Source organism: Citrobacter sp. RHB21-C05 (genome assembly GCF_013889015.1).
In the GTDB taxonomy this organism is placed as follows: domain Bacteria; phylum Pseudomonadota; class Gammaproteobacteria; order Enterobacterales; family Enterobacteriaceae; genus Citrobacter_A; species Citrobacter_A sedlakii.
The window spans coordinates 4,537,121-4,594,791 of record NZ_CP057611.1; the positions used below are offsets into that span (position 1 = coordinate 4,537,121).

51 protein-coding genes, 4 tRNA genes and 1 pseudogene (2 of these 56 running past the window's edge) are annotated in these 57,671 nt (G+C 55.4%); 17 read left to right on the forward strand and 39 right to left on the reverse strand.

The annotated features are described in order from the left end of the window. Positions 1-2,252, reverse strand: partial view of a 5-methyltetrahydropteroyltriglutamate--homocysteine S-methyltransferase gene (metE, locus tag HVX72_RS21535; protein WP_181822252.1) — the 5' portion only. 10 nt of this gene lie to the left of the window's left edge; only the first 2,252 of its 2,262 coding nucleotides appear in the window; the start codon lies at positions 2,250-2,252; the stop codon falls past the left edge of the window. A gap of 233 nt (positions 2,253-2,485) precedes the next feature. Between metE and metR the strand changes: the two genes are divergently transcribed. Further along, a complete protein-coding gene (gene metR, locus HVX72_RS21540) occupies positions 2,486-3,439 on the forward strand; it encodes an HTH-type transcriptional regulator MetR (RefSeq protein ID WP_181822253.1) in 954 nt (317 codons plus the stop codon). On the opposite strand, the gene HVX72_RS21545 is transcribed toward metR, so the two are convergent. From HVX72_RS21545 to pldB, 3 genes are all read right to left on the reverse strand, one after another. After that, entirely contained in the window at positions 3,327-4,226 is a 900-nt protein-coding gene (locus HVX72_RS21545; protein WP_181822254.1) for a carboxylate/amino acid/amine transporter, read from the reverse strand. The two genes, metR and HVX72_RS21545, sit on opposite strands and share 113 nt — an antisense overlap. Positions 4,227-4,306: 80 nt before the next feature. Next, positions 4,307-5,107, reverse strand: a complete 801-nt coding sequence (gene yigL, locus HVX72_RS21550) for a sugar/pyridoxal phosphate phosphatase YigL (protein ID WP_042292754.1) — start codon at positions 5,105-5,107, stop codon at positions 4,307-4,309. 8 nt (positions 5,108-5,115) lie between these two features. Then, positions 5,116-6,138, reverse strand: a complete 1,023-nt coding sequence (gene pldB / locus HVX72_RS21555) for a lysophospholipase L2 (RefSeq protein WP_042292755.1) — start codon at positions 6,136-6,138, stop codon at positions 5,116-5,118. A gap of 110 nt (positions 6,139-6,248) precedes the next feature. Between pldB and rhtB the strand changes: the two genes are divergently transcribed. Then, entirely contained in the window at positions 6,249-6,869 is a 621-nt protein-coding gene (gene rhtB / locus HVX72_RS21560; RefSeq protein ID WP_042292759.1) for a homoserine/homoserine lactone efflux protein, read from the forward strand. A 108-nt stretch (positions 6,870-6,977) separates the two neighbouring features. Continuing rightward, a pseudogene (locus HVX72_RS22300) lies at positions 6,978-7,052 on the forward strand (hypothetical protein); the annotation flags it as partial. A 14-nt stretch (positions 7,053-7,066) separates the two neighbouring features. Here the strand turns inward: HVX72_RS22300 and rhtC are convergent. The 3 genes from rhtC to pldA form a co-directional block, all read right to left on the reverse strand. Continuing rightward, complete coding sequence (gene rhtC, locus HVX72_RS21565; protein ID WP_042292762.1) at positions 7,067-7,687, reverse strand: threonine export protein RhtC; 621 nt, start codon at positions 7,685-7,687, stop codon at positions 7,067-7,069. 66 nt (positions 7,688-7,753) lie between these two features. Then, positions 7,754-9,583, reverse strand: coding sequence for an ATP-dependent DNA helicase RecQ (recQ, locus tag HVX72_RS21570; RefSeq protein ID WP_181823310.1), 1,830 nt, complete (start codon positions 9,581-9,583; stop codon positions 7,754-7,756). A gap of 75 nt (positions 9,584-9,658) precedes the next feature. Then, positions 9,659-10,528 (reverse strand): phospholipase A, encoded by an 870-nt coding sequence (gene pldA / locus HVX72_RS21575; protein WP_042292764.1) that lies wholly within the window; start codon positions 10,526-10,528, stop codon positions 9,659-9,661. A gap of 165 nt (positions 10,529-10,693) precedes the next feature. Between pldA and yigI the strand changes: the two genes are divergently transcribed. Together yigI and rarD are read left to right on the forward strand one after the other, a co-directional pair. Next, positions 10,694-11,161 (forward strand): acyl-CoA thioesterase YigI, encoded by a 468-nt coding sequence (gene yigI / locus HVX72_RS21580; protein WP_042292767.1) that lies wholly within the window; start codon positions 10,694-10,696, stop codon positions 11,159-11,161. A 43-nt stretch (positions 11,162-11,204) separates the two neighbouring features. Then, the gene (gene rarD, locus HVX72_RS21585; protein ID WP_181822255.1) at positions 11,205-12,101 is read left to right on the forward strand and encodes an EamA family transporter RarD; all 897 of its coding nucleotides are present in this window, start codon (positions 11,205-11,207) and stop codon (positions 12,099-12,101) included. A gap of 51 nt (positions 12,102-12,152) precedes the next feature. Here rarD and corA read toward each other — a convergent pair whose 3' ends face one another. The 8 genes from corA to HVX72_RS21620 form a co-directional block, all read right to left on the reverse strand. Beyond that, positions 12,153-13,103: a magnesium/cobalt transporter CorA gene (gene corA / locus HVX72_RS21590; protein ID WP_042292773.1), complete on the reverse strand. Its 951-nt coding sequence runs from the start codon at positions 13,101-13,103 to the stop codon at positions 12,153-12,155. A gap of 151 nt (positions 13,104-13,254) precedes the next feature. After that, positions 13,255-13,311 carry a YsgD/CorL family protein gene (ysgD, locus tag HVX72_RS22120; RefSeq protein WP_212723238.1) on the reverse strand — a complete coding sequence of 19 codons (57 nt, stop codon included), beginning with the start codon at positions 13,309-13,311 and terminating at the stop codon, positions 13,255-13,257. Positions 13,312-13,580: 269 nt separating this feature from the next. Continuing rightward, the gene (gene uvrD / locus HVX72_RS21595; protein WP_042292776.1) at positions 13,581-15,743 is read right to left on the reverse strand and encodes a DNA helicase II; all 2,163 of its coding nucleotides are present in this window, start codon (positions 15,741-15,743) and stop codon (positions 13,581-13,583) included. Positions 15,744-15,833: 90 nt separating this feature from the next. Further along, the gene (gene yigB, locus HVX72_RS21600) at positions 15,834-16,550 is read right to left on the reverse strand and encodes a 5-amino-6-(5-phospho-D-ribitylamino)uracil phosphatase YigB (RefSeq protein WP_181822256.1); all 717 of its coding nucleotides are present in this window, start codon (positions 16,548-16,550) and stop codon (positions 15,834-15,836) included. After that, positions 16,550-17,446 (reverse strand): tyrosine recombinase XerC, encoded by an 897-nt coding sequence (gene xerC, locus HVX72_RS21605; protein ID WP_181822257.1) that lies wholly within the window; start codon positions 17,444-17,446, stop codon positions 16,550-16,552. Before xerC ends, yigB begins: the two co-directional genes overlap by 1 nt. Beyond that, positions 17,443-18,150 carry a DUF484 domain-containing protein gene (locus tag HVX72_RS21610; RefSeq protein ID WP_042292783.1) on the reverse strand — a complete coding sequence of 236 codons (708 nt, stop codon included), beginning with the start codon at positions 18,148-18,150 and terminating at the stop codon, positions 17,443-17,445. The genes xerC and HVX72_RS21610 overlap by 4 nt, the downstream gene beginning before the upstream one ends. Continuing rightward, entirely contained in the window at positions 18,147-18,971 is an 825-nt protein-coding gene (dapF, locus tag HVX72_RS21615) for a diaminopimelate epimerase (RefSeq protein ID WP_181822258.1), read from the reverse strand. The genes HVX72_RS21610 and dapF overlap by 4 nt, the downstream gene beginning before the upstream one ends. 36 nt (positions 18,972-19,007) lie before the next feature. After that, positions 19,008-19,211, reverse strand: coding sequence for a lipoprotein (locus tag HVX72_RS21620; RefSeq protein ID WP_042292789.1), 204 nt, complete (start codon positions 19,209-19,211; stop codon positions 19,008-19,010). Positions 19,212-19,350: 139 nt separating this feature from the next. On the opposite strand from HVX72_RS21620, the gene cyaY reads away from it, so the two are divergent. Next, on the forward strand, positions 19,351-19,671 hold the full coding sequence (gene cyaY, locus HVX72_RS21625; protein ID WP_042292793.1) for an iron donor protein CyaY: 321 nt from the start codon (positions 19,351-19,353) through the stop codon (positions 19,669-19,671). A gap of 60 nt (positions 19,672-19,731) precedes the next feature. On the opposite strand, the gene cyaA is transcribed toward cyaY, so the two are convergent. Continuing rightward, positions 19,732-22,278, reverse strand: coding sequence for a class I adenylate cyclase (gene cyaA / locus HVX72_RS21630; RefSeq protein ID WP_042292797.1), 2,547 nt, complete (start codon positions 22,276-22,278; stop codon positions 19,732-19,734). Between the two features lie 388 nt (positions 22,279-22,666). Between cyaA and hemC the strand changes: the two genes are divergently transcribed. The 4 genes from hemC to hemY are packed head-to-tail and all read left to right on the forward strand — an operon-like array spanning position 22,667 to position 26,750. After that, positions 22,667-23,608, forward strand: coding sequence for a hydroxymethylbilane synthase (gene hemC, locus HVX72_RS21635; protein ID WP_181822259.1), 942 nt, complete (start codon positions 22,667-22,669; stop codon positions 23,606-23,608). Then, on the forward strand, positions 23,605-24,345 hold the full coding sequence (gene hemD, locus HVX72_RS21640) for a uroporphyrinogen-III synthase (protein ID WP_042292799.1): 741 nt from the start codon (positions 23,605-23,607) through the stop codon (positions 24,343-24,345). Before hemC ends, hemD begins: the two co-directional genes overlap by 4 nt. 21 nt (positions 24,346-24,366) lie before the next feature. Continuing rightward, positions 24,367-25,551, forward strand: coding sequence for a uroporphyrinogen-III C-methyltransferase (gene hemX / locus HVX72_RS21645; protein WP_181822260.1), 1,185 nt, complete (start codon positions 24,367-24,369; stop codon positions 25,549-25,551). 2 nt (positions 25,552-25,553) lie between these two features. Next, complete coding sequence (gene hemY, locus HVX72_RS21650) at positions 25,554-26,750, forward strand: protoheme IX biogenesis protein HemY (protein WP_042292802.1); 1,197 nt, start codon at positions 25,554-25,556, stop codon at positions 26,748-26,750. A 569-nt stretch (positions 26,751-27,319) separates the two neighbouring features. On the opposite strand, the gene HVX72_RS21655 is transcribed toward hemY, so the two are convergent. The 20 genes from HVX72_RS21655 to trxA form a co-directional block, all read right to left on the reverse strand. After that, a tRNA-Pro gene (locus HVX72_RS21655) sits at positions 27,320-27,396 on the reverse strand. Positions 27,397-27,438: 42 nt separating this feature from the next. Beyond that, a tRNA-Leu gene (locus HVX72_RS21660) sits at positions 27,439-27,525 on the reverse strand. A 19-nt stretch (positions 27,526-27,544) separates the two neighbouring features. Further along, positions 27,545-27,620 (reverse strand) — tRNA-His (locus tag HVX72_RS21665). 57 nt (positions 27,621-27,677) lie between these two features. After that, a tRNA-Arg gene (locus HVX72_RS21670) sits at positions 27,678-27,754 on the reverse strand. A 102-nt stretch (positions 27,755-27,856) separates the two neighbouring features. Beyond that, positions 27,857-29,242 (reverse strand): amino acid permease, encoded by a 1,386-nt coding sequence (locus HVX72_RS21675; RefSeq protein ID WP_042292806.1) that lies wholly within the window; start codon positions 29,240-29,242, stop codon positions 27,857-27,859. Between the two features lie 202 nt (positions 29,243-29,444). After that, on the reverse strand, positions 29,445-30,185 hold the full coding sequence (wecG, locus tag HVX72_RS21680) for a lipopolysaccharide N-acetylmannosaminouronosyltransferase (RefSeq protein ID WP_042292808.1): 741 nt from the start codon (positions 30,183-30,185) through the stop codon (positions 29,445-29,447). Between the two features lie 2 nt (positions 30,186-30,187). Continuing rightward, positions 30,188-31,540 (reverse strand): ECA oligosaccharide polymerase, encoded by a 1,353-nt coding sequence (gene wzyE, locus HVX72_RS21685; protein ID WP_042292809.1) that lies wholly within the window; start codon positions 31,538-31,540, stop codon positions 30,188-30,190. Then, the gene (locus tag HVX72_RS21690) at positions 31,537-32,616 is read right to left on the reverse strand and encodes a TDP-N-acetylfucosamine:lipid II N-acetylfucosaminyltransferase (protein WP_181822261.1); all 1,080 of its coding nucleotides are present in this window, start codon (positions 32,614-32,616) and stop codon (positions 31,537-31,539) included. The genes wzyE and HVX72_RS21690 overlap by 4 nt, the downstream gene beginning before the upstream one ends. Then, on the reverse strand, positions 32,613-33,863 hold the full coding sequence (wzxE, locus tag HVX72_RS21695) for a lipid III flippase WzxE (protein WP_181822262.1): 1,251 nt from the start codon (positions 33,861-33,863) through the stop codon (positions 32,613-32,615). Before wzxE ends, HVX72_RS21690 begins: the two co-directional genes overlap by 4 nt. 1 nt (position 33,864) lies before the next feature. After that, a complete protein-coding gene (rffA, locus tag HVX72_RS21700; RefSeq protein ID WP_042292814.1) occupies positions 33,865-34,995 on the reverse strand; it encodes a dTDP-4-amino-4,6-dideoxygalactose transaminase in 1,131 nt (376 codons plus the stop codon). A gap of 4 nt (positions 34,996-34,999) precedes the next feature. Continuing rightward, positions 35,000-35,677 carry a dTDP-4-amino-4,6-dideoxy-D-galactose acyltransferase gene (rffC, locus tag HVX72_RS21705; protein ID WP_181822263.1) on the reverse strand — a complete coding sequence of 226 codons (678 nt, stop codon included), beginning with the start codon at positions 35,675-35,677 and terminating at the stop codon, positions 35,000-35,002. Then, positions 35,655-36,536: a glucose-1-phosphate thymidylyltransferase RfbA gene (rfbA, locus tag HVX72_RS21710; protein ID WP_181822264.1), complete on the reverse strand. Its 882-nt coding sequence runs from the start codon at positions 36,534-36,536 to the stop codon at positions 35,655-35,657. Before rfbA ends, rffC begins: the two co-directional genes overlap by 23 nt. 110 nt (positions 36,537-36,646) lie before the next feature. Continuing rightward, a complete protein-coding gene (gene rffG / locus HVX72_RS21715) occupies positions 36,647-37,714 on the reverse strand; it encodes a dTDP-glucose 4,6-dehydratase (RefSeq protein ID WP_181822265.1) in 1,068 nt (355 codons plus the stop codon). Beyond that, complete coding sequence (gene wecC, locus HVX72_RS21720) at positions 37,714-38,976, reverse strand: UDP-N-acetyl-D-mannosamine dehydrogenase (RefSeq protein ID WP_042292816.1); 1,263 nt, start codon at positions 38,974-38,976, stop codon at positions 37,714-37,716. The genes rffG and wecC overlap by 1 nt, the downstream gene beginning before the upstream one ends. Continuing rightward, entirely contained in the window at positions 38,973-40,103 is a 1,131-nt protein-coding gene (wecB, locus tag HVX72_RS21725; RefSeq protein WP_181822266.1) for a UDP-N-acetylglucosamine 2-epimerase (non-hydrolyzing), read from the reverse strand. The genes wecC and wecB overlap by 4 nt, the downstream gene beginning before the upstream one ends. Positions 40,104-40,158: 55 nt before the next feature. Beyond that, positions 40,159-41,205, reverse strand: coding sequence for an ECA polysaccharide chain length modulation protein (gene wzzE, locus HVX72_RS21730; protein WP_181822267.1), 1,047 nt, complete (start codon positions 41,203-41,205; stop codon positions 40,159-40,161). 12 nt (positions 41,206-41,217) lie between these two features. Then, a complete protein-coding gene (wecA, locus tag HVX72_RS21735; RefSeq protein ID WP_042292819.1) occupies positions 41,218-42,321 on the reverse strand; it encodes a UDP-N-acetylglucosamine--undecaprenyl-phosphate N-acetylglucosaminephosphotransferase in 1,104 nt (367 codons plus the stop codon). Between the two features lie 240 nt (positions 42,322-42,561). Continuing rightward, positions 42,562-43,821: a transcription termination factor Rho gene (gene rho, locus HVX72_RS21740; RefSeq protein WP_002437993.1), complete on the reverse strand. Its 1,260-nt coding sequence runs from the start codon at positions 43,819-43,821 to the stop codon at positions 42,562-42,564. Between the two features lie 87 nt (positions 43,822-43,908). After that, entirely contained in the window at positions 43,909-43,992 is an 84-nt protein-coding gene (locus HVX72_RS21745) for a rho operon leader peptide (RefSeq protein WP_229264120.1), read from the reverse strand. Between the two features lie 164 nt (positions 43,993-44,156). After that, on the reverse strand, positions 44,157-44,486 hold the full coding sequence (gene trxA / locus HVX72_RS21750) for a thioredoxin TrxA (RefSeq protein ID WP_042292820.1): 330 nt from the start codon (positions 44,484-44,486) through the stop codon (positions 44,157-44,159). 143 nt (positions 44,487-44,629) lie between these two features. Between trxA and rhlB the strand changes: the two genes are divergently transcribed. Beyond that, complete coding sequence (gene rhlB / locus HVX72_RS21755; RefSeq protein ID WP_060569249.1) at positions 44,630-45,895, forward strand: ATP-dependent RNA helicase RhlB; 1,266 nt, start codon at positions 44,630-44,632, stop codon at positions 45,893-45,895. A gap of 5 nt (positions 45,896-45,900) precedes the next feature. Next, positions 45,901-47,391, forward strand: coding sequence for a guanosine-5'-triphosphate,3'-diphosphate diphosphatase (gppA, locus tag HVX72_RS21760; RefSeq protein ID WP_181822268.1), 1,491 nt, complete (start codon positions 45,901-45,903; stop codon positions 47,389-47,391). A gap of 30 nt (positions 47,392-47,421) precedes the next feature. Here the strand turns inward: gppA and rep are convergent, their stop codons facing one another. After that, a complete protein-coding gene (rep, locus tag HVX72_RS21765) occupies positions 47,422-49,446 on the reverse strand; it encodes a DNA helicase Rep (protein ID WP_181822269.1) in 2,025 nt (674 codons plus the stop codon). Positions 49,447-49,839: 393 nt separating this feature from the next. On the opposite strand from rep, the gene HVX72_RS21770 reads away from it, so the two are divergent. From HVX72_RS21770 to ppiC, 4 genes are all read left to right on the forward strand, one after another. Continuing rightward, positions 49,840-50,979, forward strand: coding sequence for a sugar diacid recognition domain-containing protein (locus tag HVX72_RS21770; RefSeq protein ID WP_181822270.1), 1,140 nt, complete (start codon positions 49,840-49,842; stop codon positions 50,977-50,979). 119 nt (positions 50,980-51,098) lie between these two features. Further along, positions 51,099-52,367 (forward strand): SLC13 family permease, encoded by a 1,269-nt coding sequence (locus HVX72_RS21775; protein ID WP_181822271.1) that lies wholly within the window; start codon positions 51,099-51,101, stop codon positions 52,365-52,367. A 7-nt stretch (positions 52,368-52,374) separates the two neighbouring features. Next, positions 52,375-53,520, forward strand: a complete 1,146-nt coding sequence (locus tag HVX72_RS21780) for a glycerate kinase (protein ID WP_181822272.1) — start codon at positions 52,375-52,377, stop codon at positions 53,518-53,520. Between the two features lie 100 nt (positions 53,521-53,620). Next, positions 53,621-53,902 carry a peptidylprolyl isomerase PpiC gene (gene ppiC / locus HVX72_RS21785; protein WP_001140251.1) on the forward strand — a complete coding sequence of 94 codons (282 nt, stop codon included), beginning with the start codon at positions 53,621-53,623 and terminating at the stop codon, positions 53,900-53,902. A 63-nt stretch (positions 53,903-53,965) separates the two neighbouring features. On the opposite strand, the gene ilvC is transcribed toward ppiC, so the two are convergent. After that, positions 53,966-55,441 (reverse strand): ketol-acid reductoisomerase, encoded by a 1,476-nt coding sequence (gene ilvC, locus HVX72_RS21790; protein WP_181822273.1) that lies wholly within the window; start codon positions 55,439-55,441, stop codon positions 53,966-53,968. Positions 55,442-55,593: 152 nt separating this feature from the next. Here ilvC and ilvY point away from each other — a divergent pair, with 152 nt between their 5' ends. After that, on the forward strand, positions 55,594-56,484 hold the full coding sequence (gene ilvY / locus HVX72_RS21795; RefSeq protein WP_181822274.1) for an HTH-type transcriptional activator IlvY: 891 nt from the start codon (positions 55,594-55,596) through the stop codon (positions 56,482-56,484). Here ilvY and ilvA read toward each other — a convergent pair. Then, on the reverse strand, positions 56,481-57,671 hold the 3' portion of the coding sequence (gene ilvA / locus HVX72_RS21800; RefSeq protein WP_181823311.1) for a threonine ammonia-lyase, biosynthetic. Its footprint extends 354 nt past the window's final position; 1,191 of the gene's 1,545 nt are visible here — the last part of the coding sequence; its start codon lies off the right edge, out of view; its stop codon occupies positions 56,481-56,483. The genes ilvY and ilvA overlap by 4 nt on opposite strands.

Consider the following 57,671-nt stretch of genomic DNA (forward strand, 5'->3'; position numbering starts at 1 on the left):
CGCAAATTCCGCGCTGCCTTCACCATGTTCGCCAGTGCCGCACGCGTTTCCGGCCAGCCGCGAGTTTTCAGGCCGCAGTCCGGGTTGACCCACAAACGTTCCGCCGGGATGCGCTGGGCCGCTTTTTGCAGCAGGGCTTCAATCCACTCCACGCCTGGCACGTTCGGGGAGTGAATGTCATACACGCCCGGCCCAATTTCGTTCGGGTAGTCGAACTCTTCAAATGACTCCAGTAGCTCCATGTCTGAACGCGACGTCTCAATGGTGATCACATCCGCATCCAGCGCGGCAATCGAGTCCATGATGTCGTTAAACTCGCAGTAGCACATGTGGGTGTGGATCTGCGTGTCGTCCTTAGCGACGGCGGCGCTGATGCGGAACGCTTCCACGCCCCACTGTAAATAGGCATCCCAGTCGCTGCGACGCAGCGGCAGACCTTCACGTAGCGCCGGTTCGTCAATCTGGATAATACCAATGCCCGCAGCCTCCAGATCCGCCACTTCATCCCGCAGCGCCAGCGCGATCTGTTTGGCGATGGTTTCGCGGGTTACGTCTTCGCGCGGGAAGGACCAGCAGAGAATGGTCACCGGACCGGTTAACATGCCTTTTACCGGCTTGTCGGTCAGTGACTGAGCGTACTTCGCCCAGTCGACGGTAATCGGCGCAGGACGGCTGACATCGCCAATCACCACCGGCGGCTTCACGCAGCGCGAGCCGTAACTCTGCACCCAGCCGTTCTGGGTAAAAACAAAGCCGTCAAGATGCTCACCAAAGTACTCCACCATGTCGTTACGCTCAGCTTCGCCATGGACCAGCACGTCCAGCCCTAATCGCTCCTGTTCAACAATCGCCTGCTTAATATGTTCGGCAATACCGGTGCGGTAGTGATTCGCATCCAGATTACCTTTTTTGAAGTCCAGTCGCAGGCCGCGGATTTCCGTGGTTTGCGGGAAGGAACCGATGGTGGTCGTCGGCCAGGCGGGTAATTTGAAACGCGCACGCTGGGCTTCGGCGCGCACTTCATACGGATTCTGACGTTGACTGTCCTGCGCGGAGATCGCCGCCAGACGTTTTTCTACCGCCGCATTATGTACGCGTGTTGACTGCTGACGCGCCTGAATTGGTACGCTCCACTCGCGAATTGCCGTCGTGTCGCCGCTGTTCAGCGCATCGCGCAGCAGGGCCAGCTCTTCACATTTTTGCAGAGCAAAGGCAAACCAGCTTTTCACCTCCGCACCCAGACGGGTCTCTACGCTCAGATCGATCGGGCTGTGCAGCAGGGAGCAGGAAGAAGCGATCCACAGCTCACGTTTGTCCACGATGTCCTTAATTTGTGCGTATTTTTCCGTTAGATCGGCGCGCCAGACGTTACGACCGTTTACCAGACCTGCAGACAGTAGCCAGTCAGCGGGCAGACGCGTATGCAGTTCCGCCACATCGTCTTTACCGTGTACCAGGTCAACGTGCAGACCCTGTACCGGCAGCGCAGTAATAGTGTCGAGATTCGGCGTCACGCCCTCGAAATAGGTAGTGAGCAGCAGCTTCACCTGTCCGGTGAGCGCGTCATACGCCGGTTTAAAGGCATCGAGCCAAACCTGGGGCAGCTCCAGCACCAGCGCAGGCTCATCGATTTGTACCCACTGAATGCCGCGTTTGCTCAGTTCAATCAGCACCTGTTTATAGACCGGCAGAATATCGTTCAGCAGGCTGAGACGGTCAAATTGCTCGCCTTTCACTTTACCCAGCCACAGGTACGTTATCGGCCCCAGCAGGACCGGTTTCACCTGGTGGCCCAGCGCCAGCGCTTCGTCTACTTCGTCCAGAAGCTGGGTCCAGGTCAGTTTGAACTGCTGACCTTTTACGAATTCCGGCACCATGTAGTGATAGTTAGTGTTAAACCATTTGGTCATTTCTGCCGCCGCAGCCGGTTCACCGGTCGGCGCGCGACCACGACCGATGCGGAACAGGGTATCGATATCAACAGAGCCGTCTTTATTCTGATGACGCGCCGGCACGTTGCCAAGCAGCAGGCTGGTGGTCAGCACATGATCGTACCAGGCGAAATCGCCTACCGGCAGCAGGTCAATACCGGCCTGTTTTTGTTGATCCCAGTGGCGCGCGCGCAATTCACGCCCTACCGCCAGCAGCTCTTCACGGGACGCGTTGCCCGCCCAGTAGCTTTCTTGCGCTTTTTTCAGCTCGCGACGCAGGCCGACGCGAGGAAAACCGAGGGTGTGATTAATAATTGTCATTTTTATAACCTCATAATGTGTAATCCGAAGGATTTCGGATTTAGGGAAGGCGGCAATCTTGCTCATCCCCAGCAGCTTACTGAAGTAAGTGACTGGGGATGAGGAAGTGCAGCCAACGCACCATAAATTCGAAAGACGCAGGATTTAGACGTCCAGATGTTTACACATCTATATTTGGCGGTTACTGTATATTCCTCAAGCGCAATTTGCTCATGCCGAAGTGAAGGACTTTCATGATCGAGATTAAACACCTGAAAACGCTCCAGGCGCTGCGGAATACCGGGTCGCTCGCCGCCGCCGCCGCGACGCTGCATCAGACCCAATCCGCCTTGTCTCACCAGTTCAGCGATCTGGAACAGCGCCTTGGCTTTCGGCTGTTTATCCGTAAAAGCCAGCCGCTGCGCTTTACGCCGCAGGGTGAGATATTGTTACAGCTCGCCAACCAGGTATTGCCGCAGATTAGCCGCGCGCTGCAGGCCTGTAATGAACCGCAGCAAACACGCTTGCGCATCGCGATTGAGTGCCACAGCTGTATTCAGTGGCTGACCCCGGCGCTGGAGCAGTTCCGCGCGAAGTGGCCGCAGGTAGAGATGGATTTTAAATCCGGGGTGACGTTTGATCCGCAGCCAGCGTTGCAGCAGGACGAACTGGATCTGGTACTGACCTCCGACATTCTGCCGCGCAGCGGGCTGCACTATTCTCCGATGTTTGATTTCGAAGTGCGGCTGGTACTGGCGCCCGATCACCCGCTGGCCAGACAAATCCAGATCTCACCGGAAGATTTAGCCAGTGAAACGTTGCTGATCTATCCGGTACAGCGCAGCAGACTGGACGTCTGGCGACATTTCCTGCAGCCCGCAGGCATCAGCCCGGCGCTGAAAAGCGTTGATAACACGCTATTGTTGATTCAGATGGTAGCGGCAAGAATGGGCATCGCCGCCCTGCCGCACTGGGTGGTGGAGAGTTTTGAGCGCCAGGGTCTGGTGGTCACCAAAACTCTGGGCGATGGGCTCTGGAGCCGCCTTTACGCCGCCGTGCGCGACGGCGAACAGCGCCAGCCGGTGACCGATGCGTTTATTCGCTCGGCGCGCAGTCATGCCTGCGATCACCTGCCGTTTGTGCGGAGCGCGGAGCGACCCACTTTCGATGCACCCACAGAGAAGCCAGTATCACAACCGCGCCTGTGATAAAGCTCGGCCAGTGAGGCTGTTGATGCCAGATCGCCAGATTAATCAGCAGCCCGGCAGGCACATGCATGTTATTCATAATGCCTAACGTGCCGGCATCCACCTGCGTCGCCCCCACGTTCCACATGAAATAGCCGATACCTGACGCCGCCACGCCGAGGAAGACTAGAATGCCCCACTGCAGCGTCGTTTCTGGCATCTTCTGCGCATTGCCAAGCAAAGACCACGCCGCCACCGCCACCAGAAACGCGCCGACGTAGAACCAGGCGAACGCGTTGTACTGCGGCATAGGGCGGGTTTCCATTAGACGCTTGTAGCCCACCATGCCGATGGCAAAGCTGATATTGGAAAGCTGCACCAGCAGAAGGCCGGTCCAGAAGTGATCGGTGACCTGATCATAACGGATAATACCCGCGCCGATCACCGCCAGCAGGGCGCTAAACGCATATCCCCAGCGCAGGCGGCGTTTGCTCATCACGTCATAAATCAGCGTGATATAAAGCGGCGTCAGCACGGTAAACAACAACAGTTCCGACACGGTCAAATACAGATAGGCGTGGAAACTCAACATATACATTATGCCGAGCTGCATTGCGCCCACCAGCATATACAGCCCGACAGTTTTCAGGCTGTGGCCGCGCGTGCGCAGAAACGGTAAAAAGACCAACGCCGCCAGGCCAACCCGCACCAGCACGGCGAAATAGCTGTCGACGTGTCCGGCAAGGTATTCGCCGAACAGGCTAAAAGAAAACGCCCACAGGATGGTGGTAATGATGAGTAACGCCACAATGGAACTCTCCGGGTTCAAGGAGTATCCATTGTAGCGAAGAGTTAGGTTGACAACTGACTAACTAACGAACAATCACCTTAACGCAAAAACAGATTGCGCAGATAATGCGGCACCGCATCATCGGCATTAATCCCAATCACTTCCAGCTCGGCATGTAAATCTTTCAGACGCTGGTGGGCGTTGCCCATGATGCAGCCCTTGCCAGCCATCGACAGCATTTCCGCGTCGTTCATGCCATCACCAAAGGCGATGCAGTCGGTCAGGCTGTAGCCCATCGCCTTCGCCACGGCTTCCAGCGCGTGGCCTTTCGATACGCCGCCTGCCATCACCTCCAGACAGGTGAGCGTGGAAAAACTGACGTTCACGCGGTCGCCCCAGCGCGCGTTGATCGCCTGTTCCAGTGGCAGCAGCACCTCATGGCTGTCGCTGGTGAAGAATACCTTGCTGATGCCTTCCGGCTCCAGCAGCGCAGGCTCAAACAGGGAGTAGTTAAAGACTGCCTCTTTGAAAAAACGCATTTCATCCGGGCGGTGACGGTTCATAAACCATTCATCGTCACGATAGACATTCGTGATGATATCCGGGCTTGCGTTCACCACACCAAACAGATCGCTGGCGATATCGCGATCCAGATTATGGGTAAACACCAGATTGCCGTCCATATCATGCACCCGCGCACCGTTAGAGGTGATCATGTAGGACTTAATTTCCAGATTATCGCGGATTTGTCCCACGTCGACGTGGTGGCGACCGGTGGCAAAAACAAAGTTAACGCCACGCGCGGTCAGCAGTTTCAGTGTCTCTTTAGCGTAAGGAGATAGGGTATGGTCGGGCGAGAGCAGCGTGCCATCTAAATCAGACGCAACAACCTGATACATATAAAAATTCAACCTCTAAGCAAAGCGGTTTCCGCTGGTGAGTTATGCTTGTTGAAAAAATCAACAATAGCGTGAAGCGCGACTGAGCGCATGGCGTCCTTTTCAAAAAGGATCTCATGGTACGCGCCTTTGATGACAAGCGGTTGACCCCCTTCGACCGGGTGTCCCGCCGCGGCGCGGATTTCACAAAAACGGTAATGCATGCGGTTATCCACCACACGCTCTTCTTCGGCCTGGATCAGCAACGTTGGCGTGGCGTCGTCGCCCGCCCCGGCCAGCACGTGTTCTGCCGCCAGGATGCCTTCACGTACCCAATGGTAGGTCGGGCCGCCCACGCGCAGCTGTGGCTCATCGGCGTAAAACCGCAGGTTACGCCGATAACGCTGCCGACTGTGCGTTAACAAATTCATGCCAAACGGCAACGCCCGCCAGCGCCCGGTGCCAATCGCATAACCTTCACGGATGCGGGGATGCCCCTCGGCCCAGTCGAGAATATGGCGAACCATCCAGTCGGGCAGGCGCATCACAATACCAAACATCGGCGCGCATAGCGCGATCGCATCGCACTGGTTTGGATGACGTTGCAGAAACAAAGTCGCAATCGCGCCGCCCATCGAGTGCGCCAGAATGTAGCGCTTCCGCCACGGTCCCGGCTGCACTTCCTGTTCCCAGAACGCCGTTAAATCATCAACATAATCGTTGAAGTTATCGACATGACCACGGTGCGGATCCGATAACATGCGCCCGGAACGGCCCTGCCCCCGGTGATCAATGATCAGGACATCAAAGCCAAGATGAAACAGGTCATAGGCCAGTTCGGCATATTTAACGTAGCTTTCAATACGCCCCGGACAAACCACGATCACCCGATCGTTTTGCTCCGCGCGAAAACGGACGAAACGTACCGGCACGCTGTCTACGCCTGTAAATTCCGCTTCCTCCCGCTGGCGCCAGAAATCGGTCAGCGGTCCCATTGAGAACGCCGCGAACGCATTTTCTCTCGTTTCCCAGTCTTTTTGCTGCTGAAACATCAGGTATCCAGCCTCGTTTACCAGGTAAAATCGTTTTTTTGTCGTTGCCTGACACAACCGCACAACAGTAGCGTATTGTGGCATAAAAATAGACAATCAGGGAGTTTCCGATGACTTTCGAATGGTGGTTCGCCTACCTTTTGACGTCCATAATTTTGAGCCTTTCACCGGGCTCCGGCGCCATCAATACCATGACCACCTCCATTAACCATGGCTATCGTGGCGCAATGGCCTCTATCGCCGGGTTACAGGCGGGCCTGGCTATCCATATCGTGCTGGTCGGCGTCGGACTGGGAACGCTGTTCTCACGGTCGGTACTCGCATTTGAGATACTGAAATGGGCGGGCGCGGCCTATCTGATCTGGTTGGGCATCCAGCAGTGGCGTGCAGCGGGGGCCATTGATTTGACCACCATGGCGAACACCCAATCCCGCGGACGTCTGTTTCAGCGCGCCGTCTTCGTCAACCTGACCAACCCGAAAAGCATCGTTTTTCTCGCCGCGCTGTTTCCGCAGTTCGTCATGCCGAAGGAGCCGCAACTGATGCAGTACATCATTCTCGGTGTAACGACGATTGTCGTTGATATTGTGGTGATGATTGGTTACGCGACGCTGGCGCAGCGAATTGCGCTCTGGATCAAAGGACCGAAGCAGATGAAGGCGCTGAATAAAGTGTTCGGTTCGCTGTTTATGCTGGTAGGCGCGCTACTGGCTTCGGCAAGGCATGCGTGACAAACGGAGTCGCGCTCGCAATACCTTGTTGACGATCAGAACGGTGGAATATAGACCGTCGAACCAGACAGCAAAGAAAGAAACAGGGTTCATTCTTTGCTGTTGAACGCAGTGTTGCTGGATAGACTGACTCAGCGGTTTATGCTGGAGCAGATGAGCGGACAACAAATTACCGTGCTGGTAAGGCGGGAAATAAATCAGCGCGAAATGATCAAATGGATGCCAAAGCCCGCAAACAGCGCGCCGGCAAAGCCGTCGATCCATTTCGCCAGCCGCTGATAGCCGCGACGCATCTGTGGCAGCGCAAACAGACTCGCCACCACCGTAAACCACGCGAATGTTTCCACGATAATCAGCACAAAGATACCCCAGCGCGCGGCGGTACCCACGTTATCGCCAACAAACAGGGAAAACACCGAACCGAAATAGATTATCGCTTTTGGGTTCGCCAGATTGGTCAGCAATCCCTTCAGAAAACTGCGTCCGCTCTGCGCCAGTTCAACCTGCGGCGCGGGCGCGGCAGTATCCTGCTTTTTCAGCGCGCCGCGTAGCATCTGGTAGCCCATCCAGCACAGATACAGACCGCCGCCGACCATAATAATGGTATGCAGCCAGGCCATTTTTTCAATAATCAGATGCAGGCCAAGCAGCGCGATGCCCGCCCAGACCATAACGCCACAGGTAATCCCCAGCACGCCCATCATCGCTTCTTTACGCGAGCGGCTGACGGCAGTCTGCGAGACGAAAAAGAAATCCGGCCCCGGACTCATGAGCGCTACAATGTGCACCATCGCCACGGTGAGAAATAACATTAGCATGATCGAAATACTCGCGGGGGAAACAGTTCAGTGAGTCACCATCCTGGCACTTTTTTGCCTGGCTGACTACTCCTCGTCGTCACCGTCTACGTGAGCGCGAATCAGCGCCATAAATTCTTTACCGAAGCGTTCGAGTTTACGCATCCCGACACCGTTGACGCTGAGCATTTCGCTGGCGGAAACCGGCATCTGTTCGGCCATCTCAATCAGGGTGGCATCGTTAAACACCACGTACGGCGGGATATTTTCTTCGTCGGCGATCGCCTTACGCAACTTGCGCAGTTTTGCGAACAACTTGCGATCGTAATTGCCGCCGAAGGATTTCTGCATAACCCGCGGCTTAAGGGCAACGATACGCGGTACGGCAAGCTGAAGCGGCACTTCGCCGCGCAGCACCGGACGCGCCGCGTCGGTCATTTGTAATGCGGAATGCTGGGCGATATTTTGCGTCACCAGCCCCAGGTGGTTCAGTTGACGGATCACGCTGACCCAGTGCTCATGGCTTTTCTCGCGTCCCATACCGTAGACTTTGAGCTTGTCATGTCCCAGTTCACGGATGCGCTGGTTGTTGGCGCCGCGGAGCACCTCAACAACATACCCCATGCCAAAACGCTGGTTCACCCGGCCTATCGTCGAGAGGGCAATTTGCGCGTCCTGCAGGCCATCGTACTGTTTAGGCGGATCAAGGCAGATATCACAGTTGCCGCACGGCTCCTGCCGCCCTTCACCAAAGTAGTTGAGCAATACCAGGCGACGACAGGTTTGCGCCTCGGCAAACGCGCCCATCGCATTCAGCTTATGTCGCTCGATATCCTGCAGTTGCCCCTGCGGTTTTTCTTCCAGGCAACGGCGCAACCACGCCATATCCGCCGGATCGTAAAACAGCATGGCTTCCGCAGGCAGGCCGTCACGACCCGCGCGTCCCGTCTCCTGGTAATAGGATTCAATGTTGCGCGGAATATCAAAATGCACCACAAAACGCACGTTGGGTTTGTTGATGCCCATGCCGAACGCCACGGTCGCCACCACGATTTGCAGGTCGTCGCGCTGGAATTTCTCCTGCACGTCCGCACGCACGTCATTTTCCAGCCCCGCATGGTACGCCGCCGCGCTAAGCCCGCGGCTTTGCAGGCGTGCGGCGGTGTCTTCCACTTTCGCCCGGCTGTTGCAGTAAATGATGCCGGACTTGCCGCGCTGCTCCTGCACGTAGCGCATCAGTTGATCGAGCGGCTTAAATTTCTCCATCAACATATAGCGAATGTTGGGCCGGTCAAAACTGCTGATCTGAATTAAGGGGTCGTTGAGGCCTAATAAACGGACGATATCCAGCCGGGTGGTTTCATCCGCCGTGGCGGTCAACGCCATGAACGGCAGCGCGGGGAAGCGCTGGCGAAGCTGGCCTAACGCCGCGTATTCCGGGCGAAAGTCGTGGCCCCACTGCGAAATACAGTGCGCTTCATCAACGGCCAGTAAGACGGGATTCCAATGGGCAAGATGCTCGAGGAAGTTATCCAGCATCAGACGTTCAGGTGCGATATAGAGCAAACGAATCTTCCCGGTACGGCATCCTGCCATCACCTCATGTTGCTGTTCACGCGTCTGGGTCGAGTTCAGGCAGGCCGCCGCCACGCCGTTCGCCAGCAGCTGATCGACCTGGTCTTTCATCAGGGAAATCAGCGGCGAGACCACCACCGTTAACCCATCAAGGAGCAAAGCAGGGATTTGATAACACAGGGATTTTCCGCCGCCGGTCGGCATAACCACCAGGCAGTCGCGTCCGGACATCGCAGTGTCGATGATCGCTTCCTGGCCCGGGCGAAACTGTTGGTAGCCAAAGGTCTCCTGCAAAACCTGTTTAGCTCCGGACTCCAGATTCAACACTTCCGCCTGCGCCACATTCACCCCGTTCGCCATCAAATAAAACAGGCGCTATTTTCAGCGCCTGAGAGAGAAACTGCAATGTTTAATCGATCAGAAGATATCGTTAAGCATCACGCCGACACCCACTCGCGTCTGGTTGAAGTTGTAATCGATAAGCGACTCGCCATAGCCGCTGTATACCTGGGTGTAAAGCCGAACGTGCTTCGTCAGCGGATAGCTCAGACCCAGTTCAGCGCCGCCGTAGCCGGTGTTCCAGTTATACTGTCCTTTCGCGCTCAGCACCGCATCGCCGAGGTGATACCCGATTTTCAACTGGTAATAGCCCATATATTTGGTGATATCGGGGTTATCGTCGGTGCTGCCGATGACATACCACGGTTTCACCTCCACCAGCCAGTTGCCGTTTTCCGCCATCAGGCGCGTGTAAAGACGGTTCCAGCTACGTGAGGTTGGGTCCGAACGCCCGTTGGAATCATGGTTGTACCCCATTTCCACGTCGCGCAGCGTCCAGCCCGCAAAGCGATAATCGGTTGCAAAGCCGAGAAAAAGTTGTGGCTCGTAGTTGGTTTCACGAAACGGCGAGGACTCTTCGCTGTTGGAAAGCTGCCACCAGGATTTCTGAGTATATGACGCCCCCAGGACTGAATGGGGTCCCAGGATCCCTCGCCACAGCGGGAATGCCAGGCTCAACTGGAATTTCACTTCGTCTTTGCGGGCGTTTTCAGACCAGTTATAAGTGCTGATCGCTTCTTTATTTAAGTCGCTGGTACTGGTGTAGATCAGGTAGTTGGTGTCGTAAGGGTAAAGCGTGAACGGATTGTCATGCTCCACCAGCATATTGGCGATGATACTGCCCTGTACCGACGGCGTGTCATGCACCTCTTTTACTGTCGCTTCTTGCGCAAAAGCGACCACTGGCAGCATAGCTGCCGTCCATAAACCACCCAGAATCGCCCGCATTCTTGTTGTTCTCCTGAACGAAATAGTTAAGTTTTGAATAAAAATTGTTTCCGCCATTCTACATATTTACTGGTGTTGCGGTTAGTTATCCCGTCTTAAAGTAGAAATCAACAAACAAGAAGCATAACATCAACATTTCATTAACCAATGGAGTGACGGAATCGTATGTCTGCTGTACTCACCGCGGAGCAAGCCCTGAAGCTTGTGGGCGAAATGTTTGTCTACCACATGCCGTTTAACCGGGCGCTGGGGCTGGAACTCGAACGCTACGAAAAAGAATTTGCCCAACTGGCGTTTAATAATCAACCGATGATGGTCGGTAACTGGGCGCAAAGTATTTTGCATGGCGGAGTGATCGCCTCAGCGCTGGATGTTGCCGCCGGACTGGTTTGCGTAGGTAGCACGCTGACCCGCCATGAAACCATCAGCGAAGACGAGCTACGTCAACGGCTGTCGCGAATGGGGACCATCGATTTACGCGTCGATTACCTGCGTCCGGGCAGGGGTAACCGTTTCACCGCTACCAGCAGCTTGCTGCGCGCCGGGAATAAAGTCGCCGTGGCGCGGGTGGAATTACACAATGAAGAGCAGTTATACATTGCCAGCGCCACCGCCACTTATATGGTAGGGTAAAACACGATAAACTGTTGTTACATTTCAGACACGAGTTTTCCCGATGGATGCAAAGCAAACGCGGCAGGGCGTGTTACTCGCTCTTGCCGCTTATTTTATTTGGGGCATCGCCCCTGCGTACTTCAAACTGATTTATTACGTTCCTGCGGATGAAATCCTGACGCACCGGGTGATCTGGTCATTCTTTTTTATGGTGGCGCTGATGAGCGTCAGCCGTCAGTGGTCCGGCGTCAAAACGCTGCTGCAGACACCGAAAAAGGTGTTCCTGCTGGCGTTGTCTGCCGTGCTGATTGGCGGTAACTGGCTGTTGTTTATCTGGGCGGTGAACAATCACCACATGCTGGAAGCCAGCCTCGGTTACTTCATTAATCCGCTGGTCAATATCCTGCTGGGAATGATTTTCCTCGGCGAACGCTTTCGCCGGATGCAGTGGGTGGCCGTGATTCTGGCGGTGTGCGGCGTGCTGGTGCAGTTATGGACCTTTGGGTCGCTGCCAGTCATCGCGCTGGGGCTGGCGTTTAGCTTTGCCTTTTACGGTCTGGTCCGTAAAAAGATTGCCGTGGAAGCACAAACCGGCATGCTGTTTGAAACGCTGTGGCTGTTGCCAGTGGCGGCGATTTACCTGTTTGGTATTGCGGACAGCACAACCAGCCACATGGGGCAAAACCCGCTGTCACTTAATCTATTGCTGATCGCCGCAGGCGTCGTGACTACCGTCCCGCTGCTGTGCTTTACCGGCGCCGCAACCCGTTTGCGCCTCTCAACGCTGGGCTTCTTCCAGTACATTGGCCCGACGCTGATGTTCCTGCTGGCAGTCATGTTTTACGGCGAAGTGCCGGGGGCAGATAAGATGGTGACGTTCGCGTTTATCTGGGTGGCGCTGGCGATTTTTGTCGCCGATGCGATTTATACCCAGCGCCGAACGCGTAAAGGCATGTGATTTACCCGTCCCCCTGACCCTCTCCTGTCTGGAGAGGGAACCCGCCAGGTTTTACAGCCAGTTCTTACGTTTAAAGTACAGATACGGCGCCAGCCCCGCGAGGATCATGAAGATAATCGCGCCAGGGTAGCCAAAGCTCCATTTTAGCTCCGGCATAAACTCAAAGTTCATCCCGTAACTGGATGCCACCAGCGTCGGCGGCAGGAACACCACGGAGACCACCGAGAAGATTTTGATGATGCGGTTCTGCTCGATGTTGATAAAGCCCATCGCCGCCTGCATCAGGAAGTTCACCTTCTGGAACAGAGATTCGTTGTGCGGCAGCAGGGATTCGATATCGCGTAAGATCTCGCGCGCCTGCTCCAGTTGACCACCCGGCAGACGCGCTTTGCGTACCAGGAAGTTCAGCGCGCGCTGGGTATCCATCAGACACAAACGCACCTTCCAGCCGATATCCTCCAGCTCCGCCAGCGTCGAAAGCGCTTCATCATATTCATCGCCCTGATGCCCTTCCATGATCACACGGCTAAGCTGTTCCAGGTCGCTGTAGATGTTTTCAATTTCATCCGCCAGCTGTTCGATTTTGGTTTCGAACAGATCGAGCAGCAGCTCATAGGCGTTACCGTCGACCATCGCCTGGCTACGGGCGCGCATGCGGTATAAACGAAACGCGGGCAGTTCGCGCTCACGCAGGGTAAACAGACGGCCATCGCGAATGGTAAACGCCACGGTGGAGTTACCGGCGTGATCTTCCGCGTCTTCAAAGAAGAAGAAGGAGTGGATGTGCAGGCCGTCTTCGTCTTCAAAAAAACGCGCGGATGCTTCGATGTCTTCCAGTTCGGGGCGGGTTGCCAGGCTCTGCCCCAGCTCGGATTGTACGCGCAAACGCTCGTCATCGTCCGGTTCGACCAGGTCGACCCACACGGCATCAATCAGGGTTTGTGATTCTTCGACTTCCAGCCGGCTCAGTCGATTGTTTTCCAGTTGAAATGCGCTCAGCATGACCGGGACTCCCAATGCGTAAAAATATCGGACAGTTCGGTGGGCACACAGAAACAAATTGGGTTTCAGACCATAAAAGCCTGACTCAGCGCGACGGGAAAAAATGCAGGTCGCTGACAACCGCTAAGGCCATCAGCAAAAAGGGATAGCCTTAGGAGTTGATCCTGGATGACAGGATAATGAGCCAGTATCTACTGGGTGTGTCCAAGGCGAATGTCCTCTTAGCGTAATCGTGCGCGCATGTTACGCCAGCAAAAATTTGCCGTCAACTCGCAACGGAACGCGAAAAAGTAATAATTTCCCCTTATGTAAAAAGGTTAGCAGAGAGGGGGGATTTATCTATGATTTCAGAATATTAAGCGGCGATGTGGAAGCGAAAAGCGTCTGTCTGATAAGACTGCCATTATCCGGGAATAAGCCAGACCGGACGATGGCAAAACTCCCTTATCCGGCCTAAGAATCAATGCGTTAGCGCCATCAGACCGTTTCCAGCTTCGCGTATGCCGCGACCAGCCATTTTATCCCCTGTCCCTGGAAGGCGACCTGTAACCGGCTGTGCTCGCCGCTGCCTTCCAGATTCACAATGGTGCCGTCACCGAACTTCGCATGGCGCACGCGCTGGCCCAGCTTATACCCGGTATCGTTTTCTGCAAGGGGCGCGCCCATCCGCTGATGGCTGACCGGACGGCTGACCGTCGCCCGCAGGCGGACTTCTTCCACACACGCTTCCGGTAGTTCGCCGATAAAGCGAGACGGGCGGTGATAGACCTCTTTACCATACAGACGGCGGGTTTCGGCGTAGGTCAGGGTAAGTTTTTGCATCGCGCGTGTTACGCCAACGTACGCCAGGCGGCGCTCTTCTTCCAGACGCCCCCCTTCATCCAGCGACATCTGGCTGGGGAACATCCCCTCTTCCATGCCGACGATAAACACCTGTGGAAATTCCAGCCCTTTCGCGGAGTGTAACGTCATGAGCTGAACCGCGTCCTGCCAGGTATCCGCCTGCCCTTCTCCTGCTTCCAGCGCCGCATGGGAAAGGAACGCCTGCAGCGGCATTAAATCTTCATCTTCTTCGTTGTAGCTGAACTGACGCGTCGCCGTCACCAGCTCCTCTAAGTTTTCAATACGGGTTTGTCCTTTCTCGCCTTTTTCCTGCTCGTACATAGTGCGTAGACCGGAATCTTTAATCACCCGGTCAGTCTGCACGTGCAGCGGCATATCGGCGGTTTCCTGCGCCAGCGCGTCAATCAGCTCCATAAAACGCTGGAGCGCACTGGCGGCGCGTCCGGCCAGCGCTTTTTCTTGCAACAGGTCGCGACAGGCCTGCCAGAGAGTAAGCTGGCGATCGCGCGAGGTCTGGCGCACCACGTCAAGGGTGCGATCGCCAATCCCGCGGGTTGGCGTATTGACCACGCGTTCAAAAGCGGCGTCGTCATTGCGGTTCGCGATCAGGCGCAGGTAAGAGAGTGCGTCTTTAATTTCCTGACGTTCGAAGAAGCGCATACCGCCATAAATTCGGTACGGCATGCTGGCTTGCAGCAAGGCTTCTTCCAGCACGCGCGACTGGGCGTTGCTGCGGTAGAGAATGGCGCACTGTTCCAGCGCCCCACCGTTGTCCTGCCAGGTTTTGATGCGGTTAACCACAAACCGCGCTTCGTCCAGTTCGTTGAAGGCGCAGTAAAGCGAGATAGGCTCACCGTCAACGCCGTCGGTCCACAGTTTTTTCCCCAGTCGACCGTTGTTATTTTCAATCAGGGCGTTGGCCGCGCTCAGAATGTTGCTGGTCGAACGGTAGTTCTGCTCCAGACGAATGGTTTGCGCGCCGGGGAAGTCGTTGAGAAAGCGCTGGATATTTTCTACCTGCGCGCCGCGCCAGCCATAAATGGACTGGTCGTCGTCGCCCACAATCATCACTTTTCCGCTATCGCCCGCAAGCAAACGCACCCACGCGTACTGGATGTTATTGGTATCCTGAAATTCGTCCACCAGAATATTGGTGAAACGCTCGCGGTAGTGCTGAAGGATATGCGGTTTATTAAGCCATAGCTCATGGGCGCGCAGCAGCAGTTCGGCAAAATCCACCAGTCCGGCGCGATCGCACGCTTCCTGATAGGCCTGATACACCTTCTGCCAGGTCTGCTCTACCGGATTTCCAAAACTCTGTAGGTGATGCGGCCGCAGCCCTTCGTCTTTCTGGCTGTTGATGAACCACATGGCCTGGCGCGGCGGCCACTGCTTCTCGTCAAGGTTCATCGCCTTGATCAGGCGCTTGAGCAGACGCAACTGGTCTTCACTGTCCAGGATCTGGAAATCCTGCGGCAGGTTGGCGTCCATGTGGTGCGCACGCAGCAGCCGGTGTGCCAGCCCGTGGAAGGTCCCCACCCACATTCCGCCCTGGCTGGTGCCCATCAGTTGGCCGATACGGTGGCGCATTTCCGCCGCCGCTTTGTTGGTGAAGGTTACCGCCATAATCGAATACGGCGAGTTGTTCTCCACGGTAAGCAACCAGGCGATACGGTGTACCAGAACGCGGGTTTTACCACTCCCCGCCCCGGCGAGAACCAGCATGTTGCTGCGTGGCGCGGCCACCGCTTCGCGCTGTTTGTCATTGAGGCTGTCGAGCAGGTAAGAAACGTCCATTGGCACCGCCGCGTATAAGTAGGTAGGGCGGATAAGCGTAGCGCCTTCCGCCAAAAAAAGCTGGGTATATATACAGAGTTCTGCTGGTGATTATATCAGCGTCGTGAGGGATGCCAACCGTGAAATTTCCATATGCGGCAACAAGCGGCTGTCATAGGTCTGCATCAGGTCGGCATTTTGCGGTTTGATCCAGCAGGCCTGCAAACCGCTGCGGATCGCTCCGGCAACATCGGTGGTCAGATCGTCGCCCACATGCAGGATCTCGCCGATCGGCACGTTGAGTTTTTCCGCCGCCAGAAAGTACATGTCGCTAAACGGCTTTGAGCGACCATCCGGACCTGCGCGCAGCACAAATTCAAAATAGTCGCCAAGACCAAACAGTTCCGGCTGGGCGTTACCGTTGGTGATCGCCACCAGCGGCCATTTCTTCGCTAACGCCTTCAGCGTGTCATGCGTGGCTTGCGGCACATCAACCTGACTGCGCCATTTAGCAAAGTTCATCATCGCCGCATTTGCGCCTGCTATCGCGTCTTCCGCCGGGAGGCCCGCGTTGAGCATTGCCTGTTCCACCGCGCGATGCCGCCAGCGGGTCACATCGTGATAGATGTCCGGGTCCGCCTCGCGCACAACCTGGCGCAGGCGTTGCAGATCGGCATTCTGAATCGTGCGCAGCGCCGGATGATAATTTTGCACAAAGGCAAGCGCTTCCTGCTCGGTGCGCAGGATAACCGGACGGTTATCATAAAGGGTGTCATCGAGATCGAAGGTGATCGCGGAAATGTGCCCTAAAGGCCGGTAAAAACGCATTATTTCCCCCGTTTGGCGCGCGGGTGCGCCGCATCGTACACCGAGGCAAGGTGTTGAAAATCCAGATGAGTATAGATTTGCGTGGTGGAGAGGTTAGCGTGTCCTAACAGCTCCTGTACGCCACGCAGGTCGCCGCTTGACTCCAGCATGTGGGTCGCGAATGAATGACGTAACTTGTGCGGGTGGACGTGGCTGTTCAGTCCCTGTTTGATCCCCCACTCGGCAAAACGCTTCTGCACGTTACGCGCGGAGATCCGCTTGCCAAGCTTCGACAGGAACAGCGCGTCTTCTTCACTGCCAAACAGACCGCGCAGATCCAGCCAGTGTTCAATCCACACCACAGCGTTCCGGCCAATGGGCAAACGGCGCTCTTTGCTGCCTTTCCCGATCACCCACACTTCGCCAGTGTCGAGATCGAGATGCTTAATATCCAGCCCCACCAGTTCGGACAAACGCAGCCCCGCGCCGTACATCACCTCCAGCATCGCCCGGTCGCGCACGGCGAGCGGATCGTTAAGGTCGATGTCCAGCAAACGGTTCATGTCGTCGACGTCGATATTTTTCGGCAAATGGCGAGGCGTTTTCGGCGCAGAAACGCCTTTCGCCGGGTTGGCGCTCAGTTTTCCTTCGCTGACCATCCAGTCGAAGAAACTGCGCAACGCGGAAAGACGTAACGCCAGGCTGGCAGGGCCAAGCCCTTGTCGACGGCTGCGCGCCGCGAAACTGCGCACCATCGCCGCGTCACAGTGTTGCCAGCTCTCCAGTCCCGCCGCGGTAGCAAGGGCGATAATGGCATCCAACTGACGCTGGTAGTTTTTCAGCGTAATGGGGCTAAGCTGGCGCTCCACGCCGAGATAGCGCAGGAAACGGTCGACATCGGTGTTGAAATCGCTCATACGCGTTCAATCCAGCGCTCCAGCAGATCCGGCAGCATCAGCGCGACCTCCTGCAGCAACTGCGTTCCCTGTCCCTGTTGATAATGATGCACATCGCGGCTGCTGAATACGATCACGCCCAAATCGCCGTCGCGCCCCAGCATCGACATCGCGACCGAGCCAATCGCTTTGGCTTCCGGCAGCACCACGAGCAACTCCGGACCGTTTAAAGGCCCAAGATAATGGTGTGCCTGCCCCAGTCGTTGAATACGCAGCGGTTCAAAGGCTTGCCGGTTTAGCGCCAGATGGGTGTAGCTCGACGGCGCGCCGAGTCGCCAGCGATCGGGAAACAAACGGACGGTCGCGCCCGCCAGCCCCAGATCCCGCGCCCAGCGATGAAAGCGCATTAACATATCATCCAGACTGGTTGCAGCGACCAGCCGCCCCTGCAAATGCAGTAGACGGTAAAACAGGCTTTCGTTCGCTGTCGCCTGCGCCACCAGCAGCGACATGTTTTCTTCAAGAACGTTGATGTGATTACGCGCGCGCGCCATATGCCACTCAACCAGCGATACCGTGCCCCGCACCGGATGGGGAACACGCATCGCTTCCACCGCGTGCGCGTTGCGGATAAAGAATTCAGGATTCTTTTGCAGATAGTCGACGACCGCCCGGTCATCGAGTTCCATAAGCGTTTCCTGTAGTTCTTCCCCTGGCTGCTTCATAGATGGATAAACCCGTCGTAAACATGTGCCGCCGGACCTGTCATGTATAACGGATGGCCCGGACCTTTCCAGGCGATATCAAGGCGACCGCCCGGTAATTCGACGCGAACATCTTCCGCCAGCAGACCCTGTTGAATGCCGATGGCGACGGCCGCGCACGCACCGCTGCCGCAGGCTTGCGTCTCGCCCGCGCCGCGCTCGTAAACGCGTAAACGAATATGCTCACGCTTCACAACCTGCATAAAACCAATATTTGCCCGTTCGGGAAAACGCTCGTGGCTTTCCAGCACCGGTCCAAGCGTTTCCACTGCCGCCGTGTCGACGTCATCGACCTGAATCACGCAGTGCGGGTTTCCCATTGAAACCACGCCGCACAATATTGTCTGCTCGGCGGCGCGCATAATATAGGTCTTTTCCGCTTTGTTCGCGCGAAACGGCACTTGAGATGGCTCGAAATTGGGTTCCCCCATGTTCACCCGCACCAGCTCGTCGTCCGTTACGCTCAGCACCATTCGGCCATTGGCCGTACTGACGCGAATATCGCGTTTATTGGTCAGCCCTTTCAGGCGCACAAAACGCGCGAAGCAGCGCGCGCCATTACCGCACTGGGACACTTCGCTGCCGTCGGCATTGAAGATGCGATAATGAAAATCCAGCTCCGGATCGTACGGCGGCTCGACCACCAACAATTGGTCAAATCCCACGCCCAGATGCCGGTCAGACAGGCGGCGGATGAGTTCCGGTGAAAAAAAGACATTCTGCGTTACCGCGTCGACGACCATAAAATCGTTGCCAAGGCCATGCATTTTAGAGAATTGCATTATTCACTCCGTTCACGCGGGGACAGAAACACACCGTCAGTAGTTCACCTGCGTTGGCCCGTCTCCCGTTGCGCGATCGTTTTGATCGGGCGTCGTTGATTGCGTTTGCGGATCAACAGGTTTGGTCGGCGGCGGCGCGTTTTTATCGGCTGGCGGGAAATAAAGCGGACCTTTTAAGCCACAGCCCGTCAGGCTGAACAGAGTCAGAAGTACAGCGAGTGCCTGAAACACGTTTTTCATTATGGATTGCCTGTAAGTTCATGCTTTCTGCTTTCTATCATCGCAGGAGAAGACGTAAAAGCAAGAGTTTGCCAGTAATCTGCAACACGTTTTGTTTCGCGTTATACTGCCGCCATCACGAAAAAAACGGGAAACGACAATGAACGACAGTGAATTCCATCGCCTGGCAGATACCCTGTGGATGACCATCGAAGAACGTCTGGACGATTGGGACGGTGACAGCGATATCGACTGCGAGATCAATGGCGGCGTGCTGACCATTAGCTTTGAAAACGGCAGCAAAATTATTATCAACCGTCAGGAACCGTTGCATCAGGTATGGCTGGCAACCAAACAGGGCGGTTACCATTTTGACCTGAAAGGCGACGAATGGGTGTGCGACCGCAGCGGCGAGACGTTCTGGGATCTGCTGGAACAGGCGGCAACGCAGCAGGCGGGCGAGACGGTCAGCTTCCGCTAAGTTTGTTTCAGGTTCGTCCGAATGTCGGCCCGATAAGCGAAGCGTCATCGGGCGCGATAATTACGAAAAGTACTGTTGCAGCAGCGGCGCGTCGTTATCCTGGTTGGCCGGCGGGACGTTGCTGATAGATTGCGCGCGGAACGGGATCACCTGGGCGCGCCCGTCGGTTTTCACAATCTGATAAAACTGCGGCAGGTTGAAATTTATGAAGCTGGAGCCGTAGGTAAAGCGGTCATGCGACGACGAGTAGAAGCGGCTGACGTCACGCACCAGCTCTTCCTTACTGCCTTCGCAGTGATGATACACTTCCGCACGGTTGCTCTCGTCCAGAATGTAAATATTAAAGCCCTTCTCATCGCCGGTTTCTTCAAAGAAGAACTGGATGATCCCTTCGCTGGCAAAGCCATCCACCACCGGCGGCAGCTTCACCTGGTTCGTTTCCACCTGCACGGAAAGGCCGTGCAGCTTGTTATGCGAAATCGCGCCGTAAAACTCAATGGCGTTTTCCAGCTTCTGCACCGACACGTTAAGGCGCTCAAAGAACAGGCCCCAGGTCTGGCCGGAAACGCGCAGCGCCTTAAAGCGTCCCGTTTCCTGACGGGTGCTGGAAAGACGCAGTTCAATGCACTCGGAAACCAGTTGCTGTACGCGGGTACGAATTAAGCCGCGCAGATGCTGGCTGTAGCAGAACACTTCCACGCTGTCCGGCGGCGCGGCATCCTGGTGCATTTTGCCGAGAATCGTCTTCAGCGCTTCGATCATCGCCTGTTCGCCGTTAAAGTGCAGGGTACGCACTTCGTTCCACGAGTTGCGGTACAACAGGTCAACGCTGCCGACCAGGCAATTTTGCTCTTCGCCAAAGCTGAACACATCCAGTTTACGGAAGTCGAAATGCACCACCTGATTGCGGAACGCCGCCGTCGGGTCATATTCAAGGTTAACGATAATCGCCAGATGGCGAATTTCACACGGACTGTAGAGCGCTTTCGGCGTCGGCGCTGGCAGACGCAACGGGAAGTGATGCGAAACATCCGCCACCATCTCCTGCAGCTTCGGCAGGTCCACAATACCGTTGCCCTTAATAAACAGATGCGTCCGCGAGGTCAGCAGGCCGTTAAACCACGCCCAGGCCACCAGTTTGTTCAGATAGCGGTTATATTCCAGCGGTTGATGGCTGATGATCGAATCCATGTTCGGCGCGCGGTTATAAAGATACCAACCTGAACGGTTGGCGCGGCCCGGCGGCACATGGATAAAGGTTAAATTCGGTTCAGAGAGATCGGGCGAAATCTGCGGGTTCACCAGCGTGACTTTACCCGGCAGGGCTTCAAATGCCGCATACAGTTTACGGGTGAGAACGCCGATATCCTGCGGACTGGCGCTAACGCTAAGGTTATTCCTGCGCGCAAAGCGGATAAGATTACGATAGCTTTGCATCATGGCGTCGAGCAGCTCGTTATGCGCTTCACGCACCTGATCGATCTTCCAGTTTGCCCGGTTATCGAGCATAGCCAGACGGGCGTCGTCCCATCCCCATTCATTCACTAACTGGCTGAGTACCTCACGTCGCCAGCCCACACAGGCGCGCTCGCGGCTCAGTTTCTCGCACACCTTCAGATAGAAACATCGACGCACCAGATCCAGGCGCGTCGGATCTTCAATCGCCGTGAGATATTCAGTAACGCGCTCCAGCATCATGCAGTATGGATCGAGCCCAAATGAGACAATTTCGCCGTCGTGCAGGCGCTGTTTAATGTCTTTTGCCAGCAGGCGCGGATTGGGGTATTCCCAGGAATAAGCCTCAAGCAGCAGCGTTTTGAGCACCGCTTTGTAGGGGGAATCAATGCTTTTATACAGTTGCCACAGGCTGGCGCCGAAGTATTCTTCGGCGGAGAGAGAGCTTAAGCCGCCCAGATCCAGCCATTCGTTCGGCGTGAGCACGCCCTGCGCGTAGAGCGTCATCACGTAGTCATCGTAATGCTCTTCTTCGTCGCCCGGCACCATATTCCACAGAATACGCTTACCGGCGAGGCGCACAGCAGTGCGGTAAAATTCGTCGAGCAGCAGGATGTGCTGGGTGGAGCCACAGTCTTCTCCCCCCAGGCTACCGCTTTCATTGTGACGGAAACGGTTTTCATCGATCAGGAAGAAGCTGACTTCCACCCCCAGCGAGGCGGCCCAGCTTTCCAGCAGGCTGCATTTTCGTTGCAGTAGTTGGCGCTCTTCACTGTCGAGCCACGACTGGTGGCATACCCAGATATCCAGGTCAGACGAACAGCTTTGCCCAACGGAGGAGGTGCTGCCCATTGAGTAAACGCCAGTGATAGGCAATTCGCCCTTCGGCGGATCCTGCGGCGCGAGTCCGCGGTGCAGTTCCAGTTCGTTCAGGTAGTGGCGTTGGGTTTCATCAGGCGTGTAGAAGCAAATGCCTCGGGGAACGTTACCATCGAGGTACCCCGGCATCAGCGGATGGTGGTAATGCAATAATGTCGGCAGAAGACTGTACACCTGCTGAAAAGCAGGTCCCATGGCAGCAAGCGCGCGATCCACGCGCAATTGATTTATGGCATCCAGTCTCTGTTTCAGAGTCTCAATATAGAGGTACAAGACGTATCGCCTGATGTTGCTACCCGTCATGTTGTCGATCGTCGCAGTAAGAACGCCTGCGCGCGACCTTCACCATTCGGGATAAACCGTATGTCAAAAAAACCGTTACCCTTTTCGTCCGTATTTTTGTGCTTACCGACGAAAAAATGGTCTAAAACGTGATCAATTTAACACCTTGCTCATTGACCGTAAAGAAAGATGCACTACATACAAGTGTAGCACCAATCGCTGCGCGTAAATTCTGTAATACGATCGGGCGGCTTCTCGTCATTATTTACTGCCAGCTGTCGCGCTGCGTCTTATCCTTTACTTACCTTTGACCGTAACACTGCCATCCCACTTGTAAGGATGTTAGGATGAACCACGGACGATAATGACGGTAACAAGCATGTTAGACAATGTTTTAAGAATTGCCACACGCCAAAGCCCCCTTGCGCTCTGGCAGGCACATTATGTCAAAGACGCGCTGATGGCAAATCATCCCGGCCTGGTGGTGGAACTGGTGCCGATGGTGACGCGTGGCGACGTCATTCTTGACACCCCGCTGGCCAAAGTGGGCGGTAAAGGCTTGTTCGTGAAAGAACTCGAAGTCGCGCTACTGGAAAAACGCGCCGATATCGCAGTGCACTCAATGAAAGATGTCCCGGTCGAATTCCCGGAAGGGCTGGGGCTGGTGACTATCTGCGAACGCGAAGATCCGCGTGACGCCTTTGTTTCAAATACCTTCAATACACTCGACGAATTGCCCGCAGGCAGTATTGTGGGCACGTCGAGCTTACGCCGCCAGTGCCAGCTCGCCGAGCGCCGTCCGGATCTTATTATCCGTTCCCTGCGCGGCAACGTCGGCACGCGTTTAAGCAAACTGGATAACGGCGACTACGACGCGATTATTCTTGCCGTTGCAGGCCTCAAACGCTTAGGACTTGAATCACGCATCCGTACCGCGCTGCCGCCGGAAATTTCGCTCCCTGCAGTGGGCCAGGGCGCGGTCGGCATTGAATGCCGTCTTGATGATACGCGCACCCAGGCGCTGCTGGCGCCGCTGAATGACGAGATCACCGCGCTGCGGGTGAAAGCTGAGCGTGCCATGAACACCCGTCTGGAAGGCGGCTGCCAGGTGCCGATTGGCAGCTATGCTGAAATGATTGATGGCGAAATTTGGCTGCGTGCGCTGGTTGGCGCCCCGGACGGTTCGGTGATGGTGCGCGGTGAACGTCGCGGTGCCGCCGAACAGGCCGAGCAGATGGGCATCTCGCTTGCCGAAGAGCTGCTGGACAACGGCGCCCGCGCTATTCTGACGGAAGTGTATAACGGAGAGTCCCCCGCATGAGCATTCTGGTCACCCGCCCGTCTCCCGCAGGGGAGGAATTAGTGAGCCGTCTGCGCGCACTGGGGCAGGAGGCCTGGAGCTTTCCGCTCATCGAATTCACGCCGGGGCGCGATCTGTCGCGACTCCCCGAGGCGCTGGCGGCGCTGACGGATAACGATCTGCTGTTTGCGCTGTCGCAACACGCGGTCTCTTTCGCCCATGCGCACCTGGAGCGGCAAAGGGAGAAGTGGCCCGCTGAACCGCGCTATTTCGCCATTGGCCGCACCACCGCGCTGGCGCTTCATACCGTCAGCGGTCACGATATTCGCTATCCGCAGGATCGGGAAATTAGCGAAGTGTTGCTACAATTACCTGAATTACAAAATATTGCAGGTAAACGGGCGCTGATCTTACGCGGTAACGGCGGTCGGGAACTGTTGGGGGAAACCCTGACGACGCGCGGCGCTGACGTGGCGTTTTATGAATGTTATCAACGCAGCGCTAAACATTACGATGGCGCGGAAGAAGCGATGCGCTGGCAGTCGCGCGGGGTGACGACGGTGGTTGTCACCAGCGGCGAAATGCTGCAACAGCTTACCGCGCTGATTCCGCAGTGGTATCGCGAAAACTGGTTACTACGCTGCCGGCTTATTGTCGTCAGTGAGCGTCTGGCGCACCTCGCCCGGGAACTGGGCTGGCAAGATATTCAGGTCGCCGATAACGCCGACAACGATGCGCTACTGCGCGCATTACAATAACTCTCATAATGGGAAGCCATAATGACGGAACAAGAAAAATCCTCCGCCGTGGTTGAAGAAACCAGGGAGGCCGTGGACACCACGCCACAGCCAGTAAAAGCTGAAAAAAAGAGTAACAACAGCACCGCGCTGGTCCTGAGCGCAGTGGCTATCGCGATTGCGCTGGCGGCGGGCGTTGGGCTTTATGGCTGGGGGAAACAACAGGCAACCACCCAAAGCGCCGCGAACGATGCGCTGGTTAATCAACTGACCGCGCTGCAAAAGGCGCAGGAAAGCCAGAAGGTGGAGCTGGAAGGCGTTATCAAACAGCAGGCGACACAGCTTGATCAGGCCAATCGCCAGCAAGCCGAACTGTCCAGACAACTGGATGAAGTGCAGCAAAAAGTCGCCACTATTTCCGGTAGCGATGCAAAAACCTGGCTGCTGGCGCAGGCGGATTTCCTCGTTAAGCTGGCAGGGCGTAAGTTGTGGAGCGATCAGGATGTCACCACGGCGGCGGCATTGCTGAAAAGCGCCGACGCCAGCCTGGCGGACATGAACGATCCGAGCCTGATCGCTGCTCGTCGGGCGATTACCGACGATATTGCCAGCCTCTCCGCGGTTTCCCAGGTGGATTACGACGGCATTATCCTGAAGGTCAATCAGCTGTCTAATCAGATCGATAACCTGCGTCTGGCCGATAACGACAATGACGGTTCGCCGATGGATGCAGACAGCCCTGAGCTTTCCAGTTCGATCAGTGAATGGCGCATTAATCTGCAAAAAAGCTGGCAGAACTTTATGGACAGCTTTATTACCGTTCGTCGTCGCGACGACACCGTCGTGCCGCTACTGGCGCCGAATCAGGATGTCTATCTGCGGGAGAACATTCGCTCTCGTCTGTTAGTCGCCGCGCAGGCAGTGCCGCGTCATCAGGAAGAAACCTACCGCCAGGCGCTGGATAATGTCTCAACCTGGGTACGCGCTTACTACGATACTGACGACGCCACCACCAAAGCCTTCCTTGAAGAAGTGGATAAGCTCAGCCAGCAGAACATCACGATGGACGTGCCGGAAACGCTGCAAAGCCAGGCCATTCTTGAAAAATTAATGCAGACCCGTGTGCGTAACCTACTGGCGCAACCAACCGCGACAACAACGGAAGCCGCGCCCGCACCTGCCGCACCGCAGGCTGAAGCCCCGGCAACCGCGCCGCAAGGAGAATAATGATGCTGAAAGTATTATTGCTCTTTGTACTGTTGATAGCCGGGATCGTGGTGGGGCCGATGATCGCCGGCCACCAGGGCTACGTGCTTATCCAGACCGATACATATAACATCGAAACCAGCGTCACCGGGCTGGTCATCATCCTGATCCTTGCGATGGTGGTGCTGTTTGCCATCGAATGGGTGCTGCGCCGAATCCTTCGTACCGGCGCCCATACGCGCGGCTGGTTCGTTGGCCGTAAGCGTCGTCGCGCGCGTAAGCAAACGGAACAGGCGCTGCTGAAGCTGGCGGAAGGCGACTACCAGCAGGTTGAAAAGCTGATGGCGAAAAACGCCGACCATGCCGAACAACCGGTCGTAAACTATCTGCTGGCGGCGGAAGCGGCGCAACAGCGCGGCGATGAAGCGCGCGCTAATCAGCATCTGGAACGCGCGGCGGAACTGGCAGGTAACGACACCATTCCGGTGGAGATTGCCCGCGTACGCCTGCAGCTGGCGCGTAATGAGAACCATGCGGCGCGTCACGGCGTTGATAAACTGCTGGAAGTCACGCCACGTCATCCGGAAGTACTGCGTCTGGCGGAACAAGCCTACATCCGCACCGGCGCGTGGAGTTCGCTGCTGGATATTATCCCGTCAATGGCGAAAGCCAACGTCGGCGACGAAGAACATCGCGCCGCGCTGGAGCAGCAGGCGTGGATTGGTTTGATGGATCAGGCGCGAGCCGATCAGGGCAGCGAAGGGTTACGTGAATGGTGGAAACACCAGAGCCGTAAAACACGCCATCAGGTCGCCCTGCAGGTGGCAATGGCTGAACACCTGATCGAGTGTGACGATCACGATATGGCGCAGCAGATTATCATCGACGGCCTGAAGCGCCAGTATGACGATCGTCTGGTGCTGCCAATCCCTCGTCTGAAAACCAACAACCCGGAACAGCTGGAGAAAGTGCTGCGTCAGCAGATCAAGACCGTGGGCGATCGTCCGCTGTTGTGGAGTACGCTGGGGCAATCGCTGATGAAGCACGGTGAATGGCAGGAAGCGACTATCGCCTTCCGCGCCGCGCTTAAGCAGCGTCCGGACGCGTATGATTACGCCTGGCTTGCCGACGCGCTGGACCGACTGCATCAGCCGGAAGAAGCGGCCACCATGCGCCGCGACGGCCTGATGCTGACCTTGCAGAACAATCCCCCGCAGTAATACCTCTCTCACGCCCGGTGACGCTTCGCTTACCGGGCCTGCAATGCCCGAACGCTAATCGCATAAAAAAACGCCTGCTCTTTTAGGGAGCAGGCGTCAAAACAGGTCTGTATGACAACATAAAGGGGTGCTTCACTCAACGTTATGTCCATGGTGTTTGATGAGGCCGAAGCGACATCTGTCAGTGGACGATAAGCACCGTAAACGGCTCTGCATCATTCCTGAGTTTATGAGGCACTATGGCGAGCATAAGAGATGGAATGAGCATCTACGCGTATATTATTGCACATTGCATGCCAGAATTGCACCGCCAAAAATAGGGATTAAGACTTTTTACCGGGCCTGTAATGGCGCGCGATAGCGACAGTTAACGGCAGGATCGTCTGCGCTATCGCGCACAGATTGTCGCCAGGCAGAGACATCTATCAGGCTATAAAAGTAAATAGTTTATTTTCAAAGGATTATCTGTCACTGATTGGCGACAATGAACATGCGGGATGTCGTCTGGCGACAACAGCAGACGTTGAAGCGCAGAAAACAAAAAACCCCGCCGAAGCGGGGTTCAAAATTGGTCGGCGAGAGAGGATTCGAACCTCCGACCCACTGGTCCCAAACCAGTTGCGCTACCAAGCTGCGCTACTCGCCGATGTACTGCTTTTTTGAATTTTTAGTTCAATTCATTAAGTCGTGGTGCGAGGGGGGGGACTTGAACCCCCACGTCCGTAAGGACACTAACACCTGAAGCTAGCGCGTCTACCAATTCCGCCACCTTCGCATTTCACAACTTTTAATAATGGGGTGGCTAATGGGATTCGAACCCACGACAACTGGAATCACAATCCAGGGCTCTACCAACTGAGCTATAGCCACCACTGCAAATCTGTATTACGCGGTATCGAGACCACCGCAGCTCCAGCACCGGGTGAATGGTGCGCCCGACAGGATTCGAACCTGAGACCTCTGCCTCCGGAGGGCAGCGCTCTATCCAGCTGAGCTACGGGCGCTTAGCGCCGTTGCGGGGGTGGATAATACGGACTTCACACCCCGCTGTCTAGTGCCTTTTTAAATAAAATGCGCGTTTGGTTACGCTTTGCGCGTTTTGTCCGTTATTCCTGCGTTTTCTGCGCGATACCGTGGCGGTTAAGGCCGAAAACCTTATAAACGAGCGTCACGCCAAGCAAGAACAGAATGCCGACAAACAGCGACATACGCGTCTCTTCGTTAATGTACATGCCAATCAGCACGCACACCAGGAAAGCCATTGTTATCCAGTTTGCCCACGGGAATAACATGGAGCGGAACGGATGCGAGGCGATCGCCTCTTTATGTGCCCGTCGAAAACGCAGCTGGCTAATCAGGATCACAAACCATGGCACCATCCCCGGCAGCACGCTGGCGCTGTAGACATACACAAACACCCGTTGCGGATTAGGAATGATGTAGTTCAGGCAGGAGCCAACCAGCAGAATCAGAATCGACAGCGCCACCCCGGCCACCGGTACGCCATGACGCGACACTTTCGCCATCGCCGCAGGCAACTGACGGTTCTTTGCCAGCGCGTAAAGCATCCTCCCGCAGCTGTACATTCCGCTGTTACAGCCAGACAGCGCTGCCGTCAGCACCACAAAATTAATAATACCCGCAGCGGCGGTAATGCCGATTTTGGCAAAGGTCAGCACGAACGGGCTACCGTTGCTCCCGATTTCATTCCACGGGAAAATCGTGACGATAACGAAAATCGCGCCCACGTAAAAAATCAGGATTCGCCATAGCACTTTACCGACCGCGCTGCGCAGAGTAACTTGCGGATTCTTCGCTTCACCGGCGGTAATACCGATGAGCTCCACGCCCTGATACGACGCGACCACAATACATAGCGCGGTAAGGAAGCCTTTCCAGCCACCGGCAAAAAAGCCGCCATGCTCAGTCAGGTTACCAAAGCCAATCGCCTGACCGCCGTTGCCAAAGCCGAAGAAAATCACCCCCAGCCCGATAACAATCATCACGATAATAGTGGTGACTTTGATCATCGCGAACCAGAACTCGATTTCGCCATACAAACGCACGGCCGCAAGGTTGGCCAGCGCCACCAGCCCGACGGCGATAAGCGCAGGTATCCACTGCGCCATCTCCGGGAACCAGAACTGCACGTAAACACCAATGGCGGTAATTTCTGAGATCCCCACCGCCATCCACATAAACCAGTATGACCAGGCGGTAAGGTAGCCGAAAAACGGGCTCATGTAGCGGTGCGCGTAAACGGCGAACGAACCGGTCACCGGCTCCAGGAACAGCATCTCGCCCATTGAGCGCATAATGAAAAAGACGAACAGGCCGGCGATGATATACGCTAATAAAACCGACGGTCCCGCCCATTTCAGCGTGCTGGCGGCCCCCATGAACAGACCAACGCCAATGGTGCCCCCGAGGGCAATTAATTCGATATGACGAGCCTCCAGCCCACGCTGTAGCTCTGCTTTATTCTCTGCCATACATCCTCTTGTCGTGTTTGCTTACCATCCGGCTTTACCGGTTATTGTTATGGGTACATCGATGGGGGCGCATGGTTTCGCAAATTTGGCAAAATGGCAAATGAAGCATTAAAAAAATGCATGATTTGTGTAAAAAAGGAACGGATGCAGGGATGAAAGGCAGCGTTGTCAGCAGAATACGCTGCCTGCAAGGAAAGGGAGATCAGAGATCGCCGGTATAGTGCCAGCGCAGATAGCGCAACAAGCGAAGCTGACGGGTAATGCGGCTCGGTTGAGACAGCAGACGATAAAGCCACTCCAGCCCCAGGTTTTGCCACACTTTCGGCGCGCGCTTGACGTGCCCGGTAAACACGTCGTAGGTCCCGCCCACCCCCATATACAGGGCTTGAGGATGCACCTGACGGCAGTCACGCATGAAGATTTCCTGTTTCGGCGATCCCATCGCCACGGTGACGATCTGCGCACCGCTGGCGTGAATACGCGCAAACAGCGCCTGCCGCTGCTCTGGGGTAAAATAACCGTCCTGTCGACCCACAACATTAACGTTCCACTGCGCGCGCAGTTTCGCTTCGGTTTGCGCTAACACGTCAGCCTTTCCACCCACCAGAAATACTGGCGTACCTTCCTGCCCAGCGCGCGCCATCAATTCTTCCCACAGATCGGCTCCCGCTACGCGTGACACCTCCGCTTCCGGAAATTTTTTGCGAATCGAACGCACAACGCTGATCCCATCGGCATATTTGTATTCTGCCGCGTTAATCAACGCCCTGACTTCAGGATTATCTTCCGCCGTCAGCACTTTTTCGGCGTTGATCGCCACCAGGGTGCCCTGCTTCAACTTACCGCCAGCATAAAGGTAATCCAGCGCATGTTGCATGTTGCGCCAGCCTATTAGCTGAAGCCCGCGCAGCGCATAGAGCGGCGCCGTTGTTTTCTCAGTCATTGCTATCCTTCAACCTGTTTTCGCGGCAGGGTTTTTATACGTTTATGGATCAGTCCGGCGCTGTCGAACAGCCAGAAGAGGAGTTTAGCGATCAGCAGACTGGCGCCAAAAACCACCATGAAAAACACCACGCGAGAGACAAACGAGTCCAGCCCCTCACGCGCCAGCACGATCATGTTGAATATCGCGCCAAAGCAGAAACTGTGCAGAATGGCCGCCTTATAGCGATTCGTCTCGCGGTTACCCAACTCATACAGCCAGTCAAACCATTTGATGATCAGGCCCACCACGATCGCCCCCAGCGGGATAAACAGCGCGCCGCCCATCACCACCAGCGAACCAATTAACGTTGGAGAGATTGCCAATCCGGAGTGGTTGTTCAGCACTTCCCAGGTAAAATAGTTAGCGGCGTTCAGCACCATGCCGGGACGCCCTGGCCACAACCAGGAAGGGATGAACACGTAAAAGTCGCGGACAATGGGCGCCAGCCCCTGAAATTCGATTTTGTCGTAATTTTGCAGCAGCAGCGCCAGGTTTTCCCACGGTGAAAAGGTATCGCGGGTCAGATAAAGGAAAGTGTAAAACGCCTCATCGCCGCTGACGTTCAGCCCATAGCGTTTTAGCGCCAGCCAGAACATGCCGACAATCCCCAGCACGCCCGCCGCCGCCAGCATCCACAATGAAATCCAGCCGCGAATGATGCCAATAAACAGGAAAATAGCGAAAGCGATGATGATATTGGCGCGGGTGCCGCCAACGATCATATAGGTCAGTAGTCCAAACGCGACGGTACTGACCAGAAAGAACAACCAGGCTTTGCTGTCCTGACGCAGGAAATAAACCACCAGCATCGCCGGAATGAAAAAGTAAAAGAAGCGCTTTAACGCCACGCCGGAAACTTCGCTGGAAAAAATCTGGCTGTAGGAATGCAGACGGAACAACAGGAAACCGTTGTGCATAAAGAAAACGCCAACGCTCACCAGCGCGATGCCCATCAGAATCACCCACGTTAAATGGGTTTCCACGCGGTTCATGGTAAACAGCGGTTTGCGCGGTACGTCTGATGTCCGCTTACGCAAGCGGGTCTTATAGGTCACATAATAGACCGCATAAAAACAGGCGGCGGACAACAAGGCCTGTAACAAAATTTCCGGCGGCGCGACGCCCACATCAAAGCGGAACACCAGCACACTGGTCAGTGGAAAACCGAAAAAGAAGGTCAGCAGAAACAGCAGCGAGAAAAAGACGTTGAAGTTAAAGCGCACGCGGCGAAATTCGAACCAGGTCAACGTGGCAATGAACAACGTCGCCAGTAGCCAGACGGCGAACAGCCCACTGAACTGCATCAGGCTCATACGGCCTCCCCTGCGGCGATTCTGATCGCCTTGTGCCAGGGTTGCAGGTAGTTCGGGCTAAAGAAAGTGATCGCGTTTTTATCAACCGATGCCAGCTGGCGCTGCGCTTCTCGCACCACCTGTTCATTCAGCGCATCGCTGGTAAACAGTACCGGCAGTTGCTGTTCCACCATATCCTGCCAGAACGGGTTTTCGCGGTTCAGCACGCACGGTACCCCGGCCTGGATAAGCAGGCACAGCGTGCCAATCCCCTGCTGACGGGCAAAAATAAAATAGCCGAGGTCGCACTGGCGAAGCAGCGTCAGATAGGCGTCGAATGCCAGTTTTTCCTCAAGCACCTGCAAATGTTCCGCGCGGAACAGCGCCAGACCGGCCTGTTTCACTTCAGCAATATAGGCGTCGTTATTGGCCGGATACCCCATCGGGACGATGACGTTGACCGTATCGCCAAACTGCTGATGCACCGCTTTCAGCGCGGCAATATGTTCGTTGCTGCGATCGCCGGAATTCCCCACCAGAACGGTCATTTTCCCGCTACGTTGCCGATCGTTCGCCATATTATTTAGCGCGGGATCCATTCGCGTCGGGAAATACAGCAGTTCACCAGGAACGCGTGGATGCAGCCCGGCGAAATAGCGCAGATCGCCACGGGTGGCAAACACGCCGCCAACGCGGTTCTGCGCCAGACGGCGAACTGGATAGAACAGCTTAAATTTCAGACCGCTGGACACTTCGTACAGATCCGCGCCCCAGATATGCCAGTAAAACTGACCGGGCTTAATGCCGCCGCTGAGCAGCGCCAGCCATAGCGCGGTATTGAACTGCCCGTGAAAAAAGAACCGCTGCTGGCGGTTCGCTTTGGCTTTCGCGATAACCGCCTCGGCCAGCGATTTTTTACCGTTGTAAAACGAAAGGGAGAGCGACGGACAACTTTCGGTCAGTCCGGTGTCCTGACCGGCAACCATAAAGAGACGGGCATGCTCGCTGGTTTGCGCCAACGCGTCGTTAAAAAACCGCAGCACGGTTTGATTATGGTGAGGGATATCCGATCCCAGTACGTGAATCAGTACAGTCATGCCCGCCTACGCCAGAGTAAAAATACGCCACAACAGAGTGAAAAATAGACGACATAGGTGGCCATATACGCCTGCGCCGCACCCAGCGCGCCGTGCGTCGGGATCAGCCAGTGCGCAAATGCCGTCAGTAAAATGAACTGGCTGATTTCAGCCAGTATGTAAAACCGCAGCGACGCTTTCGCGATCACCAAATAGCCAAATACATATGCGCCGACTTTCAGCACATCCCCGACCAGTTGCCAGGCAAACAGATCGCGCATGGCGCTGAACTTGTCAGAGAAAAGCAGCCAGATAGCAACATCGCGCAGCAACCAGACGGTAAAACTTGCCGCCGCCACCGCTGGCAGCACAAACTTCAGCGACCTGACCACTTCCCGCGTAATATCGCGTTTCTCGGTCAGTCGCGACAGCGTGGGCAGCAGCCAGACGCTGAACGAGGCGGTAATAAATTGTAGATAAGCGTCGGAAATGCTGCTCACGCCCTGCCAGATGCCAACGTCATTCCAACTGTAGTGCGCCGCCAGCAGGTTTCGCATCATGACATAAGCCACCGGCAGCGTGACGGAAGTGATTAGCGCCATCAGGGTGAACTTGCTGAGCTGACCCGCCAGTCCGTTATCCCAGGACGGCTTCAGGTAGCGCAGCGGGATCGTCCCCCGCTTCATCAGTATCACAGCCGCCGGAATGACCACCAGCGCGGGCACCAGCGCCAGGCCAAGCAGCGCGCCTTCATAACCGCCTACCCGGTAGCAGCCGTAATAGGCGACGACCCCCACCAGGCTGCCGACAATCAATGACAGCGCGTTTCCGGCTGCATCACGAAAGCCCTTCATCAGCGCCAGCAGCAGGTTAGCCCAGGCGATACCCATCTGCACCAGCGCCACTAAACGTACCAGGCCCTGATACTGAGTATGACCGAATAACCCCTGACTTATCGGCGCAGCCGCCACCAGGAACACCAGCGCCAGCAGCGTGGAAAATCCGAGCACCATCGCTGAAGAGGTACCGACAACTTTTCGCAACTGCGCCGGGTTGTCGTGCGTCTGCGCAACGTATTTAGTGACGCCATTGAAAATCCCGGCGCCCGCCAGCACGCCGAGTACGGTGACCATCTGGCGGAAGTTTCCCGCCTGCCCGACGCCCGCCGGGCCGAATGTCACCGCCAACAGTTTAACGACCAGTAACCCGGCGCCAATTTTGACCAGCGTACTGGCCGCCGTCCACAGGGACGCTTTCGCAAGCGACATATCAGGCGAAATAATTCAGCAATGTGGTAATCACCGTGCGTTGATTCACTGCCGACAGGTTATAGAACAGCGGCAGGCGCAGCAGGCGTTCACTCTCTTTGGTGGTATAGCGATCTTCGCCGTGGAATTCTCCAAACTTCTCCCCTGCCGGGCAATCGTGCAGCGGGATATAGTGAAACACCGCCATGATTTCCGCTTCTTTGAGGAAGTTGATCAGCGCGCTCCGGTCATCAATATTACGCAGCTTGATATAGAACATATGAGCGTTCTGTTTGCAGTCGCCCGGAATGGACGGCAGTTCAATACGCCCGGCACGCGCCAGGGGCTGTAGCGCGTCATAATAGGTTTGCCACAACGCCAGACGCTGTTGGTTAATGCGATCTGCGGCTTCCAGTTGCGCCCACAGATAAGCGGCCTGGAGATCGGACATCAGATAGCTGGAGCCGATATCGCGCCAGGTATATTTATCCACCTGACCGCGGAAAAACTGGCTGCGGTTAGTACCCTTTTCACGGATGATCTCCGCGCGTTCGATCAGTTTGCGATCGTTAATCAGCGTCGCGCCGCCTTCGCCGCCCGCGGTGTAATTTTTGGTTTCGTGGAAACTAAAGCAGCCGATGTGACCGATTGTTCCCAACGCGCGGCCTTTGTACGTCGACATCACACCCTGCGCGGCATCTTCGACCACATACAGATGATATTTTTCCGCCAGCGCCATGATAGTGTCCATCTCACAGGCCACGCCCGCATAATGAACCGGCACAATCGCCCGGGTTTTATCGGTGATCGCCGCTTCAATGCGCGTTTCGTCGATGTTCATGGTATCCGGGCGGATATCCACAAAGATGATTTTCGCGCCGCGCAGCACGAAGGCATTTGCCGTCGACACAAAGGTATAGCTCGGCATGATCACTTCATCGCCCGGCTGGATATCCAGCAGCAGCGCCGCCATTTCCAGAGAGGCGGTGCAGGACGGCGTCAGCAACACTTTCGCGCTGCCAAAACGCTGCTCCAGCCACTGCTGACAGCGCCGGGTAAAACCGCCGTCGCCGCACAGTTTGCCGCTGCCCATCGCAGACTGCATGTAGTCAAGTTCGCTTCCCACCACCGGCGGTGCGTTAAACGGAATCATGTTGTCACCTGTATAACCAGTACGCAGTGCTTTCCACGTTCGCACCGCTTTGTATATAACGTTTAAGCGCGGCGGTGTTGCCCATTTGGGTCGCCACCCGCAATGTCGTTTTGCCATGCGCCCGCGCCCAGCCGAGCGCCGCCTGCACCAGCTCAGCGCCTGCGCCACGCCCGGCCAGTAAGCCGATGCGCGCCTCGCTGTCATTCAATTCTCGCAGCGAAACATAGCCGCGGATATCGCCGTTCGCCGCCCGCAGAACCAGACACTGGCTATCAAACGTGCCGCGCACCGCGTTTTCTATCCACTGCGCATAGAAGCGCGCGCTGGCGTCTGGCGCATACCACGGCGCGCGAAAGCGGCTTTGTGCGAAGGCGACAGCGGCATGGTCGCGCAGCGCAGGAATGTCTGCCAACTCTGCAATTTCCGCGCCATTCTGCGCGCATTCTGCCGTCACGGGCAGCACTAAATCGACTTCGCCCTCGACAAGGGAAAAACCCAGTTGTTGCAGCGCATCCAGCTCAACCGTATTCGCCGCCGGAATTTTCGCCTGCACACGTGACCAGCGCTGCAGCGCTGCCACCGTTAAAGGCGACGCCGCAGGGTTAATGCGCACAATGGCGCTGTTCACGCCAAAGAAAGCGTTTTCCCAGCTTAACGGCTCAATACTGGCGCGGACGTGCACGGAGCAACTCCAGTAAATATTGACCGTATCCGGTTTTTGCCAACGCGCTGGCGGCGCGTTTTACGCCGTCATCATCCAGCCAGCCGTTGCGCCAGGCAATCTCTTCCAGACACGCTATTTTAAAACCCTGACGTTTTTCCACCGTCTGAACAAATGTACTCGCCTCAATCAAGCTGTCATGCGTACCGGTATCTAACCAGGCAAAGCCGCGCCCCAGTAGCTCGACTGTCAGATTGCCAGCGTCGAGGTACATCTGGTTGATTGAGGTGATTTCTAGCTCACCACGCTCAGAAGGCTTAACACGCTTCGCGTACTCCACCACTTTGCTGTCGTAAAAATACAGCCCCGTTACCGCCCAGTTTGACTTAGGTTGCTTTGGCTTTTCTTCTAATGAGATCGCGCGAAAGTTATCGTCAAATTCCACCACACCGAAGCGTTCAGGATCCATAACCTGATAACCAAACACTGTCGCGCCTTCGGTCCTTGCCGCAACGTGCCGCAATTTTGGGCTAAAGCCCTGACCAAAAAAGATATTATCACCAAGCACCAGACAAGAAGGTTCGCCGTTTAGGAACGTTTCAGCGATGATAAACGCCTGAGCAAGCCCATCCGGGCTGGGCTGTTCGGCATACTGTAAGTCGATACCAAATGCCGAACCATCACCCAGCAGACGCTGAAAATAACCTTTATCTTCTGGTGTCGTGATGATCAAAATTTCACGGATTCCGGCCAGCATCAAAACGGACAACGGGTAATAAATCATCGGCTTGTCATAAATGGGCAGTAACTGCTTCGACACGCCGCGTGTGATCGGGTGCAAACGGGTACCTGAGCCGCCCGCCAGAATGATACCTTTCATGTGTTCCTCCTCCGGGAGCCAAAGTCCGGCTCATCAGGCGTAATTGTCGCAGCCAGTTTGAGCACTACCAGGTTCAAAATGGCAAGTAAATAGCCTGATGGGCTGGGTTTTTAGCCTTTCAGACCCAAACGTTGCCCTTGATAGCTGCCGTCCTGCACAGGTTTCCACCAGGCTTCATTCGCCAGATACCATTGCACGGTTTTACGCATTCCGCTTTCAAAGGTTTCCTGTGGCGTCCAGCCGAGCTCGCGCGCAATTTTCGCCGCATCAATGGCGTAACGTAAGTCATGGCCCGGACGATCATCAACAAAAGCAATCAGTTCACGGTACTGAGTAATACCGCGCGGCTTATTCGGCGCCAGCTCTTCCAACAAATCGCAAATAGTCTCGACCACATCCAGATTCTTCCGCTCATTGTGGCCACCGATGTTATAGGTTTCACCCACCGTTCCAGTGGTCGCCACGAGATACAGCGCCCGGGCATGATCCTCCACATACAGCCAGTCGCGGATTTGCTGTCCGTTACCGTACACGGGCAGAGGTTTCCCCGCCAGCGCGTTAAGGATCATCAGCGGGATGAGTTTTTCCGGGAAATGATAAGGCCCATAATTATTCGAGCAGTTGGTGATCAGTGTCGGCAAGCCATAGGTGCGCAGCCAGGCGCGTACAAGGTGATCGCTGCTGGCTTTCGACGCCGAATAGGGACTGCTGGGCGCGTACGGCGTGGTTTCAGTAAAGAAGTCTTCCGCTGAATGCAGGTCGCCATAAACCTCGTCCGTGGAGATATGGTGGAAGCGAAATGCCGTTTTTTTAGTGCCCGCTAAAGCACTCCAGTATGCACGGGCTGCCTCCAGTAATGTGTACGTGCCCACGATGTTCGTTTCAATAAACGCCGCCGGGCCGTCAATAGAGCGATCAACATGGCTTTCCGCCGCCAGATGCATCACACAGTCCGGTTGATACTGTTTAAAAACGCGCGCCAGCGCGGCGCGATCGCAGATATCCACTTTCTCAAAGGCGAAACGCTCACTCTGCGCAACTGGCGCTAATGACATCAGGTTTCCGGCGTAGGTGAGTTTATCCACCACCACCACCGAATCAGCCGTCTCATTAATGATATGCCGTACCAACGCCGAGCCGATAAACCCCGCGCCACCTGTGACCAGAATCCGTTTCATTAACGCCAGACCCCTTTGGTATCAACGATATATTGCTGACGAACCGCGTCACCGCGCATCGCTTTAAACTCATTATGATCGACCAGCATCACCAGCACGTCGGCGGTTGCCAGCGCATCGTCCAGCGTCGCCAGCGCGCACAGGCCATCCAGCTTTTTCGGTAACTGATGGATATTCGGCTCCACCGCCAGCGTTTCACCGCTGTGCCATTGGGCGATATTCTGCGTAATTTCCATTGCCGGGCTTTCGCGGAGATCGTCGATATTCGGTTTGAAAGCCAGCCCAAAGCAGGCGATTTTCACTTCGCTGGCGCGCTTATCGGTCGCAGCCAGGCAATCCGCCACGGCGGCTTTCACCTGGTCAACAACCCAGTGCGGCTTACCGTCGTTGACTTCACGCGCGGTACGAATCAGACGCGACTGCTGCGGGTTTTGCGCCACGATAAACCACGGATCGACGGCGATGCAGTGCCCGCCAACGCCCGGTCCGGGCTGGAGTATATTGACCCGAGGATGGCGATTCGCCAGTTGGATCAGTTCCCAGACGTTAATCCCCTGATCGGCGCAGATCAGCGACAGTTCATTCGCAAAAGCAATATTGACATCGCGGAAACTGTTTTCCGTGAGCTTACACATTTCCGCTGTGCGGGCGTTCGTCACCACGCACTCACCTTCAAGGAAGATCTTGTACAGTTCGCTGGCGCGCGCCGAGCATACCGGCGTCATACCGCCAATCACGCGGTCATTCTTAATCAGTTCGACCATCACCTGACCCGGCAGTACGCGTTCAGGGCAATAGGCCACATTGACGTCAGCCTGCTCTCCGGCCTGCTGCGGGAAAGTGAGATCCGGGCGCATCGCCGCCAACCAGGCAGCCATTTGCTCTGTCGCACCGACTGGCGAGGTAGACTCAAGGATCACCAGCGCCCCTTTTTTCAGTACCGGCGCCACGGATTTCGCCGCGGCTTCGACATAGGCCATATCGGGTTCGTGATCGCCTTTAAACGGTGTGGGAACGGCGATCAGGTATGCGTCAGCGTCAACCGGCGTAGTGGTGGCGCGCAAAAATCCACCCTCAACCGCCGTTTTTACCACCTTGCCCAGATCCGGCTCAACGATATGAATTTCACCGCGGTTGATGGTATCTACCGCGTGCGGGTTAACGTCCACACCAATGACCTGCTTTTGGCGCGACGCGAAGGCGGCCGCCGTTGGCAAACCGATATATCCCAGACCAATAACAGAAATGGTAGAAAAACTCATAGCGATACCCGACTGTTTTTTAAAGCGTCTAAAATTCGGCCACAGGCCAGCCCGTCACCGTAAGGGTTATGGGCGCGACTCATGGTCTGATATTCATTTTCGTCATGCAGCAAGCGCGTGACTTCCGCAACAATGCGCCGGGAGTCAGTGCCCACCAGGCGCACCGTCCCCGCCGTCACGGCTTCAGGGCGTTCGGTCGTTTCACGCATCACCAGTACCGGTTTGCCCAGCGACGGCGCTTCTTCCTGAATCCCTCCGGAGTCGGTGAGGATCAGCCAGGCGTGATTCATCAGCCAGACAAAAGGTAAATAGTCCTGCGGTTCAATCAGCATCACGTTTTCAACGTGACCGAGAATACGGTTGACCGGCTCACTGACGTTAGGGTTCAGATGGACCGGATAGACAATTTGCACGTCCTGGTTGGCGGCGGCAATATCCGCCAGCGCATGGCAAATCTGCTCAAAACCACGGCCAAAACTTTCACGTCGATGCCCCGTCACCAGAATCAGCTTTTTATCTTCGCACAGGAAAGGGTAACGTTCGGCCAGCGCTGAGCGCAGCTTATCGCTGGCCAGGACGCGGTCACGCACCCAAATAAGCGCATCGATCACCGTATTGCCGGTAACAAAGATGCGGCTGTCAGCGATATTTTCACGCAGCAGGTTTTGCCGTGAGTTTTCAGTCGGCGCGAAATGGTACATCGCCAGATGGCCGGTCAACGTCCGGTTTGCCTCCTCCGGCCACGGCGAAAACAGATCGCCAGTGCGAAGTCCGGCTTCCACGTGCCCGACAGGGATGCGTTGATAAAATGCCGCAAGACTGGTGGCGATAGTGGTGGTGGTATCGCCATGTACCAGTACCACATCAGGCTTGAAATCAGACAGGATAGGCTTCAGCCCTTCCAGAATTCGACAGGTTATTTCTGTCAGCCCCTGACCCGGTTGCATAATATTAAGATCGTAGTCAGGAACAATGGAAAAGAGGTTCAAAACCTGATCGAGCATCTCCCGGTGTTGCGCGGTGACGCAAACTCTCGCTTTGAAATCAGGATCCTTTGCCAGCGCATGAACCAAAGGCGCCATTTTGATGGCTTCCGGTCGCGTGCCAAATACAGTCAGTACTTTCACATCGATTCTCTTCGAATAGTCAGTGAGGGCCCAGCCCCTCACTGCGGCAGTCGTGCTAGATCGTGCGGCGGCGGGTTAACGCAACACCAGCGCCGATAAGCCCCCCCACGATGCCCCACATCACCATCAGGAAGGCACGGCGCGGGCTATCGCGTTTTACCGGTTCTTCCGGCGTCCGCAAATAGCGATAGGTCTGAAAACGCGGGTCCAGGGTTGGCCCCACGTTCAATGTATTCAGCATGGCCCGGTTCTGGAAGTAGTCCAGATCGAAGGTGGGACCAACGGCCTGTAAATTTTCGAGGCGAGCCTGGAGCATCGGACGTCCCAATAAAAACAGTTCCGACTCCGGCAATTCATCCGGCGGAACGTCTGTCTGCGTGCGGGAAATATTGTGCTGCTCGGCGATTTTCAGCGCCTGTTCGATACTGCTTACGCGGCGGGAGAAAATGGCTTTTGCCACCTCTTCCTGGCGTTTAACCTGCGCTTTCATTTGCACGGTCCGCGCCGCCCATGCGCCTTTCAGCTCGTCATTCAGATGGCTTGCCGCGCGCTGGCTCGAGAAGGCGACATACTGGCGCAACAGATTGTTGGCGTCAGGTGCGGTTTCGGCAATCAGCTTGACGCTGTCGTTAACAGCACGAGTGAAATCACCGGGGATAAACTGAATATTGTTGATCAGCTCATCCAGCATCGCGGCATCGGCCTTGCTGTTACCCACCATCCGTTGCTTGTAATAGTCGGTTTGCAGCCAAAAATCGCGACGAGTATCCCAGGAGGCCAACTGCATCACGAACTCTTTGTAGGCTTCATCCATCACCGAAGGCTGGTCGGCTGGCGTATTGCTGACTTTGACATCCAGATTACGCAGAAACTGCTGCTGGGAATAGTAGCCTCCCAGCATGTTCACCGTGGGACGATCGGAAATGGCGGTCGCGCTCCACTCCTGGCGGGCAAAGAAGGTATACGCTAACGCGAGCAGCGCGAACAACAGTGCGACACCGACAATCCATACCTTCCCGGCCCATAAGGTACGAAACAACCCACGAATATCCAGTTCATTTTCAGCGCTCACGGCGTGTACCCCCGGTAATGGTTGAGTCATCGCACCCTCGATTTACTTGATTAAATTTGGCTTATTATCTCGGTTTCTGCGCAGTCTGCGCTTTAAGCGTTTGATGAATCTCGCCACTTTCCAGGCACGCTTAATGCAGTAACCGTAGAGGAAGAATGCTAGCAAAAAGAGCACCAACATAACCCACTCAGGCACAATTTGAGAGTATTCCGCAAGCACGCCAATAGAGGCGAGGATGGCAGCGGCCAAGGTAATGAGGACAAACGCCTGACGGGAAGTAAACCCTGCGCGCATGATCAAATGATGAATGTGCTGACGGTCAGGCGAGAACGGGCTCATTCCTTTGCGCAGGCGGCGGTACATAATGGCCACCATGTCCATCAGCGGAATGGCGATGATCCACAGCGCGGTAACCGGGCTAATAGGATGGGTTTGTCCTTGCGTGGTTTCTAACAGGATCCAGATGACGGTAAAGCCTATCAGCGTACTGCCAGCGTCCCCCATAAAAACCTTGTAGCGTCGACCCAGCGCGCCCAGGTTCAACAGGATATACGGCAGGATGGCGGCTATCATCGCAAAGCACCAGATGGCAAGGCTTGTCTGTCCGTCAAACCAGAGGATAAGCCCCATCGCCCCAAAGGAGACGCTGGAAAGCCCACCTAACAGACCGTCGATGCCATCAACCATATTAAAGGCGTTGATGGCCGCCCAGACGGCGAAAAGGGTGAGGAAATAACCGAAAGGACCGAGCACCATTTCCCACGGCCCAAAAATGTAGCCGAGACTGCTGAGGTAGAGTTTACCGACCACCATCATAACGACGCCGATAGCGGCCTGTACGGTAGCGCGTATTTTTACGCTGATATCAAAGCGATCGTCGAGCGCGCCGATAAAAACCAGCACGCCCGCACAGGCAAGATAAAGAGCAGCATGGGGAATATAATAATCTGCGATGCCGAACGTGAAACAGATCCCCGCATATACTGAAATGCCCCCAACCAACGGTATCAATCCCTGGTGACGTTTGCGGAAGTTGGGCTTATCCACTAAACCGATCTTTTTTGCTACCTTGCGCGCAAAAAACAGAAACAGTGTCGTGAATAAAAAAATACTGATGAGATCAGTACTGACTGTCAGTAAATTCACAATGCGTGCTCTCAGAGAAAATTATTAGCAGAAGTATAACCACGAAGACCTGTATTCAGAAGGGAAACTCCATTCCGAAGCGTCTGTTTTGTATTATTTTTAACCACATTTCGTATTTACCAGGCAAAACGCGGTGCAGCGGAGTGTGTTTACGCAACATCTTATTAAGACGTTGTTAAGATTACAGGCATAAAAGCAAAACGCCACGTAAAAACGTGGCGTTTTTGGCTGGTCGTACTCTTACGAACGCTTCATCATGTCGAAGAAATCATCGTTGGTCTTGGTCATCGCCAGCTTATTGATGAGGAACTCCATTGCGTCGATTTCGCCCATTGGGTGAATGATCTTACGCAGGATCCACATCTTCTGCAGCTCTTCCTGGGTGGTAAGCAACTCTTCTTTACGGGTACCGGAACGGTTGTAGTCGATAGCCGGGAAGACGCGTTTTTCCGCGATCTTACGGGAGAGGTGCAGTTCCATGTTACCGGTGCCTTTAAACTCCTCGTAGATAACTTCATCCATTTTGGAGCCGGTATCGATAAGCGCGGTCGCGATGATGGTCAGGCTGCCGCCCTCTTCCACGTTACGCGCCGCCCCGAAGAAACGCTTCGGACGATGCAGGGCGTTGGCATCTACACCACCGGTCAACACTTTACCGGAAGCCGGTACCACGGTGTTGTAGGCACGCGCCAGACGGGTGATGGAGTCGAGCAGAATGATAACGTCTTTCTTATGTTCAACCAGGCGCTTCGCTTTTTCGATCACCATTTCGGCGACCTGAACGTGACGGGATGCCGGTTCGTCAAAAGTCGACGCAACCACTTCACCTTTCACCAGACGCTGCATCTCGGTCACTTCTTCCGGACGTTCGTCGATCAGCAATACCATCAGCACGCAGTCTGGGTGGTTGTAGGCAATGCTCTGCGCAATATTTTGCAGCAGCATGGTTTTACCCGCTTTCGGCGGCGCCACAATCAAGCCACGCTGACCGCGACCGATTGGCGAAGCCAGATCCAGTACGCGCGCCGTTAAGTCTTCAGTCGAACCGTTACCCCGTTCCATGCGCAGACGAGAGTTGGCATGCAGCGGCGTTAAGTTTTCGAAAAGGATTTTATTGCGGGCGTTTTCCGGTTTGTCATAGTTAACTTCGTTAACTTTCAACAGCGCAAAGTAGCGTTCGCCTTCTTTCGGCGGGCGAATCTTACCAGAGATGGTATCACCAGTGCGGAGGTTGAAACGGCGGATTTGGCTGGGGGAAACGTAGATGTCATCAGGACCGGCGAGGTAGGAGCTGTCTGCAGAGCGGAGGAAACCAAATCCATCCTGCAATATCTCCAGCACACCGTCACCAAAGATATCTTCGCCACTCTTTGCGTGCTGCTTCAGGATGGCAAAAATAATGTCCTGCTTACGCATACGAGCCAGGTTTTCCAGCCCCATATTTTCGCCGAGAGTGATCAGCTCAGAAACCGGCGTATTCTTTAATTCGGTAAGATTCATAATGGTGTGAGTTCTTAAACTTGGGGTAAATCTCGAACTTAATGTTGTGAATGGTATGGCAGGGTCATCCATGCCTGTTTACGGCCATCAACTCATGTCTGTTCGCTGTCTGGTCACAGGAAAGTACGCAGAACTGAAACGACAAGACGGAATGAATGATAAGCCAGGAATCTGTCCACATCTCGGGTGAAACTGAGACGTTGTGGAAATAGCAAGATTCAAACTTAATAAGGTATGTTTAATACGAAGTCAACACTAACTTAGCACGACTCACGCCGGGCGTCCAGTCATCCGAATCATTTAGGATTAAGGGCGCCCGAGCATGAGGTCTCCTCTTACGCGATATTCGCGTCGAGGAATTCTTTCAGCTGACCTTTGGACAGTGCGCCCACTTTGGTCGCTGCAACTTCACCGTTTTTGAACAGCAGCAGAGTCGGGATGCCACGGATACCATACTTCGGCGCGGTGCCTGGGTTCTGGTCAATGTTCAGTTTAGCAACCGTCAGTTTGCCCTGATATTCGTCAGCGATCTCATCCAGAATCGGGGCGATCATTTTGCACGGTCCGCACCACTCTGCCCAGAAATCGACGAGGATGGCCCCGTCCGCTTTGAGTACATCCGTGTCAAAACTGTCGTCAGTCAGGTGAATAATTTTATCGCTCATATTAACTCCACAGGAATAAGCCTGGTACGTTGGTTTTGCCTTCATCAACGACGTGTTGATGTCGCATTAACCAACTAAAGGTTGACTTTATTTCACCGGATACGCTTTCGTAAAGCAATAGTAAGCTGATATTCTACCACACTATGAGCAAAACACATTTAACAGAACAGAAGTTTTCCGACTTCGCCCTGCACCCAAAGGTGATCGAAGCCCTTGAAAATAAAGGGTTTCATAACTGCACGCCCATTCAGGCCCTCGCGCTGCCGCTTACGCTGGCCGGTCGCGATGTCGCAGGGCAGGCGCAAACCGGTACTGGCAAAACGATGGCGTTCCTGACGTCAACGTTTCATTATCTTCTCTCTCATCCCGCGATTGACGATCGCAAGGTGAACCAGCCGCGCGCCTTAATCATGGCGCCGACGCGTGAGTTAGCCGTGCAGATCCACGCCGATGCCGAGCCGTTGGCGCAGACCACAGGTCTGAAGCTGGGTCTCGCCTACGGCGGCGACGGCTATGACAAGCAGCTGAAAGTGCTGGAAAGCGGCGTCGATATTCTTATCGGCACCACAGGCCGTCTGATCGACTACGCAAAACAGAATCACATTAACCTGGGCGCGATTCAGGTCGTTGTCCTCGACGAAGCCGATCGCATGTACGATCTGGGCTTTATTAAAGATATCCGCTGGCTGTTCCGCCGCATGCCGCCAGCCACACAGCGTCTGAACATGCTGTTCTCCGCAACCCTCTCTTACCGCGTGCGTGAACTGGCGTTCGAACAAATGAACAACGCCGAATACGTGGAAGTCGAGCCGGAACAAAAAACCGGCCACCGTATTAAAGAAGAGCTTTTCTATCCGTCTAACGAAGAGAAGATGCGCCTTCTGCAAACATTAATTGAAGAAGAATGGCCGGATCGCGCCATTGTTTTCGCTAACACGAAACACCGCTGTGAAGACATCTGGGGCCATCTGGCCGCCGATGGTCATCGCGTGGGCCTGCTGACGGGCGACGTGGCGCAGAAAAAACGCCTGCGCATTCTCGACGAGTTCACCCGCGGCGATCTGGATATTCTTGTCGCTACCGATGTTGCCGCACGCGGGCTGCATATTCCCGCAGTCACCCACGTATTTAACTACGATTTGCCGGACGATTGCGAAGATTACGTCCACCGCATTGGCCGAACCGGACGCGCAGGCGCAAGTGGCCACTCCATCAGCCTGGCGTGTGAAGAGTACGCGCTGAACCTGCCGGCGATCGAAACCTACATCGGTCACTCCATTCCGGTCAGCAAATACAATCCGGATGCGCTGATGAACAATCTGCCGAAGCCGCTGCGTCTGACGCGCTCGCGCCCAGGCAATGGCCCGCGTCGGGCTGGCGCCCCGCGTAACCGTCGTCGTTCGGGTTAAAAAACATGCTAAACACCTCCTCGCTGTACGCCGCAATTGATTTAGGCTCGAATAGTTTTCATATGCTGGTGGTGCGCGAGGTGGCGGGAAGCATCCAGACGCTCACGCGAATTAAACGCAAGGTGCGTCTGGCCGCTGGCCTGAACAGCGAGAACGCCCTTTCTGCTGAAGCTATGGAGCGCGGCTGGCAATGCCTGCGCCTGTTTGCCGAGCGCCTTCAGGATATTCCCCAGCCGCAAATCCGCGTGGTTGCGACCGCAACGCTACGCATAGCGGTGAATGCCGATGAATTTATCGCTAAAGCGCAAGAGATCCTCGGTTGCCCGGTACAGGTCATCAGCGGCGAAGAAGAAGCGCGCCTGATTTATCAGGGCGTGGCGCATACCACCGGCGGCGCGGATCAGCGACTGGTTGTCGACATCGGCGGCGCGAGCACTGAACTGGTTACCGGCACGGGCGCACAAACCACGTCGCTGTTTAGTCTGTCGATGGGCTGCGTCACCTGGCTTGAGCGCTATTTCACCGACCGTAATCTGGCGCAGGAAAATTTCGACGAAGCGGAAAAAGCCGCGCGAGACGTGCTGCGTCCGGTAGCCGATGAACTTCGCTACCACGGCTGGAAAGTGTGCGTTGGTGCATCCGGCACCGTGCAGGCGCTTCAGGAAATCATGATGGCGCAGGGCATGGATGAGCGCATTACGCTGTCGAAACTCCAGCAGTTGAAACAGCGGGCGATTCACTGTGGCCGGCTGGAAGAACTGGAAATTGAGGGCTTAACCCTTGAACGCGCACTGGTATTCCCCAGCGGGTTGGCCATTCTCATCGCCATTTTTACCGAACTGAATATTCAGGGCATGACCCTGGCCGGCGGCGCGCTGCGCGAAGGGCTGGTGTACGGTATGCTGCATCTTGCAGTCGATCAGGATATTCGTAGCCGTACGCTGCGTAACGTCCAGCGTCGGTTTATGGTCGATACCGAACAAGCGAACCGCGTTGCCAGACTGGCGGAGAATTTCGTCGGACAAGTAGAATATGAATGGCATCTTGAGCCGATCAGCCGCGAACTGTTGATCAGCGCCTGCATGCTGCATGAAATCGGCCTGAGCGTAGATTTCAAACAAGCGCCTCAGCACGCGGCGTATCTGGTGCGCAATCTGGACCTGCCTGGATTCACCCCCGCGCAGAAAAAACTGCTCGCCACGCTGTTATTGAACCAGACCAACCCGGTTGATCTTTCCTCGCTGCACCAGCAAAACGCCGTGCCGCCGCGCGTGGCTGAGCACCTTTGTCGTCTGCTAAGACTGGCGATTATTTTCGCCAGCCGCCGTCGTGACGATCTGCTGCCGTCGATCGCCCTGCAGGCGACAAATGAGATACTGACGATTACGCTACCGAAAGGGTGGCTGGAACAGCATCCGCTGGGAAATGAGTTGATTGCGCAGGAAAGCCAGTGGCAAAGCTATGTTCACTGGCCTTTAGATGTTCAGTCATCGTGATTTTGCCGGATGACGCTTCGCGAATCCGGCCTATAACTTCGCTTTCTTTGCCGCCATCATTGCTTTCAGGTTCGCCAGATGGCTTTGCCCTTTCTGCATGCGTTCTTCTGCGCTTACCACTTTGCGTTCCTGCTCCCAGATCAGATCGTCCTGCGGTAATTCCAGCAGGAAACGGCTCGGCTCCGGGCGTACCAGCTCGCCGTACTGACGGCGCTCTTTACAGAGGGTGAAGATCAGTTCTTTTTGCGCGCGGGTTATGCCTACGTAGGCCAGACGGCGTTCTTCATCAATGTTGTCTTCATCGATGCTGCTTTGGTGCGGCAGAAATCCCTCTTCCATTCCCACCATAAACACATACGGAAACTCCAGACCTTTCGAGGCGTGAAGCGTCATCAGTTGAACCTGATCCAGTTCTTCTTCGCTTTCACCGCGCTCCATCATGTCGCGCAGCGTAAAGCGTGTCACCACCTGGGTCAGCGTCATCGGCTCATCCAATTCGCTGCCTTCCAGCATTTCAGTCATCCAGCTAAACAGCTGGTTGACGTTTTTCATGCGCATTTCGGCCGCTTTCGGGCTGGGCGAGGTTTCGTACAGCCAGGATTCATAATCAATGCCGTGAATCAGATCGCGTACGGCGGCAATGGGTTCGCGCTCGGCCAGACGCTGGATTTCACCCAGCCAGTGGGTAAATCGGGTCAACGAATCGTAGCCGCGCCCGGTAAGCGTCTGGCTCAGGCCCAGATCAAAGCTGGCGGTAAACAGGCTTTTATTGCGGGTCATAGCCCACTCGCCCAACTTTTGCAGCGTAGCCGGTCCGATTTCGCGTTTTGGCGTATTCACGATGCGCAGGAAAGCGCTGTCATCATCCGGATTGGTCAGCACCCGAAGATAGGCCAGCAGATCTTTGATCTCCGGGCGAGAGAAGAACGAGGTGCCGCCGGAAATTTTGTACGGAATACGGTTCTGCATGAGGTATTTTTCAAACACCCGCGACTGATGATTACCGCGATACAGAATGGCGTAATCCTTGTATTCCGTTTTATTCACGAAGTGATGGGCGATCAGTTCGCCGGTTACACGCTCGGCCTCATGTTCTTCGTTGTTTGCGCTGAGCACTTTCAGCTCCGCGCCATATCCCAGCTCCGAAAAGAGCCGCTTTTCAAAGACGTGCGGATTATTGGCAATAAGAATATTTGCTGCTTTCAGGATCCGCCCGGAAGAGCGGTAGTTCTGCTCCAGCTTGATAACCTGCAGCGCCGGAAAATCCTGGCTCAACAGCACCAGGTTTTGAGGTCGCGCACCGCGCCAGGAGTAGATCGACTGGTCGTCATCACCCACGACGGTAAAGCGCGCGCGGTTCCCCACCAGCAGCTTGACCAGCTCGTACTGGCTGGTATTGGTATCCTGATACTCGTCCACCAGCAGATAGCGGATCTTGTTCTGCCAGCGCTCGCGCACTTCCTCATTACGCTGCAGCAGCAGTGTTGGCAGTAAAATCAGATCGTCAAAGTCGAGAACGTTACAGGCTTTCAGGTGCGCATCGTACAGGCCATAGCAGTGCGCAAAAATGCGATCGCGTTCGCCTTTCGCACTTGCTGCCGCCTGGGCTGGCGTTTTGAGATCGTTCTTCCAGTTTGAGATCGTCGAGATCAGCTGTTGCAGCACCACTTTGTCATCGTCAATCAACCCTTCCGTCAGCTCTTTCAGCAAGGCGACCTGATCGGTGTCGTCAAACAGCGAGAAATTGGATTTCATTCCCAGCGCGGCGTATTCGCGTTTTATCACCTCCAGCCCCAGCGTATGGAAGGTGGAGATCATCAGCCCACGCGCTTCTTTACGCCCCAACGTCTGTCCGACACGTTCTTTCATTTCGCGCGCCGCCTTGTTGGTAAAGGTCACCGCAGCGATGTGTCGCGCCTGGTAACCGCAGCCGCGTATCAAATGGGCGATTTTGTTGGTGATAACGCGTGTCTTACCGGAACCCGCCCCCGCCAGCACCAGGCAAGGTCCGGTGACGAATTCGACAGCGTGTTGTTGGCCGGGGTTTAAACGCATGGGAATGTTGCTCAATCTTCGAACGGGGGAGGGATTGTAGCAGAAAGCGAGGCAGAGATTGAGCTTTCCGTGACTGTACGTACGGAGGCCGCCTGAAAGAAATGAACACGGCGCTGGCGTGCAAGAAATGATTAATTTCCGAACAATATCCTACGTCGATCACATCGAAAAAAAAGACGGAACAGGCGAACAGAAACAGAATTAATCATTTGAGTTTAAAGGGAAAACAGAGGATACAAGCTTTCTGGGGCATTTTTATTTGTATAAACCGACAAAAAAGAGGCCGTACTGCCCGCTTTCTTTGTCTGTTCACCCGAAACATTTCACCACTGGATACGCTAATAGATCGGATATGGGCCACATATTGCGCCCGCCTTTCATGCTGAGCATAAAATGAACAAGATTCACGCTAATTATTACCTGCAAGACTCTACCGCACGCCAGATAGTTCAACGCACAATGGGGATAATTCCGTACTCGGTAAATGTGATGAACGAGCATGGGATGATCATTGCTTCCGGGGAAGCCTCACGTTTACATCAACGCCATGAGGGCGCCGTACTCGCATTGACCGAAAACCGGGTCGTCGAAATTGATTCCGCGACCGCCAATAAGCTTAAAGGCGTTAAGCCCGGCATCAATTTACCGATTAATTTTCGCGACCAGCTGATTGGCGTACTGGGCATTACCGGCGAGCCTGGTGAAGTGAAGGCATATGCGCAGTTGGTGAAGATGGCTTCGGAATTAATCATTGAACAAATGGCGCTCCTCGAGCAAAAACAGTGGGATAAGCGTTACCGCGAAGAGCTGATTAATCAGCTGATTTTGCGCGATCCGCCGCCGGACTCGCTGAACGCGGTGGTCTCATGGTTGGGAATTAATCTCCAGCTTCCGCGGGTGGTGGTGATTATGGAACTGCAACAACCGGATCGCGACGCGCTGCGTAATCTGATGGAATATTTTGAATATCGCGCCCGCGACCATTTGGTCACGTTTTCCGACTTTAATGAGCTGATAATCTTAAAACCTATCACGCTAAAAAACGGCGTCTGGCATAAATCGTTGGAACTAAGCGATCTGCAGAGATTTAAACATTACGCACAGTCCTGTGGTTTTTCCCGACTGATCGTCGGCGGCTATTTCACCGGAGAAAACGGCCTGCGTCGCTCTTTTCAGACCGCGAAATCCACCCAGGCCATGGCGAAAAGACTGAAGTTGAAGCATCAGTTCATTTTTCATGACGACTATGCGCTGGCGTCATTATTGGGCGGGCTTTCCGGTACCTGGCAAGCGGAAGAATTATCCAAAATCTGGCGCGATCTGGTTGCCCAGGACACCAAAGGCGTTCTGCAAAAAACGCTACAGCATTATTTTGAGCATAATTGTGATCTTTCGCAAACAGCGACCAGCCTGCATATTCATGTCAATACGTTACGCTATCGACTGCAGCGAGTGGAAGATATTACAGGAATACAAATCAATAACTTAAAACAGTTACTCTGGTTGTATATCGGCATGGAGTTACAGCGCTGAACTGTATTTTCCTCCAAATTTTTCGCCGTCTGGCGCCGTATTTTTAGCCGATACACACAAGTCTAACGCGGCTGCTTTCTCCATACTGCCCCCTGTTATTTTCATGGAGAAAGCAGAAGATGGTTTCAATAACAGCAACTGGCGCCATCATCGCACTCGTGGTGGCGATCGTTTTAATTTTACGCAAAGTCTCGCCGGCTTACGGCATGATGGTCGGCGCGCTGGTAGGCGGTCTGGTCGGCGGCGCCGATCTGGTGCAAACCGTGACGCTAATGGTCACCGGCGCGCAAGGCATTACCAATGCCGTGCTGCGCATTCTCGCGGCAGGTGTACTGGCCGGCGTGTTGATTGAATCCGGCGCGGCAAACACCATCGCTGAAACGGTAGTGAAAAAAGTGGGCGAAAGCCGGGCGCTTTTAGCCTTAGCCATTGCGACGATGATTCTGACCGCCGTCGGCGTATTTATCGACGTGGCGGTTATCACCGTTGCACCGATTGCCCTGTCTATTGCCCGTCGCGCCGGTTTGTCGAAACTCGCCATTCTGCTGGCGATGATTGGCGGCGGTAAAGCGGGTAATGTGATGTCGCCTAACCCCAATGCCATCGCCGCGTCGGACGCCTTTCATGTTCCCCTCACCTCCGTGATGATGGCCGGGATAATCCCCGGTCTGTTCGGCCTGATCGTGGCTTATTTACTGGCAAAACGTCTCAGCCAGAAAGGCCTGATGGTGATGCCCGACGAAGTGATTTCACACGACAACCACGGCAAGCAGCCGGGATTTCTTGCCGCTATCAGCGCGCCGCTCGTCGCCATTGTGCTGCTGGCGCTACGACCTGTTGCGGGTATCGCCATCGATCCGCTGATTGCCCTGCCCGTCGGTGGGTTAGCCGGTGCGATCCTGATGGGCAGGTTTAAGCAAAGTAACGCCTTTATGATGTCCGGGCTTACGCGCATGGCGCCGGTAGCCATCATGCTGCTCGGTACCGGTACGCTCGCCGGGATTATCGCCAACTCGGAACTGAAAGATGTGCTCATTCATGGGCTGACCTCTTCCGGTCTGCCTTCTTATCTGCTGGCCCCTATTTCCGGCGCGATCATGTCTATGGCAACAGCGTCCACTACGGCGGGAACCGCCGTTGCCGCCGGGGTATTCAGCCAGACGCTGCTGGGTCTTGGCGTATCAGCCCTTGCCGGTGCCGCCATGATTCACGCTGGCGCAACCGTACTGGATCACCTGCCCCATGGCAGCTTCTTCCACGCCACGGGCGGCAGTGTCGGCATGCCGATCCACGAACGGTTAAAACTGCTGCCTTATGAAACCCTTGTCGGTTTTGTTATCGCCCTGATTTCCACACTGATGTTTGGCGTCTTCGGACTTGCCGGGTAAGGACACGATGAAAATAGTCATTGCACCAGATTCATTTAAAGAAAGTTTATCGGCCATGCAGGTGGCCACCGCTATCGAGCAGGGATTTCGTGAAATTTATCCCGAGGCCGAGTATGTCAAATTGCCGATGGCAGACGGCGGCGAAGGTACCGTCGAATCAATGGTTGAAGCAACCGAAGGCCATTATCTGTTCCAGAATGTGACCGGACCGCTGGGAACGCCAGTACAGGCGCGCTGGGGTATGCTGGGAGATGGGAAAACGGCAATCGTTGAAATGGCCTCCGCATCCGGACTGCATCATGTCCCGCCAGAATGCCGTAACCCTATGCTGACCACCAGCTATGGCACCGGCGAATTGATCCTTGCCGCGCTGGACCACGGCGTTGAGCGCATTATTCTCGGGATTGGCGGTAGCGCCACCAATGACGGCGGCGCAGGTATGCTACAGGCACTTGGTGTGGCGCTGCTTGATACAAACGGGAAATCGCTTCCTTTCGGCGGCGGCGCGCTAAGCGACCTGGCCATCATCGATGCCTCAGGCTGCGACGCTCGACTGAAAAACGTTTCTGTCACCGTCGCCTGCGACGTTAACAATCCACTCTGTGGCGCAACAGGAGCGTCAGCCATCTTCGGCCCGCAAAAAGGGGCAACGCCGGAAATGGTTGCCTCCTTAGACGCTGCGCTGGCCAACTTTGGTAAACGGCTTCAGGACGCAACCGGACGAAACGTGATGATGACGCCTGGCGCAGGCGCCGCTGGCGGCATGGGCGCGGCGCTGTTAGGGATACTGAACGCGGAGTTAAAGCCGGGCGTGGAGATTGTTATTGACGCGCTGCATCTCGATAGCCTGGTCGCGGATGCCAGCCTGGTGATCACCGGTGAAGGTCGTCTTGATAGCCAGAGCATCAGCGGTAAAACGCCGATTGGCGTCGCACGCTGCGCTAAGCGGTATCAGAAACCGGTGATCGCGCTGGCGGGCGGCTTAACGACCGATCACCAGATTGTGCATCAGCACGGGCTGGACGCGGTGTTCTCCGTGCTGACGCGAATCGCCACGCTGCCGGAAGCGCTACAGGATGCGGAATACAACCTGCGCGTTTCGGCACGCAATATTGCCAGCGTCTGGAAATTATCACAGCAGCAGATGCGCTAATCTTCAGCCAGGCCAGCAAGCAGTAGCTGGCCTGGATATTCTTTCTCACCAGCCCCGTGCTAAAATCGCCCGCTTCACTCATCCCACGCAAGGCACGATCATGGCAAAAACAGCAGCAGCACTGCATATTCTTGTTAAAGAAGAAAAACTGGCGCTGGATCTTCTTGAGCAGATTAAAAACGGCGCCGACTTCGGCAAACTGGCGAAGAAACACTCAATCTGTCCGTCTGGCAAACGCGGCGGCGACCTGGGCGAATTCCGTCAGGGCCAGATGGTTCCGGCATTCGATAAAGTGGTCTTTTCCTGCCCGGTACTGGAACCAACCGGTCCGCTGCACACCCAGTTCGGCTACCACATCATTAAGGTGCTGTACCGTAACTAACAAAAAACCCGGTGTCTTCAAACACCGGGTTTTTTATCTTTGCCGGATGCTGGCAACGCGGAATTAGCCAGCGACAGCGATACGCTTCATATCGGTCATATAGCCGCGCAGTTTCTTACCTACCTGCTCGATAGCATGGCCGCGAATCGCCTCGTTCACATCGCGCAGTTGCGCGTTGTCTACCGCTCCTTCCGCAATCGTTTTGCCCAGATCGCCCGGCTGCAGGGTGGCCATGAACTCTTTCAGCAGCGGTACGCAGGCGTAAGAGAACAGGTAGTTGCCGTACTCGGCGGTATCAGAGATAACCACGTTCATTTCGTACAGACGCTTACGGGCGATGGTGTTCGCGATCAGCGGCAGTTCGTGCAGGGATTCGTAGTACGCAGACTCTTCGATGATGCCGGAATCCACCATGGTTTCGAACGCCAGCTCAACGCCCGCTTTCACCATCGCGATCATCAGTACGCCTTTATCGAAGTACTCCTGCTCACTGATTTTGCCTTCATACTGTGGCGCCGTTTCGAACGCGGTTTTACCGGTTTCTTCACGCCAGGTCAGCAGTTTCTTATCGTCGTTCGCCCAGTCCGCCATCATGCCGGAAGAGAATTCGCCGGAGATGATGTCATCCATGTGTTTCTGGAACAGCGGCGCCATGATCGCTTTCAGCTGTTCGGACAGCGCGTAAGCACGCAGTTTCGCCGGATTAGACAGGCGGTCCATCATCAGCGTAATGCCGCCCTGCTTCAGCGCTTCGGTGATGGTTTCCCAGCCGAACTGAATCAGTTTTTCCGCGTATGCCGGGTCGGTGCCCTCTTCCACCAGCTTGTCGAAGCACAGCAGAGAACCCGCCTGCAGCATGCCGCACAGAATGGTTTGCTCGCCCATCAGGTCAGATTTCACTTCCGCAACGAAGGACGATTCCAGCACGCCCGCGCGGTGGCCACCGGTCGCTGCCGCCCATGCTTTGGCAATCGCCATACCTTCGCCTTTCGGATCGTTTTCCGGGTGAACCGCGATCAGGGTCGGCACGCCGAAGCCACGCTTGTACTCTTCGCGTACTTCCGTACCCGGGCACTTCGGCGCCACCATCACCACGGTGATGTCTTTACGGATCTGCTCGCCCACTTCAACAATGTTAAAGCCGTGAGAGTAACCCAGCGCGGCGCCGTCTTTCATCAGCGGCTGTACGGAACGCACCACGTCAGAGTGCTGCTTGTCTGGCGTCAGGTTTACCACCAGGTCCGCCTGCGGGATCAGCTCTTCGTAGGTACCCACTTTAAAGCCGTTTTCGGTCGCTTTACGCCAGGACGCTCGTTTTTCGACAATTGCTTCTTTGCGCAGGGCGTAAGAGATATCCAGACCGGAGTCACGCATATTCAGGCCCTGGTTCAGCCCCTGCGCGCCACAGCCGACGATGACCACTTTTTTACCCTGAAGGTAGCTCGCGCCATCGGCAAATTCGTCGCGGCCCATAAAGCGGCATTTGCCCAGCTGCGCCAGCTGCTGGCGCAGGTTCAGTGTATTAAAGTAGTTAGCCATGGGTGATACCTCGTGATGTTGTGTGTCTTATTGTTCGGTTCGCGTTTCAGCGAGAATGTACCCACATTACAACAGGAAATTTATTGCGGAAATTGATATATTCACAACGTCAAATTGCAATTTTTGCAATGTAAAAAGAGGGAGTGGAATCGGTGGATTTACGCGATCTGAAAATGTTCCTGCATCTGGCGGAAAGCCGTCACTTTGGCCGCAGCGCCCGGGCGATGCACGTCAGCCCGTCCACGCTTTCCCGACAGATACAGCGCCTTGAGGAAGACCTTGGCCAGCCGCTGTTCGTGCGCGACAACCGCACCGTCACGCTCACGGAAGCAGGCGAAGAGCTACGGGTCTTTGCCCAACAGACCTTATTGCAGTATCAGCAACTGCGGCACACGCTCGATCAGCAGGGACCGTCGCTCTCCGGCGATCTGCATATTTTCTGCTCCGTGACCGCCGCTTACAGCCATTTGCCGCCTGTTCTCGATCGCTTTCGCGCGGAGCACCCCTCGGTGGAAATTAAACTCACCACGGGCGACGCCGCCGACGCGATGGAAAAGGTGGTGACGGGCGAAGCGGATCTCGCCATTGCCGGGAAACCTGAAACGCTGCCCGGCGCGGTGGCATTCTCGATGCTGGAGAATCTGGCGGTGGTGCTGATCGCCCCGGCGCTACCCTGCCCGGTACGCAGTCAGGTCGCGGTGGAAAAACCCGACTGGTCGACAGTGCCGTTCATCATGGCTGACCAGGGGCCAGTGCGCCGCCGCATTGAGCTGTGGTTTCGCCGCCATAAAATCAGTAACCCCATGATTTACGCAACCGTCGGCGGGCATGAAGCGATGGTGTCGATGGTCGCGCTCGGCTGCGGCGTGGCGCTGCTGCCGGAAGTGGTGCTGGAAAACAGTCCTGAACCGGTACGCAATCGCGTGATGATTTTAGAACGTAGCGACGAAAAAACCCCGTTTGAGTTGGGGGTGTGCGCAACGAAAAAGCGGCTGCATGAGCCGCTGATTGATGCGTTCTGGAAGATATTGCCGAACCACTAGCCCGCCAGGAAGAAACGGAACGCCGGGTTTTGAGTTTCGTCGTGACACTCATAGCCCAGTTCGTTCAGGCGAGTTTCGAAATCCGGCTCGTGATCGCCCAGTTCGAAGGCTGCCAGTACGCGCCCGTAGTCGGTGCCATGGCTGCGGTAATGGAACAAAGAGATGTTCCAGTGGGTGCCGAGCGTATACAAAAACTTCAGCAAGGCGCCGGGAGATTCCGGAAACTCGAAGCTGTAAAGTCGTTCTTTCAGCGGCTTAGATGGACGCCCGCCGACCATATAGCGCACATGGAGCTTCGCCATCTCGTCGTCAGAGAGATCGACCACGCTGTAGCCGCCGTCATTCAGCAAATTCAGGATCTCTTTGCGCTCTTCCAGACCGCGGCTTAAACGCACGCCGACAAAAATGCAGGCATCTTTGGCATCGGCAAAACGGTAGTTAAATTCCGTTACCGAACGACCGCCGAGGAGCTGGCAAAATTTCAGAAAGCTGCCCTTCTCTTCCGGAATGGTCACCGCCAGCAAGGCTTCACGCTGTTCACCCAACTCGCAGCGCTCGGAAACGTAACGCAGGCCGTGGAAGTTAACGTTGGCGCCAGACAGCACGTGCGCCAGACGTTCGCCGCGAATGTTGTGCTGGGCGATATATTTTTTCATGCCCGCCAGCGCCAGCGCGCCGGACGGTTCCGCCACCGCACGCACGTCCTCGAACAGATCTTTCATCGCCGCGCAGATAGCATCGCTATCAACCGTGATAATATCGTCAAGATACTCCTGGCACAGACGGAAGGTTTCATCGCCGATGCGTTTGACCGCCACGCCCTCGGCAAACAGCCCCACACGCGGGAGATCGACCGGATGCCCGGCATCGAGCGCCGCTTTCAGGCATGCAGAGTCTTCCGCTTCAACGGCAATGACCTTGATCTGCGGCATCAGCTGTTTGATCAGCACCGCCACACCTGCCGCCAGGCCGCCGCCGCCCACCGGCACGAATACGCGATCAAGGTGAGCGTCCTGCTGGAGCAGTTCAAGCGCCAGCGTCCCCTGCCCGGCAATCACCATCGGGTGGTCGAACGGCGGCACCCAGGTAAAGCCCTGCTGCTGCGCCAGTTCGATCGCTTTGGCTTTCGCCTCATCAAAATTCGCGCCGTGTAGCAGGACTTCTCCGCCAAAACCGCGCACCGCATC

Bases quoted from the DNA above. Each gene is read 5' to 3' on its own strand.
- metR (WP_181822253.1), top strand. From the start codon at position 2,486: ATGATCGAGATTAAACACCTGAAAACGCTCCAGGCGCTGCGGAATACC.
- yigL (WP_042292754.1), bottom strand. From the start codon at position 5,107: ATGTATCAGGTTGTTGCGTCTGATTTAGATGGCACGCTGCTCTCGCCC.
- pldB (WP_042292755.1), bottom strand. From the start codon at position 6,138: ATGTTTCAGCAGCAAAAAGACTGGGAAACGAGAGAAAATGCGTTCGCG.
- rhtB (WP_042292759.1), top strand. From the start codon at position 6,249: ATGACTTTCGAATGGTGGTTCGCCTACCTTTTGACGTCCATAATTTTG.
- rhtC (WP_042292762.1), bottom strand. From the start codon at position 7,687: ATGCTAATGTTATTTCTCACCGTGGCGATGGTGCACATTGTAGCGCTC.
- pldA (WP_042292764.1), bottom strand. From the start codon at position 10,528: ATGCGGGCGATTCTGGGTGGTTTATGGACGGCAGCTATGCTGCCAGTG.
- yigI (WP_042292767.1), top strand. From the start codon at position 10,694: ATGTCTGCTGTACTCACCGCGGAGCAAGCCCTGAAGCTTGTGGGCGAA.
- rarD (WP_181822255.1), top strand. From the start codon at position 11,205: ATGGATGCAAAGCAAACGCGGCAGGGCGTGTTACTCGCTCTTGCCGCT.
- corA (WP_042292773.1), bottom strand. From the start codon at position 13,103: ATGCTGAGCGCATTTCAACTGGAAAACAATCGACTGAGCCGGCTGGAA.
- uvrD (WP_042292776.1), bottom strand. From the start codon at position 15,743: ATGGACGTTTCTTACCTGCTCGACAGCCTCAATGACAAACAGCGCGAA.
- yigB (WP_181822256.1), bottom strand. From the start codon at position 16,550: ATGCGTTTTTACCGGCCTTTAGGGCACATTTCCGCGATCACCTTCGAT.
- xerC (WP_181822257.1), bottom strand. From the start codon at position 17,446: ATGAGCGATTTCAACACCGATGTCGACCGTTTCCTGCGCTATCTCGGC.
- HVX72_RS21610 (WP_042292783.1), bottom strand. From the start codon at position 18,150: ATGAAGCAGCCAGGGGAAGAACTACAGGAAACGCTTATGGAACTCGAT.
- dapF (WP_181822258.1), bottom strand. From the start codon at position 18,971: ATGCAATTCTCTAAAATGCATGGCCTTGGCAACGATTTTATGGTCGTC.
- HVX72_RS21620 (WP_042292789.1), bottom strand. From the start codon at position 19,211: ATGAAAAACGTGTTTCAGGCACTCGCTGTACTTCTGACTCTGTTCAGC.
- cyaY (WP_042292793.1), top strand. From the start codon at position 19,351: ATGAACGACAGTGAATTCCATCGCCTGGCAGATACCCTGTGGATGACC.
- hemC (WP_181822259.1), top strand. From the start codon at position 22,667: ATGTTAGACAATGTTTTAAGAATTGCCACACGCCAAAGCCCCCTTGCG.
- hemD (WP_042292799.1), top strand. From the start codon at position 23,605: ATGAGCATTCTGGTCACCCGCCCGTCTCCCGCAGGGGAGGAATTAGTG.
- hemX (WP_181822260.1), top strand. From the start codon at position 24,367: ATGACGGAACAAGAAAAATCCTCCGCCGTGGTTGAAGAAACCAGGGAG.
- hemY (WP_042292802.1), top strand. From the start codon at position 25,554: ATGCTGAAAGTATTATTGCTCTTTGTACTGTTGATAGCCGGGATCGTG.
- HVX72_RS21675 (WP_042292806.1), bottom strand. From the start codon at position 29,242: ATGGCAGAGAATAAAGCAGAGCTACAGCGTGGGCTGGAGGCTCGTCAT.
- wecG (WP_042292808.1), bottom strand. From the start codon at position 30,185: ATGACTGAGAAAACAACGGCGCCGCTCTATGCGCTGCGCGGGCTTCAG.
- wzyE (WP_042292809.1), bottom strand. From the start codon at position 31,540: ATGAGCCTGATGCAGTTCAGTGGGCTGTTCGCCGTCTGGCTACTGGCG.
- HVX72_RS21690 (WP_181822261.1), bottom strand. From the start codon at position 32,616: ATGACTGTACTGATTCACGTACTGGGATCGGATATCCCTCACCATAAT.
- wzxE (WP_181822262.1), bottom strand. From the start codon at position 33,863: ATGTCGCTTGCGAAAGCGTCCCTGTGGACGGCGGCCAGTACGCTGGTC.
- rffA (WP_042292814.1), bottom strand. From the start codon at position 34,995: ATGATTCCGTTTAACGCACCGCCGGTGGTGGGAAGCGAACTTGACTAC.
- rfbA (WP_181822264.1), bottom strand. From the start codon at position 36,536: ATGAAAGGTATCATTCTGGCGGGCGGCTCAGGTACCCGTTTGCACCCG.
- rffG (WP_181822265.1), bottom strand. From the start codon at position 37,714: ATGAAACGGATTCTGGTCACAGGTGGCGCGGGGTTTATCGGCTCGGCG.
- wecC (WP_042292816.1), bottom strand. From the start codon at position 38,976: ATGAGTTTTTCTACCATTTCTGTTATTGGTCTGGGATATATCGGTTTG.
- wzzE (WP_181822267.1), bottom strand. From the start codon at position 41,205: ATGACTCAACCATTACCGGGGGTACACGCCGTGAGCGCTGAAAATGAA.
- rho (WP_002437993.1), bottom strand. From the start codon at position 43,821: ATGAATCTTACCGAATTAAAGAATACGCCGGTTTCTGAGCTGATCACT.
- trxA (WP_042292820.1), bottom strand. From the start codon at position 44,486: ATGAGCGATAAAATTATTCACCTGACTGACGACAGTTTTGACACGGAT.
- rhlB (WP_060569249.1), top strand. From the start codon at position 44,630: ATGAGCAAAACACATTTAACAGAACAGAAGTTTTCCGACTTCGCCCTG.
- gppA (WP_181822268.1), top strand. From the start codon at position 45,901: ATGCTAAACACCTCCTCGCTGTACGCCGCAATTGATTTAGGCTCGAAT.
- rep (WP_181822269.1), bottom strand. From the start codon at position 49,446: ATGCGTTTAAACCCCGGCCAACAACACGCTGTCGAATTCGTCACCGGA.
- HVX72_RS21770 (WP_181822270.1), top strand. From the start codon at position 49,840: ATGAACAAGATTCACGCTAATTATTACCTGCAAGACTCTACCGCACGC.
- HVX72_RS21775 (WP_181822271.1), top strand. From the start codon at position 51,099: ATGGTTTCAATAACAGCAACTGGCGCCATCATCGCACTCGTGGTGGCG.
- HVX72_RS21780 (WP_181822272.1), top strand. From the start codon at position 52,375: ATGAAAATAGTCATTGCACCAGATTCATTTAAAGAAAGTTTATCGGCC.
- ppiC (WP_001140251.1), top strand. From the start codon at position 53,621: ATGGCAAAAACAGCAGCAGCACTGCATATTCTTGTTAAAGAAGAAAAA.
- ilvC (WP_181822273.1), bottom strand. From the start codon at position 55,441: ATGGCTAACTACTTTAATACACTGAACCTGCGCCAGCAGCTGGCGCAG.